Raw genomic sequence first — 57671 nt, forward strand, 5'->3', positions numbered from 1 at the left:
AACGCGGATGCAGATCGTCAAGCGCAAGCTCGCCGATATCTGGGCGTCGGTGGCGGGTGTCTGAGCCGCGCCGTTAGGTCTTGCGCAGGAAGTTCGAGTCCGGTGCGAACTTCCTGATCATGTCGGACAGCCCGTCGTCGGCCGGTGGACCGGATGGGCCCTTGGACGCCGCGTCCGGCTTGGTCTCGCCCTTGATTTTCTGACCGGAAATCTCGGCCAGCGCCGCGAGCAGCGTCTCGTCGAGATTATCGGCCGCTGTCTTCGCGGGTGGTGTCGTCGCAGCTGGCGTCTTGGCGGGCGCAGCGGGAGCCGGCGGAGGTGGCGTCGGTGGGGCGGCGGGCGCGACCGCGCGGATTTCGGGCTCGGGCCTTGCCGGCGGCGCTGACTCCGGTGCCGGCTTGGACGCATCCTTGGATGCATCCTTGGATGCATCCTTGGGGGCGTCCTTGGGGGCGTCCGCGCGCCGGGCGGCGGCCTCGCCGACGGCGGCGATCAACGATGCTTCGAGGTCGGCGGGCGTGTCGGCCGGCATGGGCGGCGGTGTAGCCGGCATCGGCGGCTGTGTGACCGGCACCGGCGGCGGCCCGGCGGGCTTCGCGTCCCGGGTGGCGCGACCGAACTGCGGTTCCCGCTGGCTCGCCGCCTGCGGCCGGCTGTCGGTGGCCTTGCCCGGCTTGAAGAGACCGGCGCGTTCGGCGGCCATTTTGGCGGAAGCCTCCTCGACCGTGGCGAGCAGGGACGCTTCGAGCGCGTTTGCGCGATTGCTTGGCGAAGTCGCGGGCTTGGCGGCAGGGATGGTCACCTGCTTCGGCTGCGGCGGGGGCGGAAGCGGCGGTGGCCGCGGTGCTTCGACCGGTGCGGGCGGCGGCGGGCTCGGCTGACCGTCCCGGGCGCGCGCGATGATGCCGTCGACGATCGCCCCCAGGCGGCCCTTGTCGGGGGCGGCCAAATAGCTCACCGCCAGTTCGTCGACATATTGCGGGCCGTAATCGGCGAGCACATTGGCGATCTGGGCGAGATCAGGATCGCTCTCGACCAGCCGGCGCCAGGCCTCCCCGTCGTAAGTCTCCCGGTCGTAGGCTGCGTCGCCCTTCTTGTCGGGCCAGGCCACCCGGCGCGGCTGACGCTGCCCGGTATCCTGGCCTGCGATCGGGTCGCGGGTCGGCGGTTGCAGCCCGTCGCTGAGGCGCGGCGGGGTAAATCCCGAGGCGCCAGCCGGCACGGCAGCATCGGCCGGACGCCGGCGCCGCTCGTCGACCTGCAGCGCGATCAGGCCGACGCCCATCAGCAGGAAGCCGAGCGCGGCCCACGAAATCGTGGCGCACAGCAGCCCGCCGATCAGCAGCAACACCCAGCCAGTCAGTCGCACAAATTCACCTTTCCCCATGCCCGATCGGACGTCCCGACGCGGGCCTAGCAGACAAGATAGGCTATCTTATGCCGACTTTCGGAAAAACGGCCAGCTACCCGCCCGCCGTCAGCACCTTGACACCGCCGAACGCGGTCACCTGGCCGCGGCGCAGCATCACGATCTGGGTGGCGAGCTGGCGCAGCTCGGCCGCGTCGTGGCTGACATAGACCATCGGGACCCCGGCCTCGTCGCGCAGCCGGACCAGATAGGGCAGGATTTCGAGCTTGCGGCTTTCGTCGAGCGCGCCCAGCGGCTCGTCGAGCAGCAGCAGCCGCGGCTTGGACAGCAGCGCCCGGCCGAGCGCGACGCGCTGGCGCTCGCCGCCGGAGAGCTTTCCGGGTCGGCGGTCGAGCAGGGCACCGATGTCGAGCAGGTCGACGACGCGCCGGTGTTGGGCGGGATCCTCGGTGAGGCCGTTCATGCGGCGGCCGTAGTCGAGGTTCTGGCGGACATCGAGATGCGGAAACAGCCGCGCGTCCTGGAACACGTAACCGATGCGGCGGCGCCAGCTCGGGACGTGGATGCCGGTCGCGGTATCGTCGACGGTCTCGCCGTCGATCACGATGGTGCCGCGGTCGGGACGCAACAGGCCCGCGATGGTGTTGATCAGCGAGGTCTTGCCGGAGCCGGACGCGCCGAACAGGCCGGTGACGCGGCCCTCGCTGGTGAACGAGGCCGCAAGCGAGAACTCGCCGAGCTGCTTGGTGATGTCGACGCGCAGCATGGCTATTGCCCGTGCAGGCGCGCGGTGGCGCGACGCGCAAACACTTCAGCCGCGACCAGTGCACCGACCGCGAGCACGACCGAGATGATCACGAGCCGCGCGGCGGCGGTGTCGCCATCCGGCGTCTGGATCAGCGAATAGATCGCCGACGAAATGGTCTGGGTCTCGCCGGGAATGTTGGAGACGAAGGTGATGGTCGCGCCGAACTCGCCGATCGCCTTGGCAAAACCGAGCACCATGCCGGCCAGCACGCCGGGCAGCGCCAGCGGCAGCGTCACCGTTGCGAACACCCGCCACGGCGCGGCGCCGAGCGTCTCGGCCGCCTGCTCGAGGCGGCGGTCGACCGCCTCGATCGAGAGACGGATCGGCCGCACCAGCAGCGGAAACGACATCACGCCGCAGGCGAGCGCCGCGCCGGTCCAGCGGAAAGCGAACACGATGCCGAGATGGTCGGCCAGCCAGCCGCCGACCAGGCCGCGCCTGCCGAAGGTCAGCAGCAGCAGATAGCCGGTGACGACGGGCGGCAGCACCAGCGGCAGATGCACGACGGCATCGAGCAGCGACTTGCCCCAGAAATCGCGCCGCGCCAGCAGCCAGGCAAGCGCTACCCCGAACGGGGTCGCCACCAGTGTTGCGATGACGGCGACCCGCAGCGACAGCAGGATCGCCGTCCATTCGGCCGGCGAGATCTCGAACACGCTTAGGTCGTCGGGCTGATCAGGAACTTGAAGCCGTATTTCTCGAGGATCGTCTTCGCCGCGGACGAGCGCAGGAAGGCAAGGTACTCGGCGGCCTCCGGCTTCGCGGTCGTGGTCGCCGCGACCGGATAGATGATCGCCGGATGGGTGTCGGCCGGGAAGGTGCCGACGATCTTGACGCCCGGCTCGACCTTGGCGTCGGTCGAATAGACGATACCGAGCACGGCTTCGCCGCGCGCCACCAGCGTCAATGCCGCGCGCACGCTCTCGGCCATCGCGAATTTCGGCTCCGCCGCCTGCCAGGCGCCGAGCTTTTCGAGCGCAGCCTTGGCGTATTTGCCGACCGGCACCGCCTTGACGTCGCCGGTCCCGATCCTGCCGTCGCCGGCGAGCTTGGCGAGATCGAAGCCCGGTCCGATGTTGACGTTGTCGATCTTGGAATCCTTCGGCGCGATCAGCACGATCGAGTTGCCGAGCAGGTTCACCCGCGTCTGCTCATTGATGTTCTTCTGCTTGATCGCATAGTCCATCCAGTCGGTGTCGGCGGAGACGAACACGTCGGCCGGCGCGCCCTGCTCGATCTGTTTTGCCAATGCCGAGCTCGCGGCATAGCTGGCGGTGATCTTGACGCCGGTCTTGGCGGTATAGGCTGCATCGATGTCGTCGAGCGCGTTCTTCATCGAGGCGGCGGCAAACACGGTGAGCGTCTTGTCCTCCGCGCTCGCGGGCGAGTGCAGCGCGCCGAGCAGGATGACGAAGGCGGTGAAAAGTCCGGCAAGTCGTGACATGGAAAGCGCTCCGTGCGAGTTCACGCGCGAACGGGCGCGCAAATCAGGCGTTGAGTGGGGTCTGGCCTGCGACGGACGGAAGCGCTGTTCCGCTGGGTCCCCGACGGACTTACGGTCCTCAGGGATATCGCACTGCAAACATAGCAGGCTGGGGCTTACGGTAAAGGCGACCGTTTGTCTAACCGTTCGTCCTATTCATCCGCCGGCTGGATCGCGATCGACAGCGAGTTCTCTTTTGAGCCGCTGACCTGCAGCACGAAGGGGCTGGCGGCGAGGTCATATTTCACGGTCTTGCGGATACCGTCGCAATCGGTCGCGCCGCTGAACGCCTTTGGCTTCAGGAAATGCCCGTCCTGCACCAGGTCGACCCAGGCCCCAGCCGACAGGCTGACGGTATAGAGTCCGGCCTTCGGCGCGGCCTTGAAGCTGGTGAAGCCGGCGAAGGTGCCCTCCTTCGGCGCGCGCTCCGGCGGCGTCGGCAATTTGGCGTCGCCGGGGGCCACCAGCGCCAGCGTGATCGCGGTCGCCGGCAGCGCCGTCTGCTCGCTCCCCGATACGACCTTGGCGCGATCGGACGCGGTCAGCGCGGCGCGTGCGCGCTCGATCGACCATTTGAACTTGTCACAGCCGCTCGGCTCCTCCGCCGCGAAAGCGGAAGTCGAGACGAGCACGAGCGATGCGGCGAGGAGCGATTTGCGCATGTCTGGTCCATTCATGATGACGGATAACTAGATCAGCCGCCCCGATCCACCGCCCGCACGCGCTTACGGCGCGACGGCAGGAGATCATATCGCAGTTCGAGCCGGCCGGCATAGCCGCCTGACAAAGATGTTATTGCCCTGGCAGCTGCTGTTTCGCGTCGGGGGCGTTCAGCACCGTCCTGCAGTCAGCCGGCATCTGCGCCAGCGTCATCGGCGGGCGGGGTTTCGGCGGCTTCGGCGGAGGCTTCGGATGCAGCACCGAATCCTTGAACCAGAAGGCGAGATCGGATGGCTTGCAGCCTTCGCCCTCCGCTTGCGGCTTCTGTCCCTCACAGCCAGGGCTGCCGGGCGGACATCGCATGCGAATGTGGAAGTGGTAGTCGTGGCCCCACCACGGCCGGATCTTCGACAGCCAGCCGCGATCGCCCTTGGCCTCGCGGCACAGCGCCTTCTTGATCGCGGGATTGACGAAGATGCGCTGCACCGCCGGCTCCCGCGCCGCGTCGCGGATGACGAGCACGTGGCCCGGCGTGAAGACGCGCGGATCGATGTCGAGCCGATCGTCGCGCACCATCATCACCGCCGACATCTCCTCGCGGTCCTCGCGCGACAATTTGCGATCGGGCATCGGCGTCAGCCAGACGTCGGCGTCGAGTCCGATCTGGTGGCTGGCGTGACCGGAGAGCGCGGGGCCGCCGCGCGGCTGGCCGATATCGCCGACCAGGATGCCCGGCCAGCCGGCGTCCTTGTGCGCGTTGGCCGCCAGCCGCTTCAGCAGCGCGATCATGTTGGGGTGACCCCAGTAGCGGTTGCGCGACAGGCGCATCACCTGCCAGGTCTCGCCGTTGAGCGGCATCTGCGCGGCGCCGGCGAGACAACCCTTGGTGTAGCCGCCGATCGACCGGGTCGGCAACGCCGCCGGCAAAACCTTGCGCGCGAACAGCTGCTTCGCCCCGATCTTCGGATCGTCAGGGTTGGCGAGCGGCGGCAGCGGCTGTGGATTGAGCGAGCCCCTGTCCTGCGCCCGCGCGGAGATGGTGCAGGCGACGAGGGCTAAGATCAGGAGTGGGAACAGACGCAGGCGGGATGTCATTCGGATCACTCTGTCGGCGCAAGGCTAGCATGGATTCGGAGCAGGCGGACCGCGCTTTCATCCCATTCGCTTGATCGCCCACAGGGTGGATTAAGATTACCCGCGGCTTCCAGGCTTCGATGTGAGCCACGCCACTTTACAAGCGCACGTTGTGGGCGACATCATGTCCGCAATAATTTCAGGGTAGGCGTTATTGTGACAAGCGTATCGTGCGTACGGCTGGCGTTTGCCGCCGCGATTGCCGCGCCGATTTTGGCGCTCTCGCCGGCGCGGGCCGATGTCGTCGTTCACATCGATAAATCATCGCAGCGCATGGCGGTCAGCGTCGACGGCGCGAGACGCTACAACTGGCCGGTGTCGACCGGCCGCCGCGGCTATGGCACGCCGAGTGGAGTCTTTCGTCCGCAGATGCTGGCGCGCCGCTGGTACTCGAAGAAGTACTATAACTCGCCGATGCCGCACTCGATATTCTTCCACCGCGGCTTTGCCATCCATGGAACATACGAACTCACGCGCCTTGGCGGGCCGGCCTCGCATGGCTGCGTGCGCCTGCATCCCTCGCACGCAGCCCAGCTCTATGGGCTGGTCGAGCGCAATGGCCGCGGCGGCACGCGCATCGAGATCACCAACTAAAGCATGATCCGGAAAAGTGCGAAGCGGTTTTCCGAAAAGATCATGCTCAAACAAAGAGCTAAGGCGCGATGACGATTCAACCTATCTCATCGCGCTTTAAGGTATGATCCGGCAAAATCCGAAGGCTGAGGCGCGTCGCACTTTAACTGCGCGATAACCCTGCCGCACGCTGACGAACATTGATGCGCTTGAAGCGTCTTCGGCGCATTCAATGTGCAATCGAGCGCCGATTTACGCTTCCTTCACCAAGCGCCGGCGCTTCCACGCTGCGAATCTGTGCCGTGCGCCGCTGGCGCGCCGGGAGCAGACTCGCGCCCGGCGTGAATTCGCCTGCAAAGCAGGCATGCAAGGGCTTCTCAGGCAGCGCAGCTACTCGCCAAGAGATACCAATTTTTCAGAGACTTATCGCAGATATATCGCCGAACTGGAATGCGCGTGGGGCGTGCGATGCCGATGATGCGGCCGAAGAAAAAGACCAAGAAACCGAACCGGGCCAAACTGTCCCGTGCTCGGGGCCGCCGGCCCACGCCGATGCCGAAAGTGTCGGGCGGATCGCGCCGCTCCGCGGTCGAGATCGGCGAACTGGTGCGCCAGCGCGCGCAGGCCGAGGCCGCGATCGCCGAGGCGCGCAAATCCAACGCGCGGCTGCGTGAGGCGATCGACATCCTGCCGCAGGGCATCGTGTTCCTGGACCACGAAGGCCGTTACACGCTCTGGAACAAGAAATACTCGGAAATCTACAAGCGCAGCTCCGACCTGTTCGAGCACGGCGCTCGTCTCGAAGACACCATCCGCATCGGCGTCGCGCGCGGCGATTATCCGGAGGCCGCCGGCCGCGAGGAAGAGTGGATCGCCGAGCGGCTCAACAAGATGTACCAGCCCGGCGAGCGGCACGAGCAGGTGCTGGCCGACGGCCGCGTGGTGCTGATCGAGGAGCGGCTAACCTCGGACGGCGGCATCGTCGGCTTGCGCGTCGACATCACCGAACTGAAGCAGCGCGAGGCGTCGTTCCGCCTGCTGTTCGACGGCAATCCGGTGCCGATGATCCTGTGCGCGCTCGACGGCGAGCGGATCCTCGCTGTCAACGACGCCGCGATCGCACATTACGGCTACGTCCGCGCCGAATTCGAGCGGATGACGATCAGGAGCCTGCAGGCGTTCGATGCCGAGCTGCCTTGGGCGGCGGGCCGCAGCAGCGACGAGCAGGCGGCGCGGACCTGGAAGCATGTGCGCGCCGACGGCACGCTGATCGACCTTGCGATCTATTCGCGCCAGCTGATGCATGGCGACCAGCCGGCGATGCTGCTCGCGCTGATGGACATCACGGAACGCAAGCGCGCCGAGGCGCGGCTCGCCTTCATGGCCCAGCACGACAGCCTGACCGGCCTGCCCAACCGCAATCTGCTACGCCAGCAGATGGACGAGATGCTGCAGCACACCCGCCGCTCCACCGACAAGGTCGCGGTGCTGATGCTGGGTCTCGACAATTTCAAGGCGGTCAACGAGACGCTCGGTCACGGCATCGGCGACAAGCTGCTGCGCGCGGTGGCAAAGCGCCTGCGCTCGACGCTGCGCGAGGAAGATGCGCTGGCCCGTCTCAACTCCGATGAGTTCACCATCGTGCAGGGCGGCGTGATGCGGCCTGAGGACGCGGTGCTGCTGGCGCGGCGGATCTTGGATGCGATCGGCGAGCCCTATCTGCTCGAGGGGCACTCGGTGGTGATCGGCGCCAGCATCGGGATCGCGATGTCGCCCGGCGACGGCGAGGATTCCGAAAAGCTGTTGAAGAGCGCCGACATGGCCTTGTCGCGCGCCAAGAGCGAATTCCGCGGCACCTTCTCCTTCTTCGAGGCGGAGATGGACGCGCGCGCCCAAAGCCGCCGCAAGATCGAGATCGACCTGCGCGATGCGATCCAGAACGAAGATCTGCGGCCCTATTACCAGCCGCTGGTCGATCTTGCGACCGGGCGCATCACCGGCTTCGAGGCGCTGGTGCGCTGGCCGCATCCGGAGCGCGGCATGATCTCGCCGGGCGAGTTCATCCCGGTGGCGGAGGAGACCGGGCTGATCAATCCGTTGGGCGCGCTGATGCTGCATCGTGCCTGCATGGACGCGGCGCAATGGCCTGACGACGTGCGCGTCGCGGTCAATCTGTCGCCGCTGCAATTCCGCACCGGCAATCTGCTGGCGCTGGTCACCGACGCGCTGCGGCAATCCGGCCTGCCGGCGCGGCGGCTCGAGCTCGAGATCACCGAGACGCTGCTACTCGAGAAGAGTAGCCAGGTGCTGGCGACGCTGCATGCGCTGCGCGCGCTCGGGGTGCGGATGTCGATGGACGATTTCGGCACCGGCTATTCGAGCCTCAGCTATCTGCGCAGCTTTCCGTTCGACAAGATCAAGATCGACCAGTCGTTCGTGCGAGACCTCGGCGCGAACCCGGACGCGCAGGCGATCGTGCGCTCGATCGTCAGTCTCGGCATCGGGCTCGGCGTCACCATCACCGCCGAGGGCGTCGAGACCGAGGCGGAGTTGAGCCGTCTGCGCGCCGAAGGTTGCCACGAGGGCCAGGGCTTCCTGTTCAGCCGCGCCCGGCCGAACGCCGAGGTCATCAGCCTGCTGAAGGCGCAGCGCGTCGCGACCGCGCTGGTGGCGTAGTGGAGCCTAGAGGAAGAGATGTTACCTCGAATCGAGCGACGGGCTCCCCTTACCTCGCCCCGCGTGCGGGGAGAGGCATAGGCCGCCTTCGGCGGCCGTTCTTGGCAACGCCGAAGCAGAGCTTCGGCTATGACGCATCGTTAGATGCGTTCCGGGTGAGGGGGATTCTCCGCGAACGCAACTATTACCGAATGTGCGGTGACCGCCCCTCACCCCAACCCTCTCCCCGTAAGAACGGGGAGAGGGAGGGCACCGCCGTCGCTATCACGCTCTAGGACGATTTCTTGTTCAGATGATAAGTCAGCGCAAGCGCCACGCAGTGGCGCAGCGCTACCTCCGGCAGCTTGCCCGCGACATCGAGCAGGATGGCGCGGTTGCCGCTGTAGCTGAGCTCGGGGTAGAGCTCGCGAAAGGTCTCGACCAGATTAGTCTGGCAGTGGAAGTAGACCGCGACGCGGTCGGTGGCCGGCTTCACCTGATCGATCCGGACCGTGCTGCCGCTGCCGGTCTCAGGCGTGAGGTAGCTCGGCTGGCCCCATTTCAGCGTCTCTTCCAGCGCGCCGACGCCTTTGGTCGCCTTCGCGGTCTCGAAGATCAGGCGCCGCAGCGCCAGCAGCCTGGCCCTGACCGGGGCAGGGTAGGCGTCGAACAGCGCAACTGCTGGTTTCGCGTGCGACCGTGATGCCGCCTTGCTGGTCAATGTCGCCGGCTTGCACATGGTGGGCTCCGCGAGGAGGACGTATCCACGTCTATCTACCACAGCGCCTTGAAGGTCATATAGGCCGCCATCAGCGAGACAAAGACGATCATCGCGCCGCGCAACCGCGCGCGGTCGATGCGGTTGGCGGCGTGGGCGCCGAGATCGGTGCCGGCCAGCAGGCCGACGATCACGCCCGCCAGCACCGGCCATGATGCGAGCGAGCCCTCGCTCCAATAGATCCAGGCCGACGGGATCGTGGTCGGGATCAGCGACATCACGAGGCTTGCCATCTGCGCCTGATGCTGCGGCACGCCGAGCACGGCGCTCAATCCGACCACGGTCGCCAGCCCGCCGCCGATGCCGAGAAAGCCCGACGACAGACCCGCCAGCAACCCGACAATGAGCAGCGCCGCCCAGGATATGTCGCGCGCGGTGCCCTTGTCGTCGTGCTTCGACTGGTCGCGTCCGCCGCGCAGGATCAGCATCGCGTCGAGCACGACGAGATAGGCCACATAGGTCCAGCGCAGCGCAGACTCAACGACCTGGTTGGCGGCGAGCGCGCCGGCCGCGCCGCCGGCGACGAAGCCGAATGTCAGCAGCGCGATCCAGCGCAATGGTGTGCGGTTGCCGCTTTGCCAATAGCGTCGGATCCCGGTGAGGCTGGTCGGCGGCACCTGCGCGACCAGCGAGATGCCTTGCGCGACATGCTGCCCGGTACCGAGCAGCAGCACCGAGAACACGACCAGTCCGCCGCCGGGGCTGACGCCGAGCAGCCCGGCGGTGAGACCGCCGGCGAGGCCCGTGCCGATGCCGGCGAGGAGGTCGTGGATGATCATCGCATCTCCCGTCAGCGCCTGGCGGCAAGGCCGGCAAGGAAGATGTTGAAGGCGTGCATCGCCTCCGCGGTCGAGACGGTTTCGCCCCACAGCCGTTGCAGCACGATGCCCTGGAACATCGCCACCATCGCCCGCGCCGCGCCGCGTGGCTGCACGTGAGGATCGATCGCGCCGCTTTTCTGGCCGCGCCGCAGCAGGTCCACGATCAGGGCGATCGGCTGGCGGATTCCGCTCGTCACCTGGTCGCGGACCACGTCGTCGCGCAGCGCCTCGGCCCAGAGCTGCAACGCGACGCGGCGGGCGCGCAGGCCTTCTTCCTTCTGCAGGTCGCCGAGAAAGGCGCGGGCGATCGAGCGCAGGCTCTGCAACACATCGTCCGGTGGATCCTTGAGCGCCAGCAGCGCGCTGTCGCGGCCATGGCGGCTTTCGCCGATCGCCTGGATCAGCTCCTCCTTGCCGGTGAAATGCCCGTAGATGCAGCCGGCACTGAGCCCGGACTGCTTGATCACGTCCTGGATCGTGGTCTGGTGAAATCCCTGGTGCGCAAAGCAGATCTCCGCGGCCTGCAGGATCTCCTCGCGGCGGATCGCCAGGGTCTCGGGTTTCACCTTCGGCATTGTCGGGTCCTTGTCAGGTCGCGGCCGGCCAATGCGGCGGGCTTGACGATCATTCGCCGCCATTATAAAGAACGAATATTCGTTTTGTAAAGAGGAGCATTCAGCATGATCGGCTTTGCAAAGCTTCTGTGGCATCCGGGCGCGGCTGAGATCGCCCATGTCGAACTTCCGTCGACCGGCGCGCGGATCGCGTTCCTGCTTGCGTCGTTCGCGATCGTGCTGCTGTTCGAGGCGGCGTTTCCGCTATTCAGCTATGGCCGCAGCGACCGGCTGCGCAATATCGGCCGCAACGCCGCCATCACCGTGATCTTCGTCGGCGTGAACCTGCTGCTCAGCCCGCTGTCGCCGCTGGCCGCGCAATGGACGCTGGATGCGAAATTCGGCCTGTCGCACTGGCTCGGCCTGTCACCCCTGAAACAGCTCCTGCTCGGCATCATCGGGCTCGACCTGTTCGCTTATTTCGCCCATGTCTCCATGCACAAGCTCGGCTGGATGTGGCGCTTCCACCGAATGCACCATGCCGATCGCTTCGTCGACGTCACGACGGCGTTCCGCGAGCATCCCGGCGAGACGCTGTGGCGGATCGGCTGGCACATCGCCGGCGTCTTCGTGTTCGGAACGTCGGCATGGGTGCTGGTCAGCTATCTGACGCTGTCGGCACTGAACGCCCAGCTCGAGCACGCCAACATCCGCCTGCCCGAGCGGCTCGACCGCTGGCTGCGGCTCGTCTTCGTGACGCCGAACATGCACAAGATGCATCATTCGCGTCATCAGCCGGAGACCGACAGCAATTATTCCAACCTGCTCTCGATCTGGGACCGGCTCGGCGGCACCTATCATCGCGGTCCGCGCTTCGCCGAGCTGCGCTACGGCCTCGACGGCTTCGATGATCCCGAGAAGCAGTCGCTGCGCGGACTGCTGAAGATGCCGTTCATGCGCGCTTGGGGCCGGCCCGGGGCAGGGCCGGACGACGAGGCGGAGCGATCGGCTCCGCCGCCGGTGCTGCCCTGGCCGTGACTTGAAGCCATGCAATGCGGCTCTAGGCGGCGTTGCGCAGTCCGGCGAGGAAGGTGTCGACGCTGTGCGACAGCGCGGCGGCGTGATCGCCGAGCTGGCCGGACGTATCCAGCACATTGCCGGTGAGGGCCCGCGACTGGCCGGCGGCCTGGCTCGCGCCCGCGATATTGGCGGAGACCTCGACGGTCCCGGTGGAGGCCTGCTGTACGCTGCGGGCAATCTCTCGCGTCGCCGAGTCCTGCTGCTCGACGGCGGCCGCGATCGCGGTGGCGATACCCGAGATCTCCCGGATGGTACCGCTGATGTCGCCGATCGCGCTGACGCAGTTGCCGGTGGCTGACTGGATTGCGCCGACCTGGCCGGCGATCTCCTCGGTCGCCTTCGCGGTCTGGCTCGCCAGGTCCTTCACCTCGGCGGCGACCACGGCAAAGCCGCGGCCGGCCTCGCCGGCGCGCGCGGCCTCGATGGTGGCGTTGAGGGCCAGCAGATTGGTTTGGCTCGCGATCGCGCTGATCAGGCGCAGCACGTCGCCGATCTTCTCTGCCGATGCGGCAAGGCTGGTCACCATCTCGGTGGTCTCCATGGCCTTGGTCACGGCGCTGTCGGCGACACGGCTGGAATGGGTGACCTGGCGGCCGATCTCGGTGATCGACGACGCCAGCTCCTCGGTTGCGGCGGCGACCGCGTTGACGCTGGCCGAGGCTTCCTCGGACGCCACGGCTGCCGCCGAGGTCCGTTCGGAGGCGCCGTTGACGCTGGCGGTGATCTCGCCCGCGACGCGCTGCATGTCGCCCGAGGACCGTGCGACGGCGGCGACCATGCCCTTGACGTCGGCTTCGAAACGATCGGCCATCTGCCGCTGCAATGCCTGCTTGTTGGCCTCCGCCTTCACCTTGTCGGCCTCCTGCGCCTCGCGCAGCGAGGAGGTTTCGACCATGCTGCGGCGGAACACGTCGACCGCCTTCGCCATCGTGCCGAGCTCGTCGCGGCGCTCGCTGCCGGGGATCGTGACGCTGGTGTCGCCGCTGGACAGCCGGTTCATGACCGCGGTGATCGCGGTGAGCGGCCGCGACAGGCCGCGGCCGAGCAGGAACGCGAGCAGCACGGCGGCGGCCATGATCGCGACCACGCCGAGGATCAAATTACGCTGCGCGCTCGCTGCGGCGGCTTCATAGTCGCTGGTGTCCTTGACGATCTCGAGCACGGCAACCGGTTCGCCGGCGTAGTTTTTGATCTGTCCGAGATAGAGCTCGACCGCATGGCCGTCGAGAACAGCGTCACGCAGCAGGGCCGCGCCGTTCATGACGCGCTTGAGCTCGTCCTGGGTCGCGACCACGGTGTCGCCGAAGGTCGAGGACAGCCGCTTGAAGCTCTGGCCGTCGAAGGAATGTACGGCAAGGTCGATGCCGAAGCGCTTCTTGGCGCGGTCGACGAATTCCTTGCCGAAGGCGGCGCCGACGTCGACATTGGCCAGCGTCTTGCCCTCGTGCATGATCGGGGTCATGCCGAAGATCGACAGCGCCTCGCGGCCGGGCTCGACGCCGACGATCGGCTTGCCGGTCCTGTTCGATTCCACCACCGTCGTGCGCCGCGTCGAGGCGTCATCGCCGAATGTCTTCGGCGCATGCACCCGGTAGAAGCTGGTCGCCGGGGGCTGCCAGAACGAGATCAGCGGGATGCCCTGCGCCTTCATCGACGCCCAGGAGGCGCCGAGCAGCTTTCCGAGGCCGTCGCGGTCGCCTTTGGCGATGGCGTCCTCGACCGGCGGCAAGGCCGCGATGACCGCCGAGACCGCAAGCGCGGCGCGCCCCTCGTAGTCGATCGCCGCAATCACGCTGTCATATTGCAGCTTGAGCTGCTGATCGAGCGCGAGCCGGGTCAGCGCCCGCTGCTGGCTGATGGAGAAGCCGCCGAGGATGGCGCAGGCGACCGCAACGGTCAGTGAAATCGCCAGGATCAGGCGGGCGGCAATCGATCGAAGCGTGAACATGGGACCAGCGGAACTCCAGGCATTAGCGCCGTCCGCAACCTCCCAGAAAAAGCTTAACAACCGGATGTTGTTGCCGCCGGTATTCGTGCCGCAGCCGTGGCCGCCGGTGCCTACTTTCGTACCACGCGGCTCGGTGAGGGGAGCCTCGCGGGACGGCGACCTCCACGCGGTCAGGGCGTATGTCTCGACGGACCGTTTCTAACCGCTCGGAGTCGAACCAGCCTTTCGGTTTGCAGTCCGACATGATGGATGCATACCCCTTCTTCTTGCCGATCGGGCCAGATCGGTTCCTGATCAACCGGGTAGTCGCGTTGCGTGACAGCGGCGCAGTTCGCTGTCCGCTTCTGCTCCTGGCAGACATCACGGCGGTTAGTCGTCTTTGCCAGCTTCTGACCCTAGCGGAAGTCGGTGGGCAAAATTTGGCCGTCCACCGTCGGCAGGTATCGCAGCCATTCGCCGGATCGGATGCCTCGCGCGTCAATACCTCGGTGCGAGGCGACGTAGTCGATCTCGCCGCGCGTGGTGCCGATATCCATCAGCTCCCTGTCACTTAAGTTGGACAGGGCGTCGCGCAGTTTTTGGCGCTCGCGGCGCTCCTGAAAGGCATCCCAATATGTCCAGATAAAGCTGGCGACATGCTGGATCGATACGGATGTCCGTTCCAGCCACGTTGTGCCGTGCGTCGTGCTCATTGCGGTGTCTCCTGGGACGGCTTTTTTCACCGGCATGAGGGTGCCGCGAGATCGGCGGGCACGCTTGACCGGCAGCTTACATTTTCCTCACCGGCAGCTTATTCTTGCGATTTCCGGCGAGGCCCAAGCCAAGGGGATTCGCATCTTGCGCTATCTCTTCGAGGAGTATGCATTCGACCCTGACCGGCGCGAGTTGCATCGCGGGGCGGACGTCGTCTCCGTCGCACCACAGGTGTTTGATCTGCTGGATTATCTGATCCGCAACAGGGAGCGCGTCGTCAGCAAGGACGATCTCATCAATGCCATTTGGCGCGGGCGGAGCGTGTCCGACGCTGCGCTCACGACGCGCTTGAATGCTGCCCGCACTGCCGTCGGCGATTCCGGCGGAGAACAGAGATTGATCAAGACACTTCCGCGCAAGGGCTTCCGTTTCGTCGGAACGGTGCAGGAAGCAACGAGGCTCGTGGGCGGGGCAATCGGCGATGCTCCCGTGCAGGGGCCAACACTGAATCTTCCCTTCCCTGAGAAGGCCTCCGTGGCCGTTCTCCCCTTTACCAACCTCAGCTCCGATCCGGAACAGGATTACTTCGCCGATGGAATGGCCGAAGACATCATCACAGCGTTGTCTCGGTTCAAGGCCCTGTTCGTCATCGCACGCAACTCGAGCTTCACATACAGGGGGCGTCTCGTCGATGTTAAGCAAATCGGGCGCGAACTTGGGGTGCGCTACGTACTGGAAGGCAGTGTCCGAAAAGCTTTGGGCCGCATGCGCATCACCGGCCAGCTCATAGATTCCGCCACCGGGGCACATCTTTGGGCCGACCGATTTGAGGGCGAGCTCGGAAACGTCTTCGATCTGCAGGACCAGGTAACTGAGAGCGTCGTTGGAGCGATCGCCCCGACGGTTGAGAAAGCAGAGATTGAGCGCGCCAAGCGCAAGCCAACAGAAAGTCTCGACGCGTACACGGTCTATTTGCGCGGATTGGCCAGATTTTATCAGATCGATACCAACCGGCAGGCGATCGACGACGCATTGCGGCTATTCAACAGCGCGACTGAACTCGATCCGGATTTTGCGGCCGCGTACGGTCGTGCCGCCTCTTGCTACGCGTATGGCAAGGGCATTGGTTGGTTTTCAGGCGCCGCGGAAGAGATTGTGCGAGTAACACTGCTCGCTAGACGAGCAGCCGAGTTGGGCAAAGATGATGCGATCGCACTCAGTGCGAGCGGGTGGGCTTTCGCCTACATCGTTGGTGATTTCGAGCAAGGTGCCGCCTTGATCGACCACGCACTTTTGCTCAATGCCAATTTGGCCGAGGCGTGGCACTTTAGTGGTTGGGTTAAAAACTGGCTCTGCGAGCCGGATCCGGCACTCGAATGCTTCGCGCACGCCATGCGTCTGAACCCATTGGATTCGCGGATAGCGGGCATGCGAACCGGGACTGCATATGCGCACTTCCTGCTGGGCCGCTATGAAGAGGCAGCGTCGTGGGCGGCAATGGCGTTGCAATACAACCCAGAATTTCCCGCTGGATTGCGCGTGGCCGCCGCCAGCAACGCGATGGCCGGCCGCCCCGAACAGGCGCGCAAGGCAATGGCGCGTCTTCGGCAACTCCATCCCGCGCTCCGGGTGTCCAGCATACGGGATCTGGTGCCTCATCGACGGGCCGATGACCTTGCGCGATTTGAAGAAGGATTGAGGAAAGCCGGATTGCCAGAGTAAGTTGGCGCGCGCAGTGCAGCGACATGTCTCGGGGCAGGGGAGGCCGGAGTCGCAAGTGTAATTGGAAGCCGCCGCGATTGACCCAAAGCGGGTCTCGAAGGGTCGCGAAGACCTTCAAGGTGAAGAAGTGATAAACGTAGTTGCCGCGAGCAAAATGCCTACCCACGCATCCTGCGCCAGGAGCGTGCAAAATCCCGAACCTTCGCCACAACGACATCCCAAATACGACCGGCCCGCCGGCGAACAGCGCCGGTGCGAGACCAACCAGATAGGTGAGTACGCCCTGGTTCAATCTGACTTCATCGCGCCTTGGCTTCTTCTTTAAGCATGATCTTTCCGGAAAACCGCTTCGCACTTTTCCGGATCATGCTTCAGCGCGCGGTCGGCGGAGCGTCGAGATTGCCTGCCAAAATCGCCTTGCCGGCGTCCTCATACTGGGTGTCGCGGGCCTGGATCTGCTGCGCGATCGCGTGCATGTCGCGAAGCCGCCGCTCGAACGGATTCTTGGCGAATACCGCCGTTGCCCCCGACATGTGATAGGCGATGTCGACCACCGAGGCCGACTGGTGGATGGTCCAGGTCGAGGCGATGCGGATCGCGACGCGATGTGCCTCGGTGATCGGGGCGCCGCTCGCGAGATCGCTCCAGACGTCGTGCGCCGTCGCGTATAGATAGGCGCGCGCGGCGCGCAGGCTGGCCTCGGTGCGGCCGATCTGGCCCTGCACGGCATTGTTGTCGCGCATCGCCTTGAGGCCTTGCGGGGTCTTGCCGCGGGCAAGCTCGGTCGCCGCGTCGAGCATGGCGCGCGCGACGCCGAGCGAGGTGGCGGCAAAGCCCATGCTGAACACCATGTTGGTGGAAAGCTTGTAGAGCGGGCCGCTCTCGCGGCACGCGGCGGGGTCGTCGCGCAGCGCGGCGAATTTTTCCGGAATGAAGAGGTTGTCGACCGAATAGGAATCGGTGCCGGTGCCCTTCAGGCCGATCACGTCCCAGACGTCGTACATCACGGCCTGCGACATCGGGAACAGGATGGTGCGGATCTCCGGCGAACCGTCGGCCTTCTTGCGCGGTGAGCCGTCGGCCTCGACGACGCGGACATGGGCGCCGAGCCAGCTCGCCTGCCGTGAGCCCGAGGCGAAATCCCAGCGCGCGCTGGCGCGATAGCCGCCGGGCTCGGCACGAACCTCGTGGGCGATCGCGCCCCAGGCGAGAATGCCGGGCGCGGTGTTGAAGATCTCGTGGGCCGCGTCGGGCTCGAGATAGGCCGCGGTCATGGCGCAGACGCTGCACTGGCCGAGGCACCAGGCCGTGGATGCATCGGCCTTGGCGATCTCCTCCTGCATCTGCATGAAGGCGTCCAGTGTCGCCTCGGCGCCGCCAAAACGCTTCGGCAGCAATGCGCGATACAGCCCGTTCTCGACCAGCGCCGCGGTGACGGATGGCGTCAGCCGCCGTGTCCGTTCGATCTCGTCGGCTTCACTCGTGATCAGCGGCGCCAGCGCGCGCGCCCGCTCGACAAGGTCTACTCCCTGCGGCTTGTTCATGCGTGTCCTCGGCGCCTTCTGTCATTCTTGTTGGGCAGGCCGGGCGATGGTGGCGCATCCGGCAGGAGAGGGCAAGGCGGGACGGCGCCGATGCAGATCAGCTATCCATCCGCTGTGCCGGTGCGCGCGAGTGTGGCGAGTGCATTCGCGTTCAGGCGGCGGCGCGGCCGAGATCGAGCGACGGCTGGCGCTTGGTCGAGAAGCTCAGCGCCACGGCGACCGCGGCGAGGCCGATCGCGAAGGAACCGGCGTGCAGCCACGTATAGCCGTGGAACGTGTCGAACACGTAACCGCCGGCCCACGGCCCGAGCGCCATGCCGAGGCTCGCGAAGGCCGACACCGCGCCGAACACCGTGCCCATGATGCGCGCGCCGAAGAACTCGCGCACCAGCACGGCGTAGAGCGGCATCACCCCGCCATAGGCGAGGCCGAACACGACAGACAGCGCATAGAATTCGCCGAGCTGCGCCACCGCGAGATAGGTCGCGATCGACAGCGCCTGCACCAGGAGGCCGCCGACCAGGACCGGCTTGGCGCCGAGCCGGTCGGCGAGCACGCCGAGCAGCAGCCGGCCGCCGAGCCCGGAGAAGCCGGCGAGGCTGTAGACCGTGACCGCGGTGAGCGGCGCGATGCCGCACACCATGGCGTAGGACACCATGTGGAAGATCGGGCCGGAATGCGCCGCGCAGCAGGCGAAATGCGCCAGTGCCAGCGTGATGAATTGCGGCGTACGCAGCGCCTGCGCCGCGGTCCATTCGGTCTGCGGCGCGTTCGCGGCGGTCGGGATTGCGACGTCCGTCCCCTGCGGCGCCGGGCGCACCAGGAACGACGCGGGGATCAACAGCGCCCATGCGGCGATGCCGATCACGAGCATCGCGAAGCGCCAGTCATAGGCCGTGATCAGCCAGCTTGCCGACGGCGCGACGGTCAGCGGCGATACGCCCATGCCGGCCGACACCAGCGCAACGGCGAGGCTGCGATGCTTGTCGATCCAGGCGCTGGCGAGCGCCATCATCGGCGCATAGAAGCTGCCGGCGGCGATCCCGATCAGCACGCCGAAGCAGAGCTGGAATTGCCACAGGCTCTGCGCCTGGCTTGCCGTCACGAGGCCAAGCCCGAGCAGCAGGCTGCCCGCCAGCACCACGATGCGGGTGCCGAAGCGGTCGGACAGCGCGCCCCAGGCGAACGCCGCAAAACCCATGCAGAGGAAATCCAGCGTCGCAGCGGCCGATATGCCGGCGCGCGACCAGCCCATCGCATCCGAGATCGGCTGCAGGAATACCGCGAGCGACAGCATGGTGCCGAAGCCGACGCAGGTCATCAGTGCGCCCGCGCCGACGACGACCCAGCCATAATCCAACCGAGCGGCCTTGCTCATGCGTTTCCCCGGCGCTGTTGTTTGTTGTGGTGCGCGCAGGGACGATGCTGGCCTATCTGAGGTCCAGGGGCAACATGACGGGCAACATGCCTCTCATTCCGGGATCAACGGATCGTGCGTTGCATGCGCAGGATGTCGCAGCGACGCGCGGCTAGCCGCACTGCCAGGCCCGCCCGATCGGCGTCCAGGTCCAGCACGGGCCAAAACTGCCGCCATTGTAGCGGCCGCGGTAGAATCCGGGGCGGCCGAAATAGTACCAATCCCCGCCATACCAATATTGCGGCGAGTAGTCCGGGTAGCCGCGAGCCGCGCCGCGCGGGCCGAACACCGGAATGGTTTGGTTCGGCGGCTGCCGGTAGCCGGGCAGGAAGCCATAGCCGTGCCAGCGGGTGCCGTGCCGCTTCTTCGAGGAGGCGGCCGAGCTCAGGTCCGGCTGCAGCAGTGCGAGGATGACGATAAGGAGGGACAGGATGCGCAACATGATCGCAGTCTAAAGCATGATCCGGAAAAGTGCGAAGCGGTTTTCCGAAAAGATCATGCTCAAACAAAGAGCTAAGGCGCGATGACGATTCAACCTAATCTCATCGCGCTTTAGTCGGAGCGCGATGCAGTGGCCATTCAAATCATGGTGCGTTTTGTTGCTGGGACAAGAATGCGCAACAGTGGCGCCGCCTCAGCTGTCCACCTTGAGCGCGGCGATGAAGGCTTCCTGCGGGATGTCGACCTTGCCGAACTGCCGCATCTTCTTCTTGCCTTCCTTCTGCTTCTCCAGAAGCTTGCGCTTGCGCGTGATGTCGCCGCCGTAGCACTTCGCGGTGACGTCCTTGCGCAGCGCGCGGACGGTTTCGCGCGCGATCACCTTGCCGCCGATCGCCGCCTGGATCGGGATCTGGAACATGTGCGGCGGAATCAGCTCCTTCATCTTCTCGACCATGGCGCGGCCGCGGCCCTCGGCGCGGGTGCGATGCACCAGCATCGACAGCGCGTCGACCGGCTCGGCGTTGACCAGGATCTGCATCTTGACCAGATCGGCCGGCTTGTAGTCGGTCAGATGATAGTCGAACGAGGCGTAGCCCTTGGAGACCGACTTCAGGCGATCGTAGAAGTCGAACACCACTTCGTTGAGCGGCAGGTCGTATTTCACCATCGCGCGGGAGCCGACATAAGTGAGCTCCTTCTGCGAGCCGCGGCGGTCCTGGCACAGCTTCAAGACGCTGCCGAGATATTCGTCGGGCGTGAGGATCGTCGCCTCGATCCACGGCTCCTCGATCTCGGCGATCTTGACCACGTCGGGCATGTCGACCGGGTTGTGGATCTCGAGCTCGGTGCCGTCGGTCAGCTTCATCTTGTAGATCACGCTCGGCGCGGTCGCGATCAGATTGAGGTCGAATTCGCGCGACAGCCGCTCCTGGATGATCTCCAGATGCAGCAGGCCGAGGAAGCCGCAGCGGAAGCCGAAGCCGAGCGCGGCGGAGGTTTCCATCTCGTAGGAGAAGCTTGCGTCGTTCAGCCGCAGCTTGCCCATCGCCGCGCGGAGCGTTTCGAAGTCGTTGGCGTCGACCGGGAATAGGCCGCAGAACACGACCGGAATCGCTGGCTTGAAGCCCGGCAGCATCTCGCTGATCGGCTTCTTGTCGTCGGTGATGGTGTCGCCGACGCGGGTGTCGGCGACTTCCTTGATCGCCGCGGTGATGAAGCCGATCTCGCCGGGGCCGAGCTCCTCGACCTGCTCCATCTTCGGCGTGAAGAAGCCGACGCGTTCGATGTCGTAGGCCGCGCCGGTGCCCATCATGCGGATGCGCTGGCCCTTCTTCATCACGCCGTCGACGACGCGGATCAGGACGACCACGCCGAGATAGACGTCGTACCAGCTGTCGACCAGCAGCGCCTTCAGGGCCGCGTCGCGGTCGCCCTTCGGCGGCGGCAGACGGGTGACGATCGCTTCCAGCACGTCGGGCACGCCGACGCCGGTCTTGGCCGAGATCATCACGGCGTCGGACGCATCGATGCCGATCACGTCCTCGATCTGCTGCTTGACCTTCTCGGGCTCGGCCGCGGGCAGGTCGACCTTGTTCAGGACCGGCACGATCTCGTGATTGTTGTCGAGCGCCTGGTAGACGTTGGCGAGCGTCTGCGCTTCGACGCCCTGGCTGGCGTCGACCACGAGCAGGGAACCCTCGCAGGCCGCCAGCGACCGCGAGACCTCGTAGGCGAAGTCGACATGGCCGGGCGTGTCCATCAGGTTGAAGATGTAATCCTTGCCGTCCTTGGCGCGATAGTTCAGCCGGACGGTCTGCGCCTTGATGGTGATGCCGCGCTCGCGCTCGATATCCATCGAATCGAGCACCTGCTCCTTGCCCGCCATTTCACGATCCGACAGGCCGCCGGTCATCTGGATCAGGCGGTCGGCAAGGGTCGATTTGCCATGGTCGATATGGGCGACGATGGAGAAGTTGCGGATGTTCGAAATCGGGGCAGTTGTCATGGGCGCGGGATAGCATCCGCACCCCCGCGCGGGCAACCAAATTGCGGTATTTTGCAGCGGTGTGACGGCGAATCACGGCGGCGTTTCCGGCAGGGTTGCCGTGACCGCTTTTCGGGCATGTTCCTGCCAGGTCCGGCGGCTCGAAAATCGTCGTTCGCGTTGCCGACACCGGGCGGATGAGTATGCACGGCTACGCCGCAGCCATCGACCTCAACCTGAAAGTTTCGGATGACTGGCTGTGGGCCGGCAAGGGCAAGACCATCTCCTACGAGAACCGGATGCCGCGCGAGATCCTCGACATCGCCGAGCGTCACGGCTGCATCCGGGGCGGCAAATGGTGTCACTACGATACCATGCATTTCGAGCACCGGCCGGAGCTTCCCGGAAAGTGAATCCGCTGGCTGGAGGCGTTCTCACGCCAAGCTGATTTCACTGGCCACAAAAACGCGCTAAAGCGCGCTGAAATGCGGATGAGCACTCATCGCGCTTCCGCTTCCATTTGGGCATGATCCTTCCGGGAAACCGCTTTCCACTTTTCCGGGGCATGCCTCAGGCACAGGCCATGTCGACCGCCTCCACGCTCCCCGCCGCCCGGCGCACCAACCGCAAGCTGACGATCCGGCGGATCGCCGCCTGGATCGCCTCGCGCGCCACCGATCCCAGGACCAGCCTGTGGTTCGTGATCGGCTTCGCGCTGGTTCATGCGGTGCTGTGGACGCTGATCCTGGTCAAGCTCAAGGCCGCGCAGGACATCCATATGGATGTTGCGGAAGCCTATGCCTGGGGCCAGCGCTTCCTGCTCGGCTATGGCAAGCACCCGCCGCTGTCGGGCTGGATCGCCGGGGTCTGGTTCAGAATTTTTCCCGTCACCAACTGGTCGACCTATGCGCTTGCGATGACGACGGTCAGCTTCGCGCTGGTGGTGTGCTGGCTGATCGCGCTGCGCGTCGTCGATCGCCGCCGCGCGTTCTTCATGGTGGTGATGCTCGCGCTCTACCCGATCTTCAATTTCAAGGGCTTCAAATACAACGCCGATCTCGCGCAGCTGGTGCCGCTGCCGCTGCTGGTGCTGGCCTATCTGAACGCGTTCGAGAAGCGCAGCTTCAAATCGGGTCTCTGGCTCGGCTTTGCCGGCATGCTGGCGCTGATGACCAAGTACTGGGTGGTGACGATGATCGGCGCCGTCGGGCTGGCCGCGCTGATCCATCCGCAACGGACGCAATTCCTGCGCTCGCCGGCGCCATGGGTTGCGATCGGCACGATGGCGGTGGCGATGATTCCGCATCTGGTGTGGCTGGAGGAGGTGGACTTCGTGCCGTTCACCTATGCCGGTGACGTCTACGCGCTGTCGAGCCGCGCACTCAATGTCCAGCTCGTGATCGGCTATGTCGTGCACAATGTCGGGCTGCTCGCGATTCCCGTCGTGCTGGGCCTGGTGGCGCTGCTGCTGGGCTCGGTGCCGTGGCGGCCGTCGGACGTGCTGGCGCGGATCTGGTCGCGCGGACCCAATCCCGCCGTCAACCTTCCGCAGGCGCTCAACGTCTGGATCATCCAGCTGATCGTCGCGATCGGGCCGCCGCTCGGCGCACTGGCGTTCACCGTCTATATCAAGACCGATTGGGGCATCCCGCTGTTCTTCCTGGTGCCGCTGGCGCTGGTCGCGATCCCCTCGCTTCGCTTCCCGCGCATGGCGCTGTTCTCGATCACCGCGATCTGGTTCGTGGCCACGATCGTCACGCTGATCGCCGCGCCCAGCATCGCCACGCAGGAGATCGCGTCCAACCATATCGGCGGCTCGACCTACGCCGCGCGCTCCGAGCTCGCGCGCGAGCTCACCCAGACCTGGCAGGACAGATTCCATTCACGCTGGGCCGTGGTCGTCGCGCGGTCCGATATCGGCGAGCCGATGACATTCTACAGTCCGGATCATCCGGCATCGCTGGTGCCGGGCGAAGCCTGGTCGTCGGGGCTGACGTCGCTCGACGAAGCCAAGCGTCTCGGCTTCATCGGCGTCTGCGACACCACCGATCCGGTGTTCCTGAAGCCCTGCGAGGCGTGGATGGCGGAGCACGCCAAGGATGCCGAGCCGCTGGTGATGACCACCATGCGCTTCTTCAACGGCCATCCCGGTCCGTCGACGGTCTGGAAGGTCTATCTGGTGCCGCCGGCGAAGTAGTTATTTCCGGGCATCCTGGAAAGGCAGCGATCTCGACCCGATCGAAAGGATCGCCTTCGCGATCGCTTTGGTCTTGCTGCGACCGACTGTTTGAACGGTCGACACTGCTCTTCTTATCCTCCCCTGGAGGGGGAGGATCGGTTCGCATGAAATGCGAACCGAGGTGGGGTGAAGGTCTCGCCACTCGGGTGCTGCCCGTGTTGAGAGATCACCCCACCCCGTCTCACATTCCGCTGTGCTCCATGTGAGCCGACCCTCCCCCTCCAGGGGAGGGTGCAGCATCGGTGTGCCTGCGCCAGGCCCTTCACTGAGGTGCGAGCCTTGCGGCGCGCTCCTCCAGCGACAAAGGCGAAGCCGTTGCGCGGGGGTGACGGTGATGGATTGGCGTAACGGGCGTGCCCGCCGTTACGTGCCTTCTTCGTTGAACTTGCCGGCGACGAGTTCGGCGATGGCATCCAGCGCCTGCTGTGCTTCGTCGCCCTTGGCCGAGACCACGACCGTGGTGCCGGGCCCGGCGGCCAGCATCATCAAGCCCATGATCGAGGTGCCGCCGACGGTCTCGGTGCCGCGGGTGACCCAGATCTCGGCGTTGAAGCGCTCGACCAGCTGGACGAACTTGGCCGATGCCCGCGCATGCAGGCCGCGCTTGTTGACGATCAGGAGTTCACGGGAAATGGCGCCCGCTGGCACGCCCGGGCCGACCTGATTTCCGCCCGGGGCCTCGTCGCTCATTTGCCTGCGAGAACGCGGCTGGCGATGGTGACGTATTTGCGGCCGGCTTCCTGGGCCATCGCGATCGCGTCGGGCAGCGAGCGCTCCTCGCGAACCTTGGCAAGCTTGACCAGCATGGGAAGGTTAATGCCTGCGAGCACTTCCACCTTCGGGCGGCTCATGCAGGAGATCGCAAGGTTGGACGGCGTGCCGCCAAACATGTCGGTGAGGATCGCAACGCCGTCGCCGCTATCGACGCGGTTCACCGCCTCGATGATGTCGCTTCGACAGAGATCGGAATCGTCCTCGGCCCCGATCGTAATCGCTTCAATTTGTTTCTGCGGACCCATGACGTGTTCGAGCGCCGCTCTGAACTCGTCGGCAAGGCGCCCATGGGTCACCAGCACTAGACCAATCATCGGAAACTCCTCGCGGGCGCCCTTTGGTGCACCGCACGAACGCGCCACTTTGACCATCCAGAGGCCCTACGCAAGAGGGCATCTTGGCTAGTCTCCCGGTTCCTGGCGGTAGAGAGGGGAGGCTGCGCCGGCAAAATCCGACGCGATAGTGGATGTGATATGGTTACCAATTCCCTTCCCACAATTGGCCGCAAGATTACGGGAACATGAACTTTCAGGTTGTCGTCAGCGCAGCGACAACCAGCGGCAGGGGTTGGAAGCCAATGCCGACGGGAATTCGCGGTACCAAAACACCATTAAGGCGAATCGTGAGCGTCTCCGGTGGCGGCAGCCGCTCGGCGTCGTCAGCGGCGAGGTCGACGATCAAGCCGACCACGGCTTCACTTGCGAACGGACAATGGCGGATTCCGAGGCCTCGGATCTCGATCAGACCAGCCAATTGCTGGACCGGACGAACCCACAATTGTTCGCCGGCTGTGTCGAGATGGACACGGTCATCCCCCACCAAAATGGCCGGCGGAAGCGCTCCGGTGCGCCCGGCGAGAATCAGGTCGAAGGCGAGACGCGACTTGCCGGCGCCCGATGGGCCGCGGATCAGCACCGCACGCTCGCCGACCAGAACGGCGGATGCGTGCACGCTTGAATTGTCGCTCATAGTACCGGCAGCCTGACCACGAAGCGTGCGCCGGCGATGGTGGGCCTGCCGTCTGCGTCCGCAGGGCCAATGCGGTTCTCGGCCCAAATGCGTCCGCCATGTGCTTCGATGATCTGCTTGGAGATCGAAAGCCCGAGGCCGGAGTTCTGGCCAAAGCCCTGGTGCGGCCGGTCGGTGTAGAAGCGCTCGAAGATCCGCTCCAGCGCGTCCTCGCCGATGCCGGGCCCGTCATCGTCGACCACGATCTCGACCTCGCCGCGGGTGCGGCGGCAGACGATGCGCACCTTGTCGCCCGGCTTGGAGAATGATTGCGCGTTCGACAGCAGGTTCGAGATCACCTGGCCGAGCCGTGAATCATGGCCGGGCACCGACAGCGTATCGGTCGGTCCGCGGCCCTCGAAGCGGGCTTCGACGGCGACGTCGTGGCCGAGCCTGGTCTCGTTGGCGACGCCGGTCAGCGTCGTCAGCAGCCGCCGCAGATCGACCGGCGCCATGTCCTGGCGCTGCAATTCGGCATCGAGCCGGCTGGCGTCGGAGATGTCGGAGATCAGGCGGTCGAGCCGCCTGACGTCATGCTCGATCACGGCGAGCAGCCGCGCGCGGCTGTTCTCGTTGCGCGCCAAAGGCAGCGTCTCGACCGCGGAGCGCAGCGAGGTCAGCGGGTTCTTCAGCTCGTGGGCGACATCGGCGGCGAACATCTCGATCGCCTCGATGCGGCTGTAGAGCGCGTTGGTCATGTCGCGCAGCGCGCCGGAGAGATGGCCGATCTCGTCGCGGCGTCCGGTGAAGTCGGGAATCTCGACGCGGGTCTGGATACGGTGGCGGACACGCTCGGCGCCGTCGGCGAGCCGCCGCACCGGGCCCGCGATCGTGCTCGCAAGCAGCAGCGACAGCATGATCATGACGGCGGAGGCGACGCCGCCGATCTTGAGGATGGCGAGCCGCTCGGACATCACCAGCTGGTCGATGTCGTCGCCCTGGGTGGTCAGCATCAACGCGCCGCGCACGGCGCGGAAATGCTGCACCGGAACGGCAACCGACACGATGATCGCGCCGCGCTCAGTGACGCGCACAGCGCTGCCCTTCATGCCCTCGAGCGATTGCGCGACTTCGGAATAACCCTTGCCGCCTTCGGGACCGAGCTCGCGATAGATCGGCAGGTCGCCGCGGTTGAGCCAGGTCTTGATCGTGGCCTTGGTCTTTTCATAGAGCGACGGCTTCTCCGACGGCGGCGGCAGCTCCATGCGCAGCACGTCGCCGCGCGCGAACAGATTGCGGCTGTCGAGGATCAGGCCGCCGTCGCGGTCGAAGATGCGGGCCCGCGTCTTGGTCGGCGCGATCAGGCGGCGAAGGGTCGGCGCGACCCGCTCGGGATTGATCGGGAAGTCGGCCGATTCATCCGGCTGGCCGAAGCTCTCGCCGGGCTTGAGGTCGAGCAGGCGGTCGGGATCGATGGTGACGGTGTTGCCTTCGACGGTCGCCGAGGCCGCGATCGCCTCCGAGATGATCTCGGCATAGACTAGGAGGCTCTGCGTGCGCGCCTCGATCAGGCCGGCGCGGAATTGCGAGAGATAGAGGATGCTGGCGACCAGCGCGACGAGGCCGGCAAGGTTGAGCGAGACGATGCGCCGCGTCAGGCTCGAGAACGACAGCGCGAAGAAGAACTGACCGGCGCGGCGCAGCCAGCCGAGCGGACGGCGCCAGCCCCTGTCCTGCGCCACGTCTTCGGCAACGGCGTCCTGATCGAGGAGCTGTGACGCGTCCTCGGTGTTCAGGCCTTGCTCGAGCTGCGTTCGATCAAGCACTGGCAAAGCTGCCGGTTGGTATGGATGTCGTCCCGCGAAGCAATCGTTCGCCCGAGCTTACCCCAGCCGTGCGGAGCCTGTCAGTTAACAAGCCGCCCGGGAAGCGCAGATCAGGCTTCCTTGAAGCGATAGCCGACGCCGTACAGCGTCTCGATCATCTCGAAGTCGTCGTCGACCACCTTGAACTTCTTGCGCAGCCGCTTGATGTGGCTGTCGATGGTGCGGTCGTCGACATAGACCTGGTCGTCATAGGCCGCGTCCATCAGCGCGTTGCGGCTCTTCACGACGCCGGGACGGGTGGCGAGCGCCTGCAGGATCAGGAATTCGGTCACGGTGAGCGTCACCGGCTCGTTCTTCCAGGTGCAGGTGTGGCGCTCCGGATCCATCCGCAGCAGGCCGCGGTCGAGCGCGCGGGCGTCCGGTTCCTTCGGCGCGGCGGTCGGATCCTTCGGCTGGCCGCGGCGGAGCACGGCCTTGACCCGTTCGACCAGCAGGCGCTGCGAGAACGGCTTGCGGATGAAATCGTCGGCGCCCATTTTCAGGCCGAACAATTCGTCGATCTCCTCATCCTTCGAGGTGAGGAAGATCACCGGCAGGTCGGACTTCTGGCGCAGCCGGCGCAGCGTTTCCATGCCGTCCATGCGCGGCATCTTGATATCGAGGATCGCAAGGTCGGGCGGCGACGTGCGAAACCCATCCAGCGCCGACGCACCGTCCGTGTAGGTCATGATGCGATAGCCTTCGGCTTCGAGCGCGATCGAAACCGAAGTGAGAATGTTGCGGTCGTCGTCGACCAGGGCGATTGTGGGCATGTGCTGCTTTCACAATGAGAGTGGCTTAGACGGCGGGCACTCTGGCGACGCGCCGTAGAATTGGGCTTCGAACGCGGTCAACGAGCAATGCAAGCTGGGCTGAAGTGTGACCGAGTTCCGCAAAAATCCGCTTCTGCGACCCACGCGATGGGTCCCCATATAGCACCCTTGGACCATGAGAAAAGGCCCTTTTTTCATAGGGAACCCGCCCGATTCGCCCATAAAATGACCCGATAGGCCCATGCAACCGACCGCCGACTTCGATCCTGCCCACCTTGCCCGCTCGCTGCTCCGCCGCAGCCGCCAGGGCGCCCTCGCCACGCTGATGGCCGGCACCGGCGATCCCTATTGCTCGCTGGTCAATCTGGCCAGCCATCCAGACGGCTCGCCGATCCTGCTGATTTCCCGCCTGGCGCTGCATACCAAGAACGTCCTTGCCGACAGCCGAGTGTCGCTGATGCTGGACGAGCGCGCCGAGGGCGATCCGCTGGAGGGCGCCCGGATCATGCTGGCCGGTCAGGCGGAGGAGGTCGCGGAGGCCGGGCGGGAGCTCGTCCGAAGGCGCTATCTCGGCGCCCATCCGTCAGCGGAAGCCTTTGTGGAATTTAAGGATTTTTCGTTCTTCCGGATCAAGCCAAGCGGTGCCCATCTGGTTGCCGGGTTCGGCCGCATCGTGGACCTCAAACCCGAGCAATTCCTGACCGATCTCAGGGGAGCCGAGGGGCTGCTCGAAGCCGAGCCCGGCGCGGTGGCGCATATGAACGAGGATCACCGCGAGGCCATGAATCTTTACGCGACGCAGCTGCTCGGCGCGGAAAGTGCCGATTGGCTCTGCACCGGCTGCGATCCCGACGGCATGGACATGCAGGCCGGCCGCGACACGCTGCGGCTGGATTTCCCCGAGCGCGTCACCACCGGCACCGAGCTGCGCAAGATGCTGGTGCGGCTCGCCGGCGAGGCGCGCGCCAAAGAGTAGCAAGCGAGCAGAAAACCACCTGTCCGCACGGCGGTGCTGCGGCCGTGGCGAGGCATGGTGTCGCATGGCTGCGGCGGCTCGATTGCGCGCTCGCTCAAGGCGAGGTGTCGTTCGACCCGTGCGCCGCTTCCTGTTTGCGCAAGGTCTGACAGCGCGATCATTTCGCGCCGGCGCGTCTCGTGATCGCCCGTTGGTTCGATGCGCGTGCAAGAATGGCTGGCGCTGCTGTTCGGAAAATCATCCGGATCGCGACCACGCCGCGATGACGCGCGCGTGCGTCGCGCTGATTGCGTTATCATCCGATCGCCAGGGGCAGTGATTGCCTCACCGCCGAACGCGACGCGTTGCGGAACATTCACCGCAGTTGAGCGTTGAACCAATCGGGCTTCGACGAAGGTGTGTTGAGCGCAATCGAAACTGCTCATCAGCAGCTTCTCACTTGCAGCTCAATGCCGATCAGGTGGTGCCGCGTGCAACACGATGGCGGTCATGCTCGGCTCTGCAGCGCCGCGTCAACGCGCGGCGGCTCATCTCAACGATACATCCTCAGCGCGAAATGCATACCCGGCATTCTCCGCGCCGTTCGCCTTGATCGGCGACGGCGCTGCCCGCCGGCTGGCACTTTTTGTGCATCGCAAAGCTCCGTGCGCGGCGGGAAAGGCGACGAAACGTCGCCCGACTGCTGCGAAAACAATGAGAAAACGAAAGCAAGGCGAAAGGGTTTCGCGCTGCGGTATTTGCGCCAGATGATGGGCCTGCCTTGGAATCAGCCAAAAGCCGTTCGATTGGCTTGGCAAGCCCGGCGATCCCCACTATTAGGTCGCCGGACCGAAGCCGAGAGGCTATATTCTGATCACGGTCACCGCGGCGGGGCGCGACTAGCGACATTCGCGCGAACAAGGATACGCGGGTTCGAGGAGGTTCTTCGTGCAAGAGACGGGCGTGCATAACGGTGCCTTCGGCGCCGACAAATTCGGCTTAAAAAATCTCAAGGGCGTGCATTGGAATTACGGTGCACCTCAGCTTTACGAGCATTCGCTGCGTAATGGCGAAGCGGTGCTGTCGGCCGATGGCGCGCTTTGCGCGGATACCGGTGAGTTCACCGGCCGCAGCCCGAAGGACAAGTTCACGGTCCGCGACGGCCTGACCGACAAGAGCATGTGGTGGGCCGGCAACCAGTCGATCACCTCGGAGCAGTTCGCGGCACTTCATGCCGACTTCCTCAAGCATGCCGAAGGCATGACGCTGTTCGCGCAGGATCTCTACGGCGGCGCCGATCCGAAGCATCGCATCAAGACCCGCGTCTTCACCGAGCTTGCCTGGCATTCGCTGTTCATCCGCACGCTGCTCATTCGTCCCGAGGCGTCGGAGCTCGCGAGCTTCGTGCCCGAACTGACGATCATCGACCTGCCGAGCTTCCGCGCCGATCCGAAGCGCCACGGCTGCAAGTCGGAGAACGTCGTCGCGATCGATTTCGCCCGCAAGATCGTCCTGATCGGCGGCTCGCAATATGCCGGCGAGATGAAGAAGAGCGTGTTCACCACGCTGAACTTCTATTTGCCCGAGAAGGGCGTGATGCCGATGCACTGCTCGGCGAATGTCGGCTCCGACGGCGACACCGCAATCTTCTTCGGCCTGTCCGGCACCGGCAAGACCACGCTCTCGGCCGATCCCAAGCGCACGCTGATCGGCGATGACGAGCATGGCTGGAGCGAGGACGGCGTCTTCAATTTCGAAGGCGGCTGCTACGCCAAGTGCATCAAGCTGTCCGGCGAAGCCGAGCCGGAAATCTACGCCGCCAGCAAGCGCTTCGGCGCGGTGCTGGAAAACGTCGTGCTCGGCGCCAATGATCGCGTGCCCGATTTCGACGACGGCTCGAAGACCGAGAACACCCGCTCGGCCTATCCGCTCGATTTCATCCCCAACGCCTCGCGCACCGGCTGCGCGCCGCATCCGAAGAACGTCGTGATGCTCGCGGCCGACGCCTTCGGCGTGATGCCGCCGATCGCCAAGCTGACGCCGGCGCAGGCGATGTATCACTTCCTGTCCGGCTACACCGCGAAGGTCGCCGGCACCGAGCGTGGGCTCGGCAACGAGCCGCAGCCGGAATTCTCCACCTGCTTCGGTTCGCCGTTCCTGCCGCGCGATCCGTCGGTCTACGGCAACATGCTGCGCGAGCTGATCGCCAAGCACAATGTCGATTGCTGGCTGGTCAACACCGGCTGGACCGGCGGCAAGTACGGCACCGGCCGCCGCATGCCGATCAAGGTGACCCGCGCGCTGCTCACCGCGGCGCTGAACGGCTCGCTGCGCAACGCCGACTTCCGCACCGACAAGTATTTCGGCTTCGCGGTGCCGACCTCGCTGCCGGGCGTCGAGCCGCACATCCTCGATCCGATCAAGACCTGGGCCGACAAGGTCGAGTTCGACAAGACGGCGCGTGCGCTGATCGGCATGTTCCAGAAGAACTTCGCCAAGTTCGAAGCGCAGGTCGACGCCGAAGTCCGCGCCGCCGCGCCGGAAGTGAAGCTGGCGGCGGAGTAAGCCGCGCAAGCGATACGCGATTTGAAAAGGCGGCCCTCGCGGCCGCCTTTTTGTTTGCCCGGCCGGCTCGGCGACGTCTCCATCCGTCCAAGCTGAGCAGCGAACGGCGCCACATTCTCCACCGTCGTCCCGGCTCCCGTGCGCAATTGCGCACTAGCGCAATTGCGCACTAGGCGGTGTGGACTCTAGGGATTCCCTTTTGAGGCCAAATCAGATTCAAGGCTTCTTTTGGGAGGCGGCCTTGGGTGTGATGGATCGTTTGGTGTTGAGCGACGCGGCTTGGGAGCGCATGGCGCCGCTCATCATTGGCCGGCCCGACCAGAAAGGTTCGACCGGACGCGACAACCGGATGTTCGTGGAAGGGGTGCTCTGGATCGTTCGCACGGGCTCTCCCTGGCGTGATCTTCCGGAGGCGTTTGGGGATTGGAACAGCGTGTTCCGGCGCTTCAGTCGATGGAGCACCAAGGGTGTCTGGTTGCGGATCTTCGAGGCGATGTCCGATGATCCGGACTTCGAATATTTGATCGTCGATTCCACCATCGTCCGGGCGCATCAGCACGCCGCCGGGGCAAAAAAAGGGGGTCTGAAGATCAAGCGATCGGGCGCTCGCGCGGCGGCTTGAGCACCAAGATACATATGGCCGTTCGAGGTTTGGGATGTCCCGTGCGGTTCACCCTCACCGCAGGCCAGAAGGGCGATGCCCCGCAAGCCGCCACGTTGATCGAGGGATTGCCCGCCGAGGTCGTCATGGCCGATGCAGCCTATGACGCCGATCATTTGCGCCAGGCCATCGCAGCCAAAGGCGCGATCGCCGTCATCCCCAACAACCCCTCGCGAGCCCTCAAACATCCGCTCGACAAGCATCTCTATGTCCAGCGCCACCTCGTGGAATGCTGCTTCAGCAAGCTCAAGCAGTTCCGTCGCGTCGCAACCCGCTTCGAAAAGACCGCCCGAAATTACCGAGCCATCGTCACGCTCGCTGCAATCGTCCTATGGATGCGATAAGTGTCAACACCACCTAGGCCGGGACGACATCAACTGTGTTGCTTCGCTACTCCCCCATCTCGGGCAGCACCGCGTTGCTCGGCGTCTGCCGGTCGGTGATCTGCAGGCCGAACAGGCTGCCGATCAATTCGACGGCGACGCGCGCGGTGCGGCCGCGCTCGTCGAGGAAGGGATTGAGCTCGACGATGTCGAGCGAGCGCACCAGCCCGGAATCGTGCAGCAGCTCCATGATGAGATGGGCTTCGCGATAGGTCGCGCCGCCGGGCACCGTGGTGCCGACGCCGGGCGCCACCGCCGGATCGAGGAAGTCGACATCGAACGAGACATGCAGCACGCCGTTTTTCGCCCTGACGCGTTCGATGACGCGGCGCGTGAGCACGGCGACGCCGAACTCGTCGATCTGGCGCATGTCCGCGATCGACACATTGCGCTGCCGCAGCAGCTTGCGCTCCAGCGGATCGACCGAGCGCGTGCCGATCAGGTCGAGCTGATCGGGCGGGATCGAGGCCCGCGGCAGCCCGCCGAGCAGATCGTCGAGGCCGGGCTCGCCGCACAGGAACGCGGCCGACATGCCGTGCATGTTGCCGGTGATGGTGGTGGCCGGCGTGTTGTAGTCGGCATGCGCGTCGACCCACAGCGCAAACAGCGGCCGGCCCTTTTCCTGCCAGTAGCGTGCGACGCCGTTGATCGACCCCATCGACAGCGAGTGATCGCCGCCCATGAAGATCGGGATCGCGCCGGAATGCGCCAGCCAATAGGCGCGCTCGGAGAGCGCGCGGGTCCAGGTCTTCACTTCGTCATAGAACCTGGTGTTGGCCGGCACCGGGCCGTCGGCGACGACCTGTGGGATCGCAAGGTTGCCGTGATCATCGACCTGGAAGTCGAGCTGCTCGAGCAGGCGCGCGATGCCCGCGGTGCGCAGCGCGTCCGGTCCCATCAGCGGGCCGGCCTGCGATGCGCCGATCTCGATGGGAACGCCAAGCAGGGCGATGCGCGAGGGCTTTGACGTGTCGGCTTCGGACATGCAGCAGTGCTCCCAAAGGTGTGGAACAGAAGCGACGTGCCAATGTTCCCTCAACCCTTGAAATAGGCAATGCGGTCGTAACAGACCAATGTGGATATTTGGCTACGGCTCCACGCGAGCCGGAGGCCGATCCGCTCGAAACGCCTACGCCTTGAAATAAGCGATCTGCGTCGTGGTCGCGAGCAGCCGGCCGGAAGGCGACCACAATTCGCCGTGCTGGTCGCCGTAGCTCTTGTGGAAGATCTTGGCGTCGGCGGTGGCGAGCACGCGGGTGGTATCCTCCGCATCCAGGTCGGCCGCGTCGGCGTGGAAATAGGTCGTCAGCGACACGGTGCCGAACGGCACCAGCTCGTGCCTTGCGTGGAAGACGCGGCCGAAGAACGCGTCCGACATCGACATCAGCGACAGCGCATCGAGCTTGCGCGGCACACGGTCGGCGATCCAGAGCTTTGAATAGGGGCTCGACGGCAGCTTCGCGGCACCGCCGCCGGCGAACTTCGGCTCGCCCTCGGCGAAGCGGAAATCGTACTGGTTGGCCCAGGTCATCTTGAGCTTCGGAAAGGAGCGCAGCTGTTCGAACGGCACGGCGCCCGGAAACCCGGCCGGTTGGTGCGACCAGGACGGGCGGCGCTCGGCGAACACGGCGGTTGCCAGCGTCGCGACCTCGCCGCCGCCCTGCGTCATCTCGACCGACCAGTGCTGGCTCGAACGGTTGGCCTTGACCAGGCGAACATCGAGATCGAACACGCCCTCGGCGACCGGCGCGCAGTAGTTGACCGTCAGCGCCAGCGGATCGCCCGCGCGCTGCGGGTGCTGCATCAGCGCGCGCAGGATGGTCGCGGCGGTGCAGCCGCCGAACGGGCCGACGAACGCCCAGTAATCGGGGCTGGTCCGTCCCTGCCAGCGGCTGTCGCCGGCGGTCACGGCGGTGGCTTCATCGAAAAGGTGCGGGGTCTTGGTGAGCATGCAGATCTTTCAATATCGACTGGCGCTTCGGTCATCGCCAAGCGGACTGACGGGCAATGACGAGCAATGACGTTCGTCATGCAATATCGCGAGCAATTGTGCGAAATTCAATGACGTCGGGCGTAATCGATTTCCGCGTCCCGGGATTATCCCTTCGCCTCGCGCTGGTTGCCGAGCTGTGGCGAGGCCCCCGGATGCACCGGCACGTGCCAGATGTCCTCGGCATATTCGCGGATGGTGCGGTCGGAGGAGAACCAGGCCATGCGCGCGACGTTGAGGATCGAGGCGCGGGTCCAGGCCGGCGCCACCATCCAGCGGGCGTCGATGCCGCGCTGCGCGTCGTAATAGGAATCGAAATCGGCCGAGACCATGTAATGATCGAGATAGCGCAGCGCGTGCCCGATCGAGGCAAAGCGCGCGGCATCGCCGGGCGAGAACTCGCCGCTCTCGATGGCGCGGATCGCGCGCTCGAGCCGCGGCGACTTGCGGATCACGTCGCTGGCGTCGAGCCCCTGCTTGCGGCGGACCATGACGTCGCCGGCCTCGAGGCCGAAGATCGCGATGTTCTCGGGTCCCACCGCATCGCGAATCTCGATATTGGCGCCGTCGAGCGTGCCGATCGTCAGCGCGCCGTTCAGCGCGAGCTTCATGTTGCCGGTGCCGGAGGCTTCCATGCCGGCGGTTGAGATCTGCTCGGACAGATCGGCGGCTGGAATGATCACCTCGGCGAGGCTGACATTGTAGTCGGCGAGGAAGGCGACCTTCAGTCTGCCGCCGAGCGAGGCGTCATTGTTGACGATCTCGGCGACGTCGTTGATCAGCTTGATGATCAGCTTGGCGTAGCGGTAGCTCGCCGCCGCCTTGCCCGCGAAGATCTTTACCCGCGGCACCCAGTTCGCCCCTGGATTGTCCTTCATCGCGTGGTAGAGCGCGATGGTCTCCAGGATGTTGAGCAGCTGCCGCTTGTATTCGTGGATGCGCTTGATCTGCACGTCGAACAGCGCCGATGGGTCGAGCTTGATGTGGTTGCGTTCGTTGACCAGCCGGGCCAGCGCCAGCTTGTTGTGATGCTTGACGTCGCGGAAGCGCTTCTGGAATTCGAGGTCGCTCGAATGGGCCTCGAGCCGCTCGAGCAGCGAGAAGTCGTCGAGCACGGCCTCGCCGCAGGTTTCGCGCAGCAGCGCGGTCAGCCGCGGGTTGGCCAGCATCAGCCAGCGGCGGAAGGTGATGCCGTTGGTCTTGTTGGTGATGCGCGACGGATAGAGATGATGCAGGTCGTGGAACACGGTCTCCTTCATCAGGTCGGAATGCATCGCGGAGACGCCGTTGATGCGGTGCGAGCCGACGAAGGCGAGCTGGCCCATCCGCACGCGGCGGCCGCTGCGCTCGTCGATCAGCGAGACCGAGGCGCGGTATTCGATGTCGCCGGGGAAGCGCTCCTCGGCAAGCGCGAGATGGGCCACGTTGATGCGGTAGATGATCTCGAGATGCCGCGGCAGCAGCCGTTCGAACAATTCGACCGGCCAGGTCTCGAGCGCCTCGGGCAGCAGCGTATGGTTGGTGTAGGACAGGGTCGCGACCGTGATTTTCCAGGCCTCGTCCCAGCGGAAGTTGTGCAGGTCGACCAGGATGCGCATCAGTTCGGTGACCGCAAGGCTCGGATGGGTATCGTTGAGCTGCACGGCCGCCTTCTGCGCAAGGTTGCGCAGGCCGCCGTCGGAGGCGAGATGCCGCTTCACGAGATCCTGCAGCGAGGCCGAGACGAAGAAATATTCCTGGCGCAGCCGGAGCTCGCGGCCCGCCGCGCTCTCGTCGTTCGGATAGAGGAATTTGCAGATCGCTTCCGCGCGCGCCTGTTCGGCGCTGGCCGAGACGTAGTCGCCGGTATTGAAGACGTCGAGCTGGAGCGGATCGGGTGCATGCGCCGACCACAGGCGAAGCGCGTTGACGTGCTGGCCGCGCCAGCCGACGATCGGCGTGTCGTAGGCCATGGCCTCGACGGTTTCCGCCGGATGCCAGGTGGCGCGGTCGCGGCCGCGCTCGTCGACATGCTCGACGTGGCCGCCGAAGTGAACGTTGTAGACCACCTCCGGCCGCTGGAATTCCCAGGGATTGCCGAAGGCGAGCCATTCGTCGGGATATTCCTGCTGCCAGCCATGGTTCATGATCTGGCGGAACAGGCCGAAATCGTAGCGGATGCCGTAGCCGGTCGCGGGGATCGCCAGCGTCGCCATGCTCTCCATGAAGCAGGCCGCAAGCCGGCCGAGGCCGCCATTGCCGAGCGCCGCATCCGGCTCGCATTTGCGCAGGTCCGACAGATCGACGCCGAGGTCGCCGAGTGCCGCCTCGAACAGCGGCAGCAGTCCCATATTGTTGAGCGCGTCGGTGAACAGGCGGCCGATCAGGAACTCGAGCGAGAGATAATAGACGCGCTTGGCGCCGGCGTCGTAGGTCTGCTTCTCGGCCGTCAGCCAGTGGTGCACGATGCGGTCGCGCAGCGCCAGCGCCGCGGCCTTGTACCAGTCCCGTCTGGTCGCAACGGTGGCGTCCTTGCCGATTGCAAGCCGGAGCTTGGCGAGGATCGCGCTCTTGATCTCGGTCAGCGCCAGCTCGTCGATCGGCTGGTTCAATGCCGGGTAGTTTGTCTGTTCCTGCAACGCGCCCAATCCCTGCCGTTCGAACCGGAACATGACGCGATGGCCCGCATCATGACCTCATCTCATTGGTCGAGCATGGTTCCCCCGGAAATCCCGGTTCCGCGGCCTTCCGATCACGCTCCAGCGCAATGATACCCGCCTTGCATGGCAATCGAAACCGTCAGGGACGGTGCCATACACAGCGCTGCCGTGATTTTATGCAAGGACCGGGCCGCTTCGGGAACCTTCCGGACCAGCGGTCATGGGTGCTACGATGGCGCTGCAGAAGCCGGGCTTTGGCAATTGACCGGAGGATGCGTGATGAGACTCTTGATCGAGATCGCGGCCGCGGCGTTGCTCGTGGTGTGCATCACGGCGACCAGCGCAGCCGATGCAGCGGGCAAACCGGGCCGCAGCGCCGACGGCCTGAGTTGCGGCTTCAGCGTGGCGCAGAATGCATCGCCCGCCGCGCGCTGTGCCGCCATCAAGCGGCAATGCGGCGGCAGGTTCTACGCAAATGCCTGCGGCGACAAGCTGCTCTCGGCAGCGAATTGAGCGGCCACGCAACGCGCTTTCACGCTCAATCCGAAACACCGTGGTGATACGGATTTTCAAGCCTTAACGGAGCCTTTACAAACACAGCTGTCGCTCGTGGGGCGGGCACGTTTTTCAGCTCCGACGCATTTCATTCCGAAGCCATTTTCAACGGGCCGCTGACCTGGTCAGCGGCCCGAATTGCTTTGCGGGCAGCATATGCGTCACCGAGCGATGATGCTCGCTCGCCACATCGTCGTCCTGGCGAAAGCCAGGACCCATTACCCCAATCGTCAGATGAGGCCCGACAGGTCGTTCCAGTCCGGATTTTCTGCTTCGATCAGCTTGATCTTCCAATCGCGCTTCCAGAATTTCAGCTGCTTCTCGCGGGCGATCGCTTCCTGCGGCGTGGCGAATTCCTCGACATGGACGAGGCGGAAGACCTGGTATTTGTAGACAAACTTGGAGCCTCGGCCTGACCGATGTAGCTCAAGCCGGGTGCGAATGTCGTTAGTGACGCCAATGTAGAGCGTTCCGTGATGGCGGCTCGCCAGAATGTACATAGTAGCTGCCGGCTGTGCTCATTCGTGGCCAGGGCTCGCGATACGTTGGTCTATTGGGGTAATGGGTCCTGGCTTTCGCCAGGACGACGCCCAAAGGGCGATCTGCAAACCAATCAGAACGAATTAAGAACACTTTAGCAAGTCTTTGATATATCATTGTGATTCGGCGGCTGCGCCGACACAATATCTATGGTCTTTCAGTCTCTGCGAGGACTACATGTCCACCATCGCCTTCGATCAATTCGCCCTGACCCGGATTGCCGATTTCGCGCGGTCGCTGTCGCGGCTGCACCAGGCCTCGCGCCGCCAGCCGATCGACGACGACCAGCTCGATCGCGAGTTCAACGCGGTCTGCATGTCGATCTGGGGCTACACCACGGACGATTTCAGCGACGAGCTGTTCTCGGACGAGGATCACGCCTGGCTCGACTCGCTCGATGAAGCGCATGCGCGGATCTTCGCCGGCGAGCAGGGTTATGATCTCGTCGACGATCACGGCATGCTTACGGACTGGTGGGGCTATTGCTGGATGATCCTCGCCGAGAAGCGCGGCATCCTCAATCCGGAGAACCGCGCGGCCGCGCGGGCCGCGATCGAGGAGAAATACCTGGCCGCGCCGAATGTGATCGGCGTGATCGTGGCGCGGTAGCAATTTGTTACGTCGTCATTCCGGGGCGCCTCGAAGAGGCGAGCCCGGAATCTCGAGATTCCCCGATGCGCAATTGCGCATCTGAGGTCTGGTGCTTACGCACCATCCCGGAATGGCGGGCTGACGCCCGTCAGTTCGCTTCGGCCCGCTTCGCGGGCTTTGCGGCGTTGCCCGTCGGCGCAACGGACGACGGCGCCGACGGCGCGACATCGCTTCTGGTTTCCGGCAGCGGCGCGTCGCCCGCGATCTCGGCGCTGACGGGGGCGACCTTCATTTCGCCGAGCCGCGCGCGGACCGCCGAAGTCAGTCCGGGATAGGAGGCAACCGGCGTGAAGTCGAACGACTGCTCGTTGCCGACACGAATGCCGGTGTAGGCGACGAGGCCGTCGGTGGTCGCGATCACGTCGCCGGCGCGCAGGGAGGCATCGAGCGCGAGGTCGACCGGCGCGAGCCCCGCCGGGTCGCGGCCGTTGCAGGTGCAGTCGGCGCGCAACGCCTTGCGATAGGCGAAGGCGTTCTCGCTGTCGGCGTAGCGTTCGCCGGCGGTCGATGCGGCGCTGTCGATATGGCTGCCGTAATAGACCTTGGTCGCGCTCGCCGGACAGAACGCCTGGCAAAGCTGCGCCGGGGTGGCGTTGCCGCGCATCGTCAGCGGAAAATATTTGCCGTCGCAGCTGCGCACGCAATACGCCGGTCCGGAACCGGCCACGCGCGGCGCGGAGATGGGCGCGGAGGGCTGCCGCTCAGCCTGCTGGTTGAGGCCGAACGGATCGGCGAAGAAATTGGCCTGCGGCGGCGCCTGCCGGCTCTGCTGCTTCTGGGAACCGCCGAAGAAGAAGTCGAACAGCCCTTCGGCCGAGACAGGCGCGGGCACCACCAGGACGGAACCCGCAAAGGCTGCGGCGGCCAGCATCACGCGGCGCCGCATGCGCCGATCACTCAACTCTGTACGCAACGCCCAACTCCACCCGACGCGCCACGCCGCGGCGACAAGCTGCCCCGGCGGATTCACAGTAGTGCGCGATGGTAAACGAGCGATTGATTTGAAGTGACGGCGTCACAGGAAGGCGAGGTCGCGCGAACCCCTTCACCTCGCCCCGCTTGCGGGGAGAGGGAGAGGAAACAGTCTCAGCCCTTCAGGAACTCGCCAGCCTTGTACAGCGCGCGGAACGGCAAGCCGGCTTCGGCGAACGTCTCGGTCGCGCCTTCCTCGCGGTCGACCATGGTGAAGACCAGGGCGATCTCGCCGCCGGCCTCGCGCACGGCTTCCACCGCCTTCAGCGCCGAGCCGCCTGTCGTGGTGACGTCCTCGACGATCACGATCCGCTTGCCCGCAAGGCTCTCGCCCTTGGCCAGTCCTTCGACGGACAGCTTCGCGCCGTGCTCCTTCGGCTTCTTGCGCACGAAGAACGCCGCGATCGGGTGGCCCTTCAGCCAGGACAGTTGCGCGATGGCGCCGGCGAGCGGCACCGCGCCCATCTCGAGCCCGCCGACGAAATCGAGCTTGTCGTCCTTCAGCGCTTCATAGGTGAGCTCGGCGAGCAGCGCCGCGCCCTCGGGATCGAGCATCGTCGGCTTCAGGTTGAAATAGAAGTCGCTCTTGCGGCCCGACGCCAGCGTGATCTCGCCGCGGCCGAACGAACGCTTGCGGATGATCTCGGCGAGGCGGGCGCGGGAGGCTGATTTGGACAAAGACTTTTTCCCTTGAGGGTTTGAGGCGGGCGGCAATCTATCCACGCTTACCGGCACATTCCAGCGTGGAAATCGAGCCGTCAACAGTGCCCAAGCCGCGATTTCCGCGGGCGTGCTTTCCGGAAAGCGCGGTTGTGCGGCCGTTCCGTTCCCCGTAAGCAGTCGCCAAACACTCGGCCAAACACTTGCCCAAACACTTGCACGGGAAGCGGAAATGACCATCGAGCTGCACACCTGGAACACCCCCAACGGCCGCAAGATCTCCGTGGCGCTGGAGGAAATGGGGCTGCCCTACAAGGTGATCCCGGTGAACATCAGCAAGGGCGAACAGATGGCGCCCGCCTTCCTTGCGATCAGCCCGAACAACAAGATCCCGGCGATCGTTGATCCGGATGGGCCTGGCGGCAAGCCGGTCAGCGTTTTCGAGTCCGGCGCGATCCTGCTCTATCTCGGCGAGAAGACCGGCAAGTTCCTGCCGAAGCCGCTGGCGGAGCGGATCCCGGTCTATGAGTGGCTGATGTGGCAGATGGGCGGCTTCGGCCCGATGCCGGGCCAGGTGCACCATTTCATCGCGCTGGAGAACGAGCAGGACCGCGCCTACGGCCTGAAGCGCTACATGGCCGAGACGCGGCGGCTCTACGGCGTGCTGGACCGCCGGCTCGATGGCCGCGATTTCGTCGCCGGCGATCTCTCGGTTGCCGATTTCGCCATCCTCGGCTGGGCCTGGCGCCATCCGCGCCACAAGGTCGATCTGGCCGACTTCCCCAACGTCAAGCGCTGGTACGAGACGCTGATGGCCCGCCCGGCGACGAAGCGGGGGATGGAGGCGAAGCTGGATTGAGGGGCACTGAATCGTAGGATGGGTAGAGCGAAGCGAAACCCATCAGCTCAACGCACGGCAAGAAGTCGATGGGTTTCGCTGCGCTCCACCCATCCTGCAGTTCAATCCGCCAGCACCAGCTCTTCCCCTGCAACGCAGAAGTTTTGAATATCGACGAGCTTCCTTTAGTCGCGCTGGTAATCGGCGCGAGTACCAGACACTTGTCGCACTTGGGAATTGGTTGGCCTGCCGCGTAGCTTCATGCGGCAGAGTTCAGGAGAAAAAATCAATGCCACTCAACAACGATCTGCGGCGGTTGTGGCGCGACAGAGGATTCACAGGGAAGGAGGGAAGCGCTGCTGTTTGTATGCCTCCACCTCCTAATTCTAGCCGCGTTTATTATCTTACATCGGCAGAATACGCGATCAGCAACATTGTGTTCAGTCGTCTGAAGGTTGCCCGCTTTTCTGAACTTAATGACCCTTTCGAATTACTATCGCCGCGCACCGCGCAGACGCATTCGAACGCCGAAATCCGACAGTTTCGCGCGAACTATAACGTTGATAACGGCGTACTATGCTTCAGCTCTGATTGGATTGATCCAGTACTTTGGAGCCATTATGGCGCGCGGCACACGGGAATTTGCCTCGGCTTTATCGTGCCGGATGCAATACTTAGGAATGTGCAATATCGAACCGATCGAGTCGTGATCGATACCTCGGTAAATCGGTCTGGCATCAACGCAGCACTCGCCGACACGATCCTGCGCACAAAATTCGAAAGCTGGCGGTACGAAAAGGAGCGACGAATGCTGGTGCCACTCTCGACCGCGACGGAAGAGGGAAGGCTTTATTTCGCGTCATTCGACGAAGAGCTTAACTTGTCCGAGGTAATCCTTGGCCCGTTATGCAACATGAGCGTCGCAAATGTTCGCGATATTGTTTCCAAGTTCTACAATGATGTAACCGTCATCCAATCTCGCCTAGCCTGGAACTCGTTTCAAGTTGTGCCTATGGAGAGTACAGTCCCTCGCCTGCGCGCGCCTGTCGACCCAAATAAGCCTGCAAAGAAAAAGCGTTCGAAGCGATGAAAGTCATCTACTCCTGCTTGATCGAGGAGAATTCCTGGTTCTCGCCTAGGCGAGAACGTCCGACTCACCTAAGTTGCAGCAGCCGCTAGGCTCAACTTCCTGAGCGCTCAACCCAGCTCGATGCTATTGTTGATAACTAGCTGCAAGCCTTGCCCTAGAAAGAGTGGGCTGCTCAACTGCAACTAAGGCTTGCGGATAGATTTTGCTGTTGTGCTTCGCGACAGTTGATATGAATGCGCGTAGGAATGCGCGCTCCCTGCAGTTCGCTGCGACTATGCGTCCGATCTGGCGTACGAGTATCCGCAAGCCTTTTCCTCATGTCACAGCTGGCTAGACTCAGAGGCGTCAGAACACTCCCTCAACTGGCACGAGTTTTGGGAGTCCAACCAGCATCCTTGTCGTTCGTTTTGTACTGGCTCCCTGATCAGCAGAAGTACGAGCAGTTCACTATACCCAAGAAAGGAGGTGGCTGGCGACTAATCACGGCCCCCAAGCCCCGCCTCAAGATGATTCAGACAAAGTTGGCTGATTTTCTTTTGGACATTCACGTTGAGCTGGAACAGTCCCGCTCCCGAAGTCAGTGCCAGCTAGCACACGGCTTCAAGAGAGGCTTTTCGATCGTCACGAACGCCACAGCGCACCGAAACAAGCGGTTTGTGTTCAACGCCGACCTGAAAGACTTCTTTCCTTCAATCAACTTCGGCAGAGTTCGCGGCTTCTTCCAGTGGGATAATAACTTCTCACTCGATCCAAAGGTCGCGACCATAATCGCGCAGATCGCTTGCCGCGACAATCAGCTTCCTCAGGGAAGCCCGTGCTCGCCAGTGATATCAAACCTAATAGCTCATATCCTTGATATTCACCTCAACAGGTTGGCTCGGGCCGGTAGGTGCACATACACCCGCTACGTGGACGACATCACATTTTCAACGAATGAAAAGGAATTCCCATCCTCGATCGCGAGGCTGGTGCGTGGTTCGACAGACAAGTGGGTTCCAGGGGACGGTCTCGTCAAGCGCGTGTATTCATCCGGCTATTCGCTGAACTACGACAAGACACGAATGCAGCTACGGGACTCGCGTCAGGACACCACGGGTCTGATCGTCAACAAGAAAGTCAACGTTCGCAACGAATATTACAAGACAGCCCGCGCCAAGTGCGACCATTTGTTCAAAAACGGCTTCTGCTTCTCCGATAAAGATCGAAAGCCCATATCCGATGAAGCCTTGGACGGGACGATGGGTTTCATTCGGCAAGTTCGCGGACTCAAGACCAAAGATTGGCAGAGTGAGCAGAGCAGCTTCTTCAAGCTAAATCGTCAGTTCTTGGATTACAGGGCGTTCCATGGAATCACACGCCCCAAAATCATTTGCGAGGGAAAGACCGACAACATCTATCTTCGATGCGCATTCGAGAGACTAAAAAGCAGATTTCCGGCTTTTATCCATCCAGATCCCAGCGTGGGTCTCACGGTCGACCTTTTCAACTACACCGAAGCGTCCGCCACTTTTCAGGATTTGTCCGGCGGCACCAACGACTTATCCAAGTTCCTGTCGCACTATGCTTTAAGGGTGTCGCCCTTCAAGCTCGCGCCAGACCAACCCGTGATCATGATCGTCGACAACGACAAGGGATCAGCCGATCTATTTAGGAAATTGACCAAGATGCTGGGCAAGGTCGTCGGCGGGCTCGATCCATTCTACTACGTTTGCGCAAACCTCTATGTCGTGCCAGTCCCGAAGGCCATGCCAACTCTTGAGGCGGCCATCGAGGACCTGTTCGAACCGGCTCTCCTTGCCAGGGCTATCAAAGGCAGAAACTTCGATAGAACAGGGAAGGAGAAGGATCGCAGCAAGTGGTATTCCAAAGTCGAGTTCGCAACTGAGATTGTGAAACCCGAGCGAGCCACAATTAACTTCTCCGGTTTCGAACCGCTCCTGCAGGCCATATCAGATGCGTGCAAAGACTTTACCGGACATCGGGCTGTACCGCCCAAGACTTTGCCGGCGCTTCCGCGAGCACGGGTTCTCCGTAAACCATAGAGATTTCGCTCAACTTGTGGTATGGGACAGACTTCCAACTCGCGGTGAAGCGGCTTGTCTGACGACTATGACGAAAGGCGGATGTTCTTCGAAAGGCGCACTGATAAGACGATTATCAGCAAGCGCTTTCCCAGCGCTTCCTCGGGGCAGATGCTCCGCATCGCTACACACATTGTGCAGGGAGATCCCGGCCTCGCGTTCGCGCAGGTGAAGGACGAGGTTGTCCTTCGGCAGACCCCGTCTGGACGATACGAAATAAAGGCGACCTTTGTCGAGGACGACAGGTCGGTAAGAACGCTGACGATTCAGAAGTACAGCAAGCGAACCGGCCCGATTGAAAAGCAGTCCTTCTCATTTGTCGGATCGGAAATCGCCACGCTCTTGAATTTCGTGGCAGGCCTGAAGACGGTGCCATTCGATGATGGATCGAAGGTGCATCTTCCCGATGACGTATTGCGCGACATCATTCTTGATCAAGGGCAGGCTCGACGCATCTTCACCAAAAATGCGGAGGTATTCTTGCAACTTGCTCAGCAGGAAGACCTGACACGTGACTTGGTGGCCATCGGATACAGACGCAAACAGCTTCGTTACTTCGAGAGACTGCTAAGAGATCGGGAGTTCTTTGCTGCCGAGCAAGATCGGCTCGCTTGCAAGCCTGAGGCTTTGTGGCAGCAGTTTTTCGAGGCCAACACCTGGATATTTGGGTACGGACTGTCCTACCAGTTCGCTTCGAAACTCGACGAAGGCAAGCTTGAGCGAATTGTGAGGGGACGAGACTTAACCGGACCTGGCAAGCGAGCGGACGCACTGATGAAAACGCGCGGCATCGTGAGCTCCCTTTGCTTTGTTGAGATCAAGCGGCACGATACGCCGTTGCTTGGACCGAGCCAGTACCGCTCAGGAGCATGGCCACCTTCATCCGAACTGGTGGGTGGCGTGGCTCAGACCCAGACGACAGTTCATGCAGCTGTGGAGGCAATCGGTCACAAGTTATCGCTCGAAGACGAGTTGGGCGATCCAACGGGAGAAATTCTTTTCAGCATCGAGCCGCGATCTTGCCTCGTTGTTGGCAGTCTCGATGAGTTCAAGACCGAGAACGGCGTGAACACCTCCAAATTTCGTTCGTTTGAGCTTTATCGCAAGAATACTTGGCGACCGGAGATACTGACTTTTGACGAATTGTTGCAGCGCGCTCGCTTTATCGTCGAACACGAGCCGGCGGATAACGAAGCTGATGGCTAGTCGGCGTCTGATTGTGGAACGGGTTTGCACCGTGATCCATTCGCTCGTTGTTTCGAGCGCTGCGCCGATTTTGACCGCGTGGTCCGCTCATTGCTTCCCCGTCGTCAGCGACCAGTGTCCAATCTGCCTTCGCGTATTTCGCGGCAGTCGTGGTAGTTGTTGGACTAGTGGCGCCCCCAATTAGTGCCACACAAAGACAGATCGTTGGATCGAAAACGTCAATAAAATCAATTTGAAGCGGGGTTGCCGCCTAAGTTCGGAGTTGCCTGTCTGGCCATCGCACAGTCATCTTTCTCTCTCGTCATTCCGGGGCTCGCCGTAGGCGAGAACCCGGAATCCATTCATCCACAGGTTATGCGGCCGGGTTCGCGCTTCGCACGCCCCGGAATGGCGATGGAAAGCCCAACGATGGATAGAGCAAAGCGAACCCCATTCTACGCGGCGCCCCGCTAGGCCCGCCGCGCCTCGAGCGCCATCTTCATCGCCAGCCCCGCGAGCACCGTGCCCATCAGCCAGCGCTGCACCAAGAGCCAGGTCGGACGGGTGCCGAGGAACACCGCGATCGAACCGGCGGCGAGGGCGATCATCGCGTTGACGCTGACGCTGATCACGATCTGGATCGAGCCGAGCGCCAGCGACTGCGTCAGCACGCTGCCGCCGGCGGGATCGATGAACTGCGGCAGCAGCGCCAGATAGAGCATCGCGATCTTCGGGTTCAGCAGATTGGTGACGAAGCCCATCGCGAACAATTTGCGCGGGCCGTCGACCTTCAGCGCCTTGACCTGGAACGGCGAGCGGCCGCCGGGCCTCACGGCCTGCCACGCCAGCCAGAGCAGATAGCCCGCGCCGGCAAAGCGCAGCGCGTCATAGGCGTAGGGAATCGCAAACAGCAGCGCCGTGATGCCGAACGCCGCGCACAGCATGTAGAACACGAAGCCGAGCGCCACGCCGCCGAGCGAGACGATGCCGGCCGCCGGCCCCTGCGTGATCGAGCGCGAGATCAGATAGATCATGTTCGGCCCCGGCGTCAGCACCATGCCGAGGCAGATGAGCGCAAAGCCGAGCAAAGCGGATGTGTGGGGCATGACGGGTCTCGCGAGGGATGCGCAGACTTCTAGCGTGTCGTCCGCCGCGCGGCCATCCTGGAATTGCTCTCGGAGCAATGTGGCGGCGAAGCCGCTGCGCTCCCTCGCCCCGCTCTTGCGGGGTCGAGACGAGCGAAGCTCGCTCTTAAAGCATGATCCGGAAAAGTGCGAAGCGGTTTTCCGAAAAGATCATGCTCAAACAAAGAGCTAAGGCGCGATGACGATTCAACCTAATCTCATCGCGCTTTAGAGGGTTGGGGTGAGGGGCTGTATCCGCAATGACGGTGAGGGCGGATTTTGCGGCAGCCCCTCAGCCGGATCGCATTACGCTTCGCTCCATACGATCCGACCTCTCCCCGCAAGCGGGGCGAGGTTAGAAATCAATGCGCCTCGTCCCAGTTGTTGGCGGCGCGAGCGTCGACCTGCAGCGGCAGCGACAGGATCACCGCCGGGAACGGTGCGTCCTGCATCACCTTCTGCACCACCGGCAGCGTCGCCGCGACCTCGTCGTCGGGCACCTCGAAGATCAGTTCGTCGTGCACCTGCAGCAGCATCTGCGCCGAGAGCTTCTTCCCGGTCAGCGCGTCCTCGACGCGGATCATGGCGCGGCGGATGATGTCGGCCGCGGTGCCCTGCAGGCGCGCATTGATCGCGGCGCGTTCGTTGAAGGCGCGCACCGAGGCGTTGGAGGCCTTGATGTCGGGGTAGTAGCACTTGCGGCCGAACAGCGTCGTCACATAGCCGTTGCGGCGGCAGAAATCCTTGGTCTCGTCCATATAGGCGCGGATGCCCGGGAAGCGCTCGAAGTATTTCTTGATGTAGGCCGAGGCCTCCTCGCGCGCGATGCCGAGCTGGTTGGCGAGGCCGAACGCCGAGATGCCGTAGATGATGCCGAAGTTGATCGCCTTGGCGCGGCGGCGCACCTCGCTCGGCATGTCCTTGATCGGCACGCCGAACATTTCGGAAGCGGTCATGGCGTGAATGTCGAGCCCGTCGCGGAACGCCTGGCGCAGCACCGGCACATCGGCGATCTCGGCAAGCAGCCGCAACTCGATCTGCGAGTAGTCGGCCGACACCAGCTTGTGGCCGGGTGTCGCGATGAAGGCGCGGCGGATCTTGCGGCCGTCCTCGGTACGAACAGGGATGTTCTGCAGGTTCGGCTCGTTCGACGACAGCCGGCCCGTCGTGGTCGCGGCCAGCGCGTAGGTGGTATGGACGCGATGGGTCTGCGGATTGACGTAGGTCGGCAGCGCGTCGGTGTAGGTCGATTTCAGCTTCGAGACCTGGCGCCACTCCAGGATCTTCTTCGGGAATTCGTGGCCTTGCTCCGCGAGTTCATCGAGCACCTGCGCGGTGGTCGACCACGCGCCGGTCTTGGTCTTGCTGCCGCCGGGCAATCCCATCTTGCCGAAGATGATGTCGCCGATCTGCTTCGGGCTGCCGACATTGACCGGCTCGCCGGCGATCTCCTGGATCTCGGCCTCGACGCGCGCCGCGGTCTGGGCGAAATCGCCCGACAGCCGCGACAGCACCTGGCGATCGATCGAGATGCCGCGCCGCTCCATCCGCGCGAGCACCGAGACCAGCGGCCGTTCCAGCGTCTCATACACCGTCGCCATCCGCTCGGCGACGAGGCGCGGCTTCAGCACCCGCCACAGCCGCAGGATCACGTCGGCGCTTTCGGCCGCATATTCGCTGGCCTTGTCGATCGTGACCTGATCGAAGGTCAGCTTGCCCTTGCCGCTGCCGACGAGGCCGCCGTAATTGACGACGGCGTGGCCGAACCAGCGCTCGGCGAGTGCCTCCAGCGCATGTGAGCCGCGGCCGGCATCGAGCGCGTAGCTCATGAGCTGCGCATCGTCGATGTTGCGCAGGGTAATTCCGTGCTGTGCCAGCATCACCGAGGTGAACTTGACGTCGAAGCCGACCTTCTGGATTCCAACGGACTCCAGCAGCGGCCTCAGCGCCGCCAATGCCTCGGCCGTCTTGATCTGGCCGGGTGCGAGGCCGGCATCGAACAGGCCCGCGCCGCCGCCGGCCTGCCTGTGGCTGAGCGGGACGTAACACGCATCGTTCGGCGCCAGCGCCAGCGCAAGGCCTGCGAGCTCGCCCTGCATCGGGTCGATCGATTCCGACATCGCCTCGATCGCGACATAGCCGGTGTCGGGCACGCGGGCGATGAAGGCGTTGAGCTGGTCGAGACTGCCGATCGCCTGATACGCCTTGCGGTCGAAGCCGGTCTTGCGGATCGCCTCGCCGCGGGCCTCGGCCAGCGCTGCCGGCGTGCCCTTGCGGTTCGAATTCTTGTCGTCGCGCGCGCCGCTCGGCTTGGCTTTCGGCAGCGGGGCCGCAGTCGATGTCGGAGCGTCTCCGGGTGCCGGCGTCACATCCGACGGCGGCAACGGAGAGAACACGCTCGCGCCGCTCTTGTTGCCGGGATCGGCATCGACATTGGCCGGGTCGATCTGCGCGTAGTCGGCGACGCGGCGGGTGAGGGTGGTGAACTCCATCGCCTTGAGGAAGGCGATCAGCCGGCGCGAGTCGGGCTCGTTCACGGCGAGGTCGTCGAGCGGCACTTCGAGGTCGACCTTGTCGTCGAGCAGCACGAGCTGGCGCGAGATCCGCGCCTTCTCGGCGTTCTCGAGCAGCGCCTCGCGCCGCTTCGGCTGCTTGATCTCGCCGGCGCGGAACAGCAGCTGATCGAGATCGCCATATTCGATGATCAGCTGCGCGGCGGTCTTGATGCCGATGCCGGGCACGCCGGGCACGTTGTCGGTAGAGTCGCCGGCCAGTGCCTGCACCTCGACCACCTTCTCCGGCGGCACGCCGAATTTCTCGATCACCTCGTCGCGGCCGATGCGGCGATCCTTCATCGTGTCGTACATCACGACCTTGTCGTTGACGAGCTGCATCAGATCCTTGTCCGATGACACGATCGTCGTGGTCGCGCCGCGCTCGCTGGCGAGCCGCGCATAGGTCGCGATCAGATCGTCGGCCTCGAAGCCGACCTGCTCGAGGCAGGGCAATTCGAAGGCCCGTACCGCCTCGCGGATCAGCGCGAATTGCGGAATCAAATCGTCGGGCGCCGGCGGCCGGTGCGCCTTGTAGTCGGGATAGAGCTTGTTGCGGAACGTAATCTCCGACTTGTCGAACACGATCGCCAGATGCGTCGGCCGGTTGTCCTCGGGCATGTCGCGCAACAGCTTCCACAGCATGTTGCAGAAGCCGAGCACGGCGTTGACCTGCAGCCCGTCGGATTTGCGGTTCAGCGGCGGCAGCGCGTGGTAGGCGCGGAAGATGTAGGACGAGCCGTCGACCAGGAAGACATGGTCGCCCTTCGCCGTGGCCCTGGCGGCAACGGGCTTGGGGGCGGTCTTCGATGCGGGCTTGGCGGGGGCTTTGGAGGCTGTTTTCGGCATGGCCGAAACTTAGGGATTTTTGCGCGGATTGACAGCCTTTGTGTCGCTGAATCCGCCCGTGCCACACAACGATTTGTCGTCCCGGCGAAAGCCAGGACCCATTACCTCAAATGATCGTTGTTTGAGCCTGCTGTGGGTCCAGCCTACCCAACCCGGGCAGTCGTGGTTATGGGTCCTGGCTTTCGCCAGGACGACATTGAGAGGCGGGCAGCTTTCGCAGCGCTACGCCTTGTCGCCGGTCGGCGAGAACAGATAGCCGCCGCCGCGGATGGTGCGGATCACGGACGGCTTGGTCGGGTCGAATTCAATCTTGCGGCGGATGCGCATGATGCGCAGGTCGACGGCGCGGTCGAAGGCTTCCGCGTCGCGCGCATTGGCGAGTTCCAGCAGCCGCTCGCGCGACAGGACCCGCTTCGGGTTGGCCGCGAACACCTTCAGCAGGCCGAATTCGGACGCCGTCAGCGGATGCTCGTTGCCCTCGTCGTCGCGCAGCGCCTGGGCCTCGAGATCGAGCCATTTGGTGCCGAACCGAACCAGCTGCTCCTTTTCGGCCTTCGCGCTCGCCGGTTCCGGCGCCGCCGCTTTCGCCGGCCCGCTCCGTCGCAGCACCGAGCGGATGCGCGCCATCAGCTCGCGCAATTCGCAGGGCTTGGCCACGTAGTCGTCGGCGCCGAGCTCCAGCCCGACCACCCGGTCGATCGGGCTGGCAGTAGCTGTCAGCATGATGACGGGGACGTTGATCTTGCTCTTGAGGTCGCGAATGATCGACAGCCCGTCTTCCTCGGGCATGTTGAGGTCCAGCACCACGAGATCGGGCGTGCAGCCCTCGATCTCCTTGCGCAGGCTCTTGCCGCCGTCGCACAGCGTCACGCCGAAGCCGTGCATCTTGAGGTAATCGCCGACCATTTCGCGGGCCGGCGCCTCATCGTCCACGATGAAGATATGCGGGTTCTGGCTCATGATGTCTCTGTCGCCGGCAGTGTAACCGTAAAGGTCGACCCCTGTCCGGGGCCCGGGCTCTGCGCGGTCACATGGCCGCCATGCATGTCGATGATGCGCTTGACGATGGAAAGGCCGAGCCCGGTCGAGCTTTCGCCCGCGGTCGGCTTGGCCGACAGCCGCTGGAACCGGCCGAACAGCCGGCCGAGATCCTCGGGGCTGAGGCCGGGACCCTGGTCGGCGATCCGGATCACGGTGTCGTCGCCCTCATGGCTGACCGTGACCGTGATCTTGCCGCCGATCGGCGAATACTTGATGGCGTTGCTGACGAGGTTGTCGATCGCCTCGCGAATCCGGTCGGCGTCGCACATCGTGACGAACTGCTGCGGCCCCGAGACCGAGATGCTCTGCTGCTTGTTGACGGCCGAGGGTAAATTGGCCTCGGTGACCTCGTTGACCAGGGCCGCGACGTCGACCGGCTCGCGGCGGATGGTGATGTCGAAGGCATCGGCCATCGCGTCCGAGATCAGATGGTCGACCATCGAGGTCAGCCGCTTGGTCGCGTCGCGGATGTGCTCGACCTGCGACGTGACGTTTTCCTTCGGCGAGCCGGCGCCAATCAGTTCGGTCAGCATCTCGGTGCGGCCGAGGATCACGCCGAGCGGATTCTTCAGATCGTGGGCGACGGTGCCGAGGATCTCGTTCTTGAAGCCGTTGGCGCGCTGCAGCCGCAGCCATTGCGCCGAGAGCCGCCGGTTGGCCTGCATCAGGGCGCGGGTGCGCTGCGCGACGCGGTCCTCGAGCTGGGTGTTGGCCTCGTGCAGCTGCTGGTAGAGGATCACATTGTCGAACGCGATCGACAGCCGGCTCGAGAAGATCTCGACCAGCGCACGGTCGGTGTCGGAGAGCTGGCGCTCGGCCTGCAGCAGCACCACAACCTCGCGGCCGCTGCCGGTGCGCGAATAGAGCACGCTGCGGTGGTCGGCGAACTCGTTCTTGCGGCGCTGGAATGCTTCCTCCACCATGTGCCGCAGGTCCGGATCGAGCGCCTTTGACGAGGTGGTGCCGATGAAGCGGCTGTAGCAGCCCGAGCAGGCCAGCACCGAGAAATCGGCCGCGGCCGAATTGCCGTCGTCGCGCAGCACCAGAATGCCGGCGCAGTCGACGTTGAGCAGCGAGGCGAGCTGGGTCAGCACGCCCTCGGCCAGCCGCTGCATCGACTTGAAATCGTACAGCGTCGAGGCCGCGTCGATGATGATCTCGAGCCCGCGCCGTGTCTGCACCATGCGCTCGAGCTGCTGGTAGCTGCGCAGCGCGGCAGTCAGCGACGTGAACAGCTTGTCGGCGGTGAGCTCGGTCTTCGCCTTGTAGTCGTTGATGTCGTATTGCACGATGACGCGCCGCTCCGGCGCCTGGCCGGGCTGGCCGGTGCGCAGGATGATGCGCACGGTCTCGTTCTTGATCTCGTTGCGGATGAACTCGACGAGCTCGAGGCCGGCGACGTCGGTCTCCATGATGACGTCGAGCAGCACGGCAGCGATGTCGGGGTTGTCCCGCATCAGCGTGCGGCCTTCGGCCGCAGAGTAGGCGGAGAGGATCTCTAGCGTCGAACCGTTCAGGTTGTAGTCGCTCAGCGCGAAGCGGGTGCCTTCATGGACGGCGTGATCGTCGTCGATGACGGCGACCTTCCATTTCCGGGCCGACGAGTCCTCCGGGGGACTCTCGGTATCGTCGATCAGTTGGAGGACATCGTCCTGTTCGGCCATTGACTGCTTCCGTCGGCTGCTGCGTCAGCGATCGTGGGCTCGCCTTTGGCAGCCCCCTTGGCGATCCTGGGCATGATAATGCGAAAAGTGGTGCCTTGTCCTACCCTTGACTCCAGCATCATGCGTCCACCGAGCTGCTGGGTGACGAGGTTATAGACGATGTGGAGGCCAAGGCCTGTACCACCTTCGTTGCGGCGCGTCGTAAAGAACGGGTCGAACGCCTGCCGCTGCACGTCCGGCGTCATGCCAGCCCCGTCGTCTGCGAAGATGATCTCCACATCGTCGGCGCCGCGCCCGCGCGCCGAGATGGTGATGGTGCCGGAGCGGCCATCGGCAAAGGCATGATTGACGGCGTTGAGGAAAAGATTGGTTAAGATCTGCCCATAGGCGCCGGGATAGCCGTCGATCAAGAGCCCCTCGGGCACATCGACCGACAGCGCGATCGCGGCCTTCTTCAGCACCGGCCGCAGGCTCGCCACGATCTGGTCGGTGGATTCGCTCAAGGCGAACTGGCGGCGCTCGGCATGCGAGCGATCGACGGCGACCTGCTTGAACGACTGGATCAGCTCGCCGGCGCGCGTCAGGTTCGAGACCAGTTGCTGCGATGCGTCACGCGAGGCGCGCACGAACTCGTCGAGCTTGGAGCGGCGCAGCGGCTCGGTCTTCAAATCGTTCTCGAACATCTCGCTGCGGCGGGCGAAGCTCGAGGCCACCGTCAGGCTGATGCCGATCGGGTTGTTGACCTCGTGGGCGACGCCGGCAACGAGGCCGCCAAGCGCCGCGAGGCGTTCGGCATCGATCAGGTTCTGCTGTGCGGTATTGAGCTCGAGCAGCGCGCTTTCGGCCTCCTCCTTGGCGGTACGCAGCTCGTCCTCGGTCTTGCGCTTGGCGATCGCGTTTTCGCGGAACACTTCGACCGCACGCGCCATGGCGCCGACCTCGTCCTTGGCCGACGTGCCCTGCACCGGCCGGTCGAGGTCCCCCGAGGTGATGGTGCGCATCGCGGCCATGATCTGCGCCAGCGGCAGCCGGATCGACAGCGCGATCATGACGCCGGCCGACATGATGACGCCGAGGAAGATCACGGCAATCGACAGCACCCGGCGCGAGATCGAGGTCAGCGTCTTGTCGAACGTCTCCTGCGCCTTCTGCTCGCGCTGGCGCATCTTCACCGAGAGATCGTCGATCGCGCCGATCGCATCCGCCTGGCTGGCGTCGATCGAGTTGCGCAGCAGATCGGTGCGGTTGGTGAGCTGCTCGCTGAGCTTGCCGAGCCCGTCGCGCAGCTCGGCGGTCTTGACCTTGAGCCGCGCCAGCGCCATGCGCTGCAGATCGTTTTCGGCCAGATCGGTCATGACGGGAATCGTCCGCTCGATCGTATCGATGTTGCGGCGGGCTTCCTCGGCCGACGAGGAGGCAAGCGAGAGATAGTAGGCGTTGGCGGCGACCAGCAGCGAGGTGAACGCTTCGCGCGACTTGCCGAGCGCGGGCCAGATCAGCGCATCGCGATGGCCGGTCGCGCCCTCGATGATCGAATAGAGCCCGGCCATGTCCTTGGTCGGCGACAGCACCTGCTCGTCATAGGTCTTGGCGATCCTGGTCTGCACGGTGCGCAGTTCGCCGAAGCCGTCGAGGAAACGGCTGGTGACGCGCTCCAGCTCCTCGACCGAGCCTGACAGCATCGGGTCGGTCGAGGCCCGGTTGGTCAGCGTGCCGAGCACGGCCTCGCGGAGCAGCAGGATTTCCGCGAACAGATCCGGGCTCGGCTGGTTGATGTAGCGATGGATCAGGTTCTGCAGACGGCTGGTCTCGCTTTCGAGCTTGGCCAGGATCTTGTCGGATTCCCGCACCTGGCGGACATCCTCCCAGGCCGAGCCGAGCACCTTCGAGCCATTCCAGATCAGCACCGCCAGCACGATCACGACCGCGGAGTTGAGCAGGGCGATCGAAAGGATGCGCCAGCGGATCGGGACCGCACGCAGCAACTGGACGATGCGGAAACGGCCCTGCGGCCCGAAGGCCGCCCGCCGTTGCACAGTCCCGTCCTGCTCTGGTGCGTCCAAGATCCGGTTACTCCATGTTGCGGATGCGCTCGATCAGCGCTGATATCGCAGGATCGCGCTCGGCCTCGGCGTAGATGCCGGCCATTGCAGCTTCGAACGGCTTGCGGTCGATGTCGGTCACGATCTTGACGCCGGCCAGCTCCGCCTGCTGGCGCGAGCGCTCCTCGAGCTCGCGCCACCTCTCGCGCATGTAGGCGCTGGAGCGTTGCGCGGCCTCGCGGAAGATCGTTTGCTCCTCCGGCGAGAGGCTGGCCCAGGCCTTTTGCGACATCAGCAGCACGTCCGGACTGAAAGTGTGCCGGGTCAGCGTGTAGTAGCCGGCATATTTGTAGTGACCGGTGGTGACGAAGGACGCCCAGTTGTTCTCGGCGCCGTCGATCAGCCCGGTGGCGAATCCGGTCAGCACCTGGCCGTAGGGCATCTGGACCGGCTGGGCGCCGAGCGCGCGCACCATGTCCGACATCCGTTCGGATTGCTGCACGCGCACCCGCAGTCCCTTGAGGTCGTCGAGCGAACGCACCGGGCGCACGCTGTTATAGATCGAGCGGGCGCCGGAATCGTAGAAGGCCAGCCCGACGAAGCCGTGATCCCCGAGACTGTTCAGGATCTCGCTGCCGATCGGTCCATCCAGCACGGTTTGCAGGTGTTCGGGCGATCGAAACAGGAACGGCATTGCCAGCACGTTGACCGACGGCACCATTGTCCCGATCAGCGCGACATTGGTCCGGTTCAAATCGATGGCGCCGGCCCGGGTCTGCTCCAGCGTCTCCTTCTCCTCACCGAGCTGGCGGGAATGGAAGACCACGATGCGGTGCCGGCCGGCGGTGCGTTCAGCGATCAGGCGGTCCATGTAATTCAGCGCCTGGACGGTCGGATAGTCCTCATTCTGGGTATCGGCGGTCCGGAATTCGCGCGCAAAAGCGCTCGCCGGGACCGCTGCCCATGACAGCGCGACGGCAAGCATCGTTATCCGCGAAAGGCCGGCGCGGCGGTACACAGGCTACTATTCCCCTTGTGATTTGTGTCCAGGGCGGGAAGAAAAGGTTCAACGCATTTTTAGCAGAATGGCGCTGGTTCGCCATCGGCCAAACGTTAAATCCGCGGTGCAACCTGCGGTGTCGGTTGAATCTGCGGTTGTAGCGCCTTATGAGGGCGTGTTGGCATCCGGGAACGGCTCGTCGTGAAGTTCGCTTTGAAGCTCGCCTTTAAGCTCCTGCACCTCGTCATCGCGGCTCTTCTGCTTGTGTCGCCGGCGCGAGCGGCCACCGAGATCATGTGGTGGCACGCGATGTCGGGCGAGCTCGGCAAGCAGCTCGAGAAGCTCGCCGCCGATTTCAACGCCTCGCAATCCGACTACCGGATCGTGCCCGCCTACAAGGGCAACTACACCGAGACCGTCACCGCGGCGATCTTCGCCTTCCGATCGCGCAGCCAGCCGGCGATCGTTCAGGTCAACGAGATCGCGACCGCAACCATGATGGCGGCCCGCGGCGCGATCTATCCGGTGTTCGAGCTGATGCGCGATCAATCCGAGGCGTTCGCGCCGTCGGCCTATCTGCCCGCGGTGGCCGGCTATTATGCCGATGTCGACGGCAACATGCTGTCGTTCCCCTTCAATGCCTCGACGCCGATCCTCTACTACAACAAGGATATGTTCCGCTCCGCCGGGCTCGATCCGAGCGTGCCGCCGAGGACCTGGCCGGAGCTCGGCGTCGTGGCCAAGCGGCTGCGCGCGGCGGGCGCGATGTGCGGCGTGACCACGTCATGGCCGTCCTGGATCAATGTCGAGAACTTCTCCGCCTTCCACAACCTGCCGATCGCAACCAAGGCCAACGGGTTTTCCGGGCTCGACGCCCAGCTGATCTTCAACAATCCGCTGGTGGTGCGCCACATCGCGCAGCTCGCGCAGTGGCAGGCCGACAAGACCTTCGACTACAGCGGCCGCGGGCAGGCGGCCGAGCCGCGCTTCCAGAAAGGCGAGTGCGGCATCTTCATCGGCTCGTCGGGCACGCGCGCCGACATCAAGGCCAATTCCAAATTCGAGGTCGGCTACGGCATGATGCCGTACGAACCCGACGTGCAGGGCGCGCCGCAGAACTCGATCATCGGCGGCGCGACGCTGTGGGTGCTGCGCGACCGGCCGCGCGCCGAATATGCCGGCGTGGCGAAGTTCTTCGCCTATCTGTCGCGGCCGGAGGTGCAGGCCACCTGGCATCAGAACACGGGCTACCTGCCGATCACCCGCGCCGCATTCGATCTGACCCGCGCGCAGGGTTTCTACGATCGCAATCCCGGCGCCTCGATCTCGATCGAGGAGGTGACGCTGAAGCCGCCGACCGATAACTCCAAG

At 64.3% G+C, this 57671-nt stretch carries 48 protein-coding genes and 1 pseudogene (2 of these 49 running past the window's edge); 17 read left to right on the forward strand and 32 right to left on the reverse strand.

All coding sequences use genetic code 11. The features are described from left to right. Positions 1-64, forward strand: the 3' portion of a protein-coding gene (locus QA639_RS03855; protein WP_157343687.1) for a potassium/proton antiporter. Its footprint begins 1730 nt before the window's first position; the window shows 64 of its 1794 coding nt (coding positions 1731-1794); its start codon lies off the left edge, out of view; it ends in the stop codon at positions 62-64. Between the two features lie 9 nt (positions 65-73). Here QA639_RS03855 and QA639_RS03860 read toward each other — a convergent pair whose 3' ends face one another. The 6 genes from QA639_RS03860 to mepA all read right to left on the reverse strand — a co-directional run bounded on the left by QA639_RS03860 (position 74) and on the right by mepA (position 5415). Further along, positions 74-1369: a hypothetical protein gene (locus QA639_RS03860; RefSeq protein WP_283089200.1), complete on the reverse strand. Its 1296-nt coding sequence runs from the start codon at positions 1367-1369 to the stop codon at positions 74-76. A 94-nt stretch (positions 1370-1463) separates the two neighbouring features. After that, positions 1464-2135: a molybdenum ABC transporter ATP-binding protein gene (modC, locus tag QA639_RS03865; protein ID WP_028335889.1), complete on the reverse strand. Its 672-nt coding sequence runs from the start codon at positions 2133-2135 to the stop codon at positions 1464-1466. A 2-nt stretch (positions 2136-2137) separates the two neighbouring features. Beyond that, positions 2138-2833 (reverse strand): molybdate ABC transporter permease subunit, encoded by a 696-nt coding sequence (gene modB, locus QA639_RS03870; RefSeq protein ID WP_283089201.1) that lies wholly within the window; start codon positions 2831-2833, stop codon positions 2138-2140. A 2-nt stretch (positions 2834-2835) separates the two neighbouring features. Beyond that, on the reverse strand, positions 2836-3621 hold the full coding sequence (modA, locus tag QA639_RS03875) for a molybdate ABC transporter substrate-binding protein (protein ID WP_283089202.1): 786 nt from the start codon (positions 3619-3621) through the stop codon (positions 2836-2838). Between the two features lie 191 nt (positions 3622-3812). Then, complete coding sequence (locus tag QA639_RS03880) at positions 3813-4322, reverse strand: hypothetical protein (protein WP_168858345.1); 510 nt, start codon at positions 4320-4322, stop codon at positions 3813-3815. A 130-nt stretch (positions 4323-4452) separates the two neighbouring features. Continuing rightward, positions 4453-5415: a penicillin-insensitive murein endopeptidase gene (mepA, locus tag QA639_RS03885; protein WP_283089203.1), complete on the reverse strand. Its 963-nt coding sequence runs from the start codon at positions 5413-5415 to the stop codon at positions 4453-4455. A gap of 252 nt (positions 5416-5667) precedes the next feature. Here mepA and QA639_RS03890 point away from each other — a divergent pair, with 252 nt between their 5' ends. Both QA639_RS03890 and QA639_RS03895 read left to right on the forward strand, forming a co-directional pair. Beyond that, a complete protein-coding gene (locus tag QA639_RS03890) occupies positions 5668-6048 on the forward strand; it encodes a L,D-transpeptidase (protein WP_051376247.1) in 381 nt (126 codons plus the stop codon). 447 nt (positions 6049-6495) lie between these two features. Next, positions 6496-8703 (forward strand): sensor domain-containing protein, encoded by a 2208-nt coding sequence (locus tag QA639_RS03895; protein WP_283089204.1) that lies wholly within the window; start codon positions 6496-6498, stop codon positions 8701-8703. A 271-nt stretch (positions 8704-8974) separates the two neighbouring features. Here the strand turns inward: QA639_RS03895 and QA639_RS03900 are convergent, their stop codons facing one another. The 3 genes from QA639_RS03900 to QA639_RS03910 are packed head-to-tail and all read right to left on the reverse strand — an operon-like array spanning position 8975 to position 10856. After that, on the reverse strand, positions 8975-9421 hold the full coding sequence (locus QA639_RS03900; RefSeq protein ID WP_283089205.1) for a DUF1801 domain-containing protein: 447 nt from the start codon (positions 9419-9421) through the stop codon (positions 8975-8977). A 35-nt stretch (positions 9422-9456) separates the two neighbouring features. Next, positions 9457-10239 carry a sulfite exporter TauE/SafE family protein gene (locus QA639_RS03905; protein ID WP_283089206.1) on the reverse strand — a complete coding sequence of 261 codons (783 nt, stop codon included), beginning with the start codon at positions 10237-10239 and terminating at the stop codon, positions 9457-9459. An 11-nt stretch (positions 10240-10250) separates the two neighbouring features. Beyond that, positions 10251-10856 (reverse strand): TetR/AcrR family transcriptional regulator, encoded by a 606-nt coding sequence (locus tag QA639_RS03910; protein ID WP_283089207.1) that lies wholly within the window; start codon positions 10854-10856, stop codon positions 10251-10253. Between the two features lie 105 nt (positions 10857-10961). Between QA639_RS03910 and QA639_RS03915 the strand changes: the two genes are divergently transcribed. Then, positions 10962-11873 (forward strand): sterol desaturase family protein, encoded by a 912-nt coding sequence (locus QA639_RS03915; protein ID WP_283089208.1) that lies wholly within the window; start codon positions 10962-10964, stop codon positions 11871-11873. 22 nt (positions 11874-11895) lie between these two features. On the opposite strand, the gene QA639_RS03920 is transcribed toward QA639_RS03915, so the two are convergent. Together QA639_RS03920 and QA639_RS03925 are read right to left on the reverse strand one after the other, a co-directional pair. Further along, positions 11896-13863: a methyl-accepting chemotaxis protein gene (locus QA639_RS03920; RefSeq protein WP_283089209.1), complete on the reverse strand. Its 1968-nt coding sequence runs from the start codon at positions 13861-13863 to the stop codon at positions 11896-11898. Positions 13864-14258: 395 nt separating this feature from the next. Continuing rightward, entirely contained in the window at positions 14259-14555 is a 297-nt protein-coding gene (locus QA639_RS03925; protein ID WP_050384678.1) for a DUF1127 domain-containing protein, read from the reverse strand. Positions 14556-14700: 145 nt separating this feature from the next. Here QA639_RS03925 and QA639_RS03930 point away from each other — a divergent pair, with 145 nt between their 5' ends. Next, complete coding sequence (locus tag QA639_RS03930) at positions 14701-16278, forward strand: winged helix-turn-helix domain-containing tetratricopeptide repeat protein (protein WP_198400164.1); 1578 nt, start codon at positions 14701-14703, stop codon at positions 16276-16278. Positions 16279-16649: 371 nt separating this feature from the next. Here the strand turns inward: QA639_RS03930 and QA639_RS03935 are convergent, their stop codons facing one another. The 4 genes from QA639_RS03935 to lepA form a co-directional block, all read right to left on the reverse strand. After that, positions 16650-17822 carry an acyl-CoA dehydrogenase family protein gene (locus QA639_RS03935; RefSeq protein WP_283089210.1) on the reverse strand — a complete coding sequence of 391 codons (1173 nt, stop codon included), beginning with the start codon at positions 17820-17822 and terminating at the stop codon, positions 16650-16652. Between the two features lie 151 nt (positions 17823-17973). Continuing rightward, complete coding sequence (locus tag QA639_RS03940; protein ID WP_253606357.1) at positions 17974-19200, reverse strand: MFS transporter; 1227 nt, start codon at positions 19198-19200, stop codon at positions 17974-17976. Positions 19201-19351: 151 nt separating this feature from the next. After that, positions 19352-19681, reverse strand: coding sequence for a hypothetical protein (locus tag QA639_RS03945; RefSeq protein WP_157343706.1), 330 nt, complete (start codon positions 19679-19681; stop codon positions 19352-19354). Between the two features lie 192 nt (positions 19682-19873). After that, entirely contained in the window at positions 19874-21685 is a 1812-nt protein-coding gene (gene lepA, locus QA639_RS03950) for a translation elongation factor 4 (protein WP_283089211.1), read from the reverse strand. 176 nt (positions 21686-21861) lie between these two features. Between lepA and QA639_RS03955 the strand changes: the two genes are divergently transcribed. Next, the gene (locus QA639_RS03955) at positions 21862-22077 is read left to right on the forward strand and encodes a M15 family metallopeptidase (protein WP_283089213.1); all 216 of its coding nucleotides are present in this window, start codon (positions 21862-21864) and stop codon (positions 22075-22077) included. Between the two features lie 170 nt (positions 22078-22247). Further along, entirely contained in the window at positions 22248-23861 is a 1614-nt protein-coding gene (locus QA639_RS03960; RefSeq protein ID WP_283089214.1) for a glycosyltransferase family 39 protein, read from the forward strand. A 405-nt stretch (positions 23862-24266) separates the two neighbouring features. On the opposite strand, the gene QA639_RS03965 is transcribed toward QA639_RS03960, so the two are convergent. The 5 genes from QA639_RS03965 to QA639_RS03985 all read right to left on the reverse strand — a co-directional run bounded on the left by QA639_RS03965 (position 24267) and on the right by QA639_RS03985 (position 28263). Continuing rightward, positions 24267-24593: an HPr family phosphocarrier protein gene (locus QA639_RS03965; RefSeq protein ID WP_283089215.1), complete on the reverse strand. Its 327-nt coding sequence runs from the start codon at positions 24591-24593 to the stop codon at positions 24267-24269. Beyond that, positions 24590-24991: a PTS sugar transporter subunit IIA gene (locus tag QA639_RS03970; protein WP_021076632.1), complete on the reverse strand. Its 402-nt coding sequence runs from the start codon at positions 24989-24991 to the stop codon at positions 24590-24592. The genes QA639_RS03965 and QA639_RS03970 overlap by 4 nt, the downstream gene beginning before the upstream one ends. A gap of 214 nt (positions 24992-25205) precedes the next feature. Then, a complete protein-coding gene (locus QA639_RS03975; protein ID WP_283089216.1) occupies positions 25206-25646 on the reverse strand; it encodes an HPr kinase/phosphorylase in 441 nt (146 codons plus the stop codon). After that, positions 25643-27451 (reverse strand): sensor histidine kinase, encoded by a 1809-nt coding sequence (locus tag QA639_RS03980; protein WP_050384674.1) that lies wholly within the window; start codon positions 27449-27451, stop codon positions 25643-25645. The genes QA639_RS03975 and QA639_RS03980 overlap by 4 nt, the downstream gene beginning before the upstream one ends. Positions 27452-27561: 110 nt before the next feature. After that, positions 27562-28263 (reverse strand): response regulator transcription factor, encoded by a 702-nt coding sequence (locus QA639_RS03985; RefSeq protein ID WP_016843287.1) that lies wholly within the window; start codon positions 28261-28263, stop codon positions 27562-27564. Positions 28264-28504: 241 nt separating this feature from the next. Between QA639_RS03985 and QA639_RS03990 the strand changes: the two genes are divergently transcribed. The 3 genes and pseudogenes from QA639_RS03990 (at position 28505) to QA639_RS04000 (ending at position 32788) form a co-directional block, all read left to right on the forward strand. After that, positions 28505-29239: a HugZ family pyridoxamine 5'-phosphate oxidase gene (locus QA639_RS03990; protein WP_283089217.1), complete on the forward strand. Its 735-nt coding sequence runs from the start codon at positions 28505-28507 to the stop codon at positions 29237-29239. A 927-nt stretch (positions 29240-30166) separates the two neighbouring features. After that, positions 30167-31783: a phosphoenolpyruvate carboxykinase gene (locus QA639_RS03995; RefSeq protein WP_050384676.1), complete on the forward strand. Its 1617-nt coding sequence runs from the start codon at positions 30167-30169 to the stop codon at positions 31781-31783. A gap of 289 nt (positions 31784-32072) precedes the next feature. Continuing rightward, a pseudogene (locus QA639_RS04000) lies at positions 32073-32788 on the forward strand (IS5 family transposase). Positions 32789-32834: 46 nt separating this feature from the next. Here the strand turns inward: QA639_RS04000 and rocF are convergent. From rocF to QA639_RS04015, 3 genes are all read right to left on the reverse strand, one after another. After that, positions 32835-33812: an arginase gene (gene rocF / locus QA639_RS04005; protein WP_018269556.1), complete on the reverse strand. Its 978-nt coding sequence runs from the start codon at positions 33810-33812 to the stop codon at positions 32835-32837. A 144-nt stretch (positions 33813-33956) separates the two neighbouring features. After that, entirely contained in the window at positions 33957-34778 is an 822-nt protein-coding gene (locus QA639_RS04010) for an acyl-CoA thioesterase (RefSeq protein WP_283089218.1), read from the reverse strand. 146 nt (positions 34779-34924) lie between these two features. After that, on the reverse strand, positions 34925-37468 hold the full coding sequence (locus tag QA639_RS04015; protein ID WP_198400158.1) for a glycogen/starch/alpha-glucan phosphorylase: 2544 nt from the start codon (positions 37466-37468) through the stop codon (positions 34925-34927). A gap of 267 nt (positions 37469-37735) precedes the next feature. On the opposite strand from QA639_RS04015, the gene QA639_RS04020 reads away from it, so the two are divergent. Then, positions 37736-37969, forward strand: coding sequence for a hypothetical protein (locus QA639_RS04020; protein WP_157343719.1), 234 nt, complete (start codon positions 37736-37738; stop codon positions 37967-37969). Positions 37970-38241: 272 nt separating this feature from the next. Here QA639_RS04020 and QA639_RS04025 read toward each other — a convergent pair whose 3' ends face one another. After that, entirely contained in the window at positions 38242-38511 is a 270-nt protein-coding gene (locus QA639_RS04025) for a GIY-YIG nuclease family protein (RefSeq protein WP_283089219.1), read from the reverse strand. Positions 38512-38728: 217 nt separating this feature from the next. On the opposite strand from QA639_RS04025, the gene QA639_RS04030 reads away from it, so the two are divergent. Beyond that, on the forward strand, positions 38729-39160 hold the full coding sequence (locus QA639_RS04030; protein ID WP_283089220.1) for a hypothetical protein: 432 nt from the start codon (positions 38729-38731) through the stop codon (positions 39158-39160). 130 nt (positions 39161-39290) lie between these two features. Here QA639_RS04030 and QA639_RS04035 read toward each other — a convergent pair whose 3' ends face one another. Together QA639_RS04035 and pyrE are read right to left on the reverse strand one after the other, a co-directional pair. Beyond that, entirely contained in the window at positions 39291-40088 is a 798-nt protein-coding gene (locus QA639_RS04035; protein ID WP_157343723.1) for a DUF2865 domain-containing protein, read from the reverse strand. 200 nt (positions 40089-40288) lie between these two features. After that, positions 40289-40852 carry an orotate phosphoribosyltransferase gene (pyrE, locus tag QA639_RS04040; protein ID WP_028333809.1) on the reverse strand — a complete coding sequence of 188 codons (564 nt, stop codon included), beginning with the start codon at positions 40850-40852 and terminating at the stop codon, positions 40289-40291. Between the two features lie 214 nt (positions 40853-41066). Between pyrE and QA639_RS04045 the strand changes: the two genes are divergently transcribed. The 4 genes from QA639_RS04045 to QA639_RS04060 all read left to right on the forward strand — a co-directional run bounded on the left by QA639_RS04045 (position 41067) and on the right by QA639_RS04060 (position 46049). Further along, entirely contained in the window at positions 41067-41693 is a 627-nt protein-coding gene (locus tag QA639_RS04045) for a glutathione S-transferase family protein (protein ID WP_283089221.1), read from the forward strand. Positions 41694-41961: 268 nt separating this feature from the next. After that, positions 41962-42762 carry a DUF2971 domain-containing protein gene (locus QA639_RS04050; RefSeq protein ID WP_283089222.1) on the forward strand — a complete coding sequence of 267 codons (801 nt, stop codon included), beginning with the start codon at positions 41962-41964 and terminating at the stop codon, positions 42760-42762. A 317-nt stretch (positions 42763-43079) separates the two neighbouring features. Then, positions 43080-44804, forward strand: a complete 1725-nt coding sequence (locus tag QA639_RS04055) for a retron Ec67 family RNA-directed DNA polymerase/endonuclease (RefSeq protein WP_283089223.1) — start codon at positions 43080-43082, stop codon at positions 44802-44804. A gap of 54 nt (positions 44805-44858) precedes the next feature. Next, entirely contained in the window at positions 44859-46049 is a 1191-nt protein-coding gene (locus tag QA639_RS04060; protein ID WP_283089224.1) for a Shedu immune nuclease family protein, read from the forward strand. A gap of 449 nt (positions 46050-46498) precedes the next feature. Here QA639_RS04060 and QA639_RS04065 read toward each other — a convergent pair whose 3' ends face one another. The 6 genes from QA639_RS04065 to QA639_RS04090 all read right to left on the reverse strand — a co-directional run bounded on the left by QA639_RS04065 (position 46499) and on the right by QA639_RS04090 (position 56285). After that, positions 46499-47134, reverse strand: coding sequence for a LysE family translocator (locus tag QA639_RS04065; protein ID WP_028333807.1), 636 nt, complete (start codon positions 47132-47134; stop codon positions 46499-46501). 380 nt (positions 47135-47514) lie between these two features. Continuing rightward, positions 47515-50553, reverse strand: a complete 3039-nt coding sequence (gene polA, locus QA639_RS04070; protein ID WP_283089225.1) for a DNA polymerase I — start codon at positions 50551-50553, stop codon at positions 47515-47517. 222 nt (positions 50554-50775) lie between these two features. Beyond that, positions 50776-51513 (reverse strand): response regulator, encoded by a 738-nt coding sequence (locus tag QA639_RS04075; protein ID WP_028333805.1) that lies wholly within the window; start codon positions 51511-51513, stop codon positions 50776-50778. Then, entirely contained in the window at positions 51510-53258 is a 1749-nt protein-coding gene (locus tag QA639_RS04080) for an ATP-binding response regulator (protein WP_028333804.1), read from the reverse strand. The genes QA639_RS04075 and QA639_RS04080 overlap by 4 nt, the downstream gene beginning before the upstream one ends. Continuing rightward, on the reverse strand, positions 53228-55294 hold the full coding sequence (locus QA639_RS04085; protein ID WP_283090543.1) for a sensor histidine kinase: 2067 nt from the start codon (positions 55292-55294) through the stop codon (positions 53228-53230). The genes QA639_RS04080 and QA639_RS04085 overlap by 31 nt, the downstream gene beginning before the upstream one ends. Positions 55295-55328: 34 nt before the next feature. Beyond that, positions 55329-56285, reverse strand: coding sequence for a TRAP transporter substrate-binding protein (locus tag QA639_RS04090; protein WP_050383198.1), 957 nt, complete (start codon positions 56283-56285; stop codon positions 55329-55331). A 216-nt stretch (positions 56286-56501) separates the two neighbouring features. On the opposite strand from QA639_RS04090, the gene ugpB reads away from it, so the two are divergent. Further along, positions 56502-57671, forward strand: partial view of a sn-glycerol-3-phosphate ABC transporter substrate-binding protein UgpB gene (gene ugpB, locus QA639_RS04095; protein WP_038377396.1) — the 5' portion only. It continues 162 nt past the right edge of the window; 1170 of the gene's 1332 nt are visible here — the first part of the coding sequence; it begins with the start codon at positions 56502-56504; its stop codon lies off the right edge, out of view.

The organism is Bradyrhizobium pachyrhizi (assembly GCF_029714545.1).
Classification (GTDB): domain Bacteria; phylum Pseudomonadota; class Alphaproteobacteria; order Rhizobiales; family Xanthobacteraceae; genus Bradyrhizobium; species Bradyrhizobium pachyrhizi.

Coding starts and splice junctions, on each gene's coding strand:
- QA639_RS03960 (WP_283089214.1), top strand. CDS start 22,248: ATGTCGACCGCCTCCACGCTCCCCGCCGCCCGGCGCACCAACCGCAAG.
- rocF (WP_018269556.1), bottom strand. CDS start 33,812: ATGTCCGAAGCCGACACGTCAAAGCCCTCGCGCATCGCCCTGCTTGGC.
- QA639_RS03925 (WP_050384678.1), bottom strand. CDS start 14,555: ATGAGCACGACGCACGGCACAACGTGGCTGGAACGGACATCCGTATCG.
- QA639_RS04080 (WP_028333804.1), bottom strand. CDS start 53,258: ATGGCCGAACAGGACGATGTCCTCCAACTGATCGACGATACCGAGAGT.
- polA (WP_283089225.1), bottom strand. CDS start 50,553: ATGCCGAAAACAGCCTCCAAAGCCCCCGCCAAGCCCGCATCGAAGACC.
- QA639_RS03920 (WP_283089209.1), bottom strand. CDS start 13,863: ATGTTCACGCTTCGATCGATTGCCGCCCGCCTGATCCTGGCGATTTCA.
- QA639_RS04020 (WP_157343719.1), top strand. CDS start 37,736: ATGAGACTCTTGATCGAGATCGCGGCCGCGGCGTTGCTCGTGGTGTGC.
- QA639_RS04015 (WP_198400158.1), bottom strand. CDS start 37,468: ATGTTCCGGTTCGAACGGCAGGGATTGGGCGCGTTGCAGGAACAGACA.
- QA639_RS04045 (WP_283089221.1), top strand. CDS start 41,067: ATGACCATCGAGCTGCACACCTGGAACACCCCCAACGGCCGCAAGATC.
- lepA (WP_283089211.1), bottom strand. CDS start 21,685: ATGACAACTGCCCCGATTTCGAACATCCGCAACTTCTCCATCGTCGCC.
- QA639_RS03895 (WP_283089204.1), top strand. CDS start 6,496: ATGCCGATGATGCGGCCGAAGAAAAAGACCAAGAAACCGAACCGGGCC.
- QA639_RS03905 (WP_283089206.1), bottom strand. CDS start 10,239: ATGATCATCCACGACCTCCTCGCCGGCATCGGCACGGGCCTCGCCGGC.
- QA639_RS04035 (WP_157343723.1), bottom strand. CDS start 40,088: ATGCGGCGCCGCGTGATGCTGGCCGCCGCAGCCTTTGCGGGTTCCGTC.
- QA639_RS03880 (WP_168858345.1), bottom strand. CDS start 4,322: ATGCGCAAATCGCTCCTCGCCGCATCGCTCGTGCTCGTCTCGACTTCC.
- QA639_RS04030 (WP_283089220.1), top strand. CDS start 38,729: ATGTCCACCATCGCCTTCGATCAATTCGCCCTGACCCGGATTGCCGAT.
- QA639_RS03910 (WP_283089207.1), bottom strand. CDS start 10,856: ATGCCGAAGGTGAAACCCGAGACCCTGGCGATCCGCCGCGAGGAGATC.
- QA639_RS03955 (WP_283089213.1), top strand. CDS start 21,862: ATGAGTATGCACGGCTACGCCGCAGCCATCGACCTCAACCTGAAAGTT.
- QA639_RS04010 (WP_283089218.1), bottom strand. CDS start 34,778: ATGCTCACCAAGACCCCGCACCTTTTCGATGAAGCCACCGCCGTGACC.
- QA639_RS03975 (WP_283089216.1), bottom strand. CDS start 25,646: ATGAGCGACAATTCAAGCGTGCACGCATCCGCCGTTCTGGTCGGCGAG.
- QA639_RS04050 (WP_283089222.1), top strand. CDS start 41,962: ATGCCACTCAACAACGATCTGCGGCGGTTGTGGCGCGACAGAGGATTC.
- QA639_RS03990 (WP_283089217.1), top strand. CDS start 28,505: ATGCAACCGACCGCCGACTTCGATCCTGCCCACCTTGCCCGCTCGCTG.
- modC (WP_028335889.1), bottom strand. CDS start 2,135: ATGCTGCGCGTCGACATCACCAAGCAGCTCGGCGAGTTCTCGCTTGCG.
- QA639_RS03945 (WP_157343706.1), bottom strand. CDS start 19,681: ATGTTGCGCATCCTGTCCCTCCTTATCGTCATCCTCGCACTGCTGCAG.
- modA (WP_283089202.1), bottom strand. CDS start 3,621: ATGTCACGACTTGCCGGACTTTTCACCGCCTTCGTCATCCTGCTCGGC.
- QA639_RS03935 (WP_283089210.1), bottom strand. CDS start 17,822: ATGAACAAGCCGCAGGGAGTAGACCTTGTCGAGCGGGCGCGCGCGCTG.
- QA639_RS04065 (WP_028333807.1), bottom strand. CDS start 47,134: ATGCCCCACACATCCGCTTTGCTCGGCTTTGCGCTCATCTGCCTCGGC.
- QA639_RS04075 (WP_028333805.1), bottom strand. CDS start 51,513: ATGAGCCAGAACCCGCATATCTTCATCGTGGACGATGAGGCGCCGGCC.
- QA639_RS03900 (WP_283089205.1), bottom strand. CDS start 9,421: ATGTGCAAGCCGGCGACATTGACCAGCAAGGCGGCATCACGGTCGCAC.
- QA639_RS03970 (WP_021076632.1), bottom strand. CDS start 24,991: ATGATTGGTCTAGTGCTGGTGACCCATGGGCGCCTTGCCGACGAGTTC.
- mepA (WP_283089203.1), bottom strand. CDS start 5,415: ATGACATCCCGCCTGCGTCTGTTCCCACTCCTGATCTTAGCCCTCGTC.
- QA639_RS03985 (WP_016843287.1), bottom strand. CDS start 28,263: ATGCCCACAATCGCCCTGGTCGACGACGACCGCAACATTCTCACTTCG.
- QA639_RS03915 (WP_283089208.1), top strand. CDS start 10,962: ATGATCGGCTTTGCAAAGCTTCTGTGGCATCCGGGCGCGGCTGAGATC.
- QA639_RS04090 (WP_050383198.1), bottom strand. CDS start 56,285: ATGCTTGCCGTCGCGCTGTCATGGGCAGCGGTCCCGGCGAGCGCTTTT.
- QA639_RS03940 (WP_253606357.1), bottom strand. CDS start 19,200: ATGAGCAAGGCCGCTCGGTTGGATTATGGCTGGGTCGTCGTCGGCGCG.
- QA639_RS04055 (WP_283089223.1), top strand. CDS start 43,080: ATGTCACAGCTGGCTAGACTCAGAGGCGTCAGAACACTCCCTCAACTG.
- QA639_RS04025 (WP_283089219.1), bottom strand. CDS start 38,511: ATGTACATTCTGGCGAGCCGCCATCACGGAACGCTCTACATTGGCGTC.
- QA639_RS03965 (WP_283089215.1), bottom strand. CDS start 24,593: ATGAGCGACGAGGCCCCGGGCGGAAATCAGGTCGGCCCGGGCGTGCCA.